The following is a 57,671-nucleotide window of genomic DNA, read 5'->3' as shown; positions in this document are numbered from 1 at the left end:
GTTAATTTTACAAAAAGAAAAAAGAGAGCCTACTGTCACTAAAGAGCTTCCGAAAGGGTTAACGAAGCAAACGTTGCAATTAATTTGGCAGAAGATCGAGTCGCTGAATGGAAGAGTGTTTACAACAGATGAAATGGCACAATTAGTTGGAATTTCAAGAGTTTCTATTCGAAAATATGTAATGTTTTTGACTGACATTGGGGTGTTAGAAAACGAAATGATGTACCAACATGTGGGAAGACCTGTAAGTAAATTAAGATGTGTTGATCAAAAGAAAATAGAGTTTTACGTATAAGTCGCTTATACTTTTTTTAATTACAAAATCAATTACAAAACTTACAAAAACTATTTTTACTATTGAAAGCGTTTTAATATTGTTATTAAGAAAACGAGGGGGTGCCATATGGGAATTCAAAAGAATGTGGAAGCGGTATCATTTTCTGAAGGAAATGAAGTACAAAGAGAATCTTTCGCTTCTAAAATTATGAATGTAAAAATCGGTGTTATACCTTTACCGTTATATGTAGTATTGGCTGCTATTATTTATGGGGCATCTGTATATAATAAATTGCCAGCAGATATGATTGGTGGATTTGCAGTTATTATGATCATGGGGATTTTCTTAGGCGATATTGGGATGAGAATTCCAATTTTAAAAAATATCGGCGGTCCAGCAATACTTTCGTTATTTATTCCATCATTACTTGTATTTTTTAACTGGATGAATCCAGCTTCAATGGAAGCTGCGACAATGTTAATGAAAAAATCGAACTTTTTATATCTATATATTTCTTGTTTAGTAGTCGGAAGTATTTTAGGAATGAACCGTAAAGTGTTAGTACAAGGTTTCGTTCGTATGTTTATTCCTTTAGTAGTAGGGACGTTAGCTTCTGTAGCAGTAGGATTATTGGTCGGTTCACTATTTGGATTTGAAATGAAGCAGACATTCTTCTTTATCATCGTACCAATTGTGAGTGGTGGTATCGGGGAAGGAATTTTACCATTGTCGCTAGCTTATAGTGATATTTTAAATGAATCATCAGCAACGTTTGTATCACAGCTTATTCCAGCAGCTATTATTGGAAATATGTTCGCAATTGTAAGTGCAGGGTATATGAAGCGTTTAGGTGAGAAGAAACCGGAGCTTAGTGGTAACGGTGTATTAGTGAAAACGGACAATCAAGCAGAATTATTAAAAGAACAAAATACAGAGAAGCCAATTGACTTCTCATTAATGGGAGCAGGTTTATTAATTGCGTGTACGTTCTTCATCTTCGGAGGATTTGCTTCTAAGTTCATCGGTATTCCTGGGGCAATCATTATGATTTTCTCAGCAGCACTTGTGAAATACTTTAAATTAATGCCAGCGAAAATGGAGCAAGGAGCATTCCATTTATATAAATTTATTTCAAAAAATTTAACTTGGCCTTTAATGGTTGGATTAGGATTGCTATATATTCCGTTAAAAGACGTAGCAGCAGTTCTTTCAGTAGGATATGTTGTTGTGTGTGCATCGGTTGTTCTTACAATGGTAGCATCAGGTTTTCTTGTAGGGAAAGTGATGAAAATGTATCCAGTTGAATCAGCGATTGTAACTGGATGTCATAGCGGTTTAGGTGGAACTGGAGATGTCGCTATTTTATCGGCTTCAAATCGTATGGAATTAATGCCGTTCGCGCAAATTTCTACTCGTTTAGGCGGGGCAGCAATGGTTGTAACAGCGACAATATTATTAAAGATGTTTTCATGATTAAACAAGCTAGCTATATTCATATAGCTAGCTTGTCAAATTAAGGGGAGATTATAAGTATGTTAGCAAATCAAATTAATGAAAGATCATTGTTATTGCATAAAGAGTTAGTAGGGAAAATTGAAATTACAAGTAAAGTGGAGGTAAATTCAGCGGATGATTTAAGCCTGACGTATACACCAGGTGTAGCTGAGTCTTGTAAAGCAATTGCGGCAGATGAAGAAACGGTGTATGACTATACAGCACGTGGTAATATGGTGGCGGTTGTCTCAGATGGAACAGCGGTACTTGGTTTAGGAAACATTGGACCAAAAGCGGCTATGCCTGTTATGGAAGGAAAAAGTATTTTGTTTAAGAAGTTTGCGAATGTAGATGCTTTCCCATTATGTTTAGGCACAACGGATGTAGATGAAATCGTTACCCTTGTAAAAAATTTAGAGCCTACATTTGCAGGGATTAATTTAGAAGATATTGCAGCACCACGTTGTTTTGAAATTGAAAAACGATTAAAAGAAGAAACGAATATTCCTATATTCCATGATGATCAACATGGAACAGCTATTGTCGTTTTAGCAGCTGTTATTAATGCATTAAAAGTTGTTAGCAAACAAATGGATAATGTAAAAATCGTTATTAACGGTGCGGGTTCGGCAGGAATTGCAATTGGAAAATTATTATTAAAGGCTGGTGCAAAGTACATTACATTAGTTAGCTTAGAAGGTATTGTTTGTGAAGGTGAAACATGGATGAACGAAGCGCAAATTGAAGTTTCAAAAAAGACAAATCGTGAACATGTGCGTGGAACGTTAAAAGAAGCGATTCACCAAGCTGATATTTTTATTGGCGTATCTGCTCCTAACGTATTAACGAAAGAACTTGTACAGACGATGAATGAGAAAGCAATTGTGTTTGCGATGGCGAATCCAATTCCAGAAATCTTCCCTGAGGATGCATTAGAGGCTGGGGCAGCTGTAGTAGGAACTGGGCGCTCGGATTATGCGAATCAAGTAAATAATGTATTGGCGTTTCCCGGAATATTCCGCGGTGCGTTAGATGTGCGCGCGACTGATATTACAGAAGAGATGAAATTAGCGGCAGCATATGGGATCGCTAACATCATTACGGACGAAGAACGTAATGCGAATTATGTAATCCCGAATCCATTAGATAAAAGAGTTGTTCCAAGTGTTGCAGAAGCAGTAGCGAAAGCAGCTATTGATTCAGGCGTGGCGCAAATTACGAAAATAACAAGTTATTAATAGCTAAAAGCAGTGCCTAAAAGGCACTGCTTTTTTGAGATAAGAAATCAAAATAATGAAGAAGTGTAGAATTATTTATGTTTCTTCACTATTTATTTAATTCCATTGCAACTTGTTTACCATTTACTAAAACCTCAGTTACTGCTACGATCACTTCTATCATTTTTTTCATCTCTCATCTCTCCTCGTTTCATTTCTTACTTTAAGTATAAGAGAAGAGAGATAATTCAACTATCGAAGTACATGACGTAGAAATTACATTGTTGTAAGAAAGTGGTTTATTTTTGTCACTTTACTCAGCGGTGATTACAAACTGATCATAATATTTTTCATTCACATATATATTTAATAACCATAATCCAGATGAAGGTAGTGACATAGCGAGAGGGAGTTCGCTTGTAGTAGAATCGATTGTATTTGAAGTAGTCCAAGTTTGTTTGGAAGTTTCTTTTTGAAAGAGTACTGGTGTTGGAGTTACAGATCCTTGTTTTAGCGCAATAATAGACAATTTTCCAGTTGGTATTTCAGAATCTAGAAAGTACCACATTATTTCATTTTGTTCATTTGCGATAATAGGACTATCAGCCATTGCGATTTTTTTTTCGATGCCTTTTAAAGGTATTTTTCCGTCTATGAATGAGGGTGCTTCTTCCCAATTTACATCTTTTAAAACACTAAGGTGAAAGAAGGAAGGTGCGTTCACTTGAGTGGATGATGTTGTGACAGCTTCTGTTTTAGGTACTTTTGAATCAGGTTGTGCTTGTGTGCATCCAGTGATGAGGAAGGAGAGAAGTAGCATAGTTCCGATTTTTTTCATGGTGCCACACTCCTAGTTTTTATTGTTAGTGTAATTGTATTTGCTAGAAGGCGGGACAATTCCTTTAAATTATAAAAAGAGGTCGTAAGTTTTGTACGACCTCTTTTGACATTTTTTATCCCGTAAAAGCCCGATTGGTGTAGGTTAATAATCTGTGGGGGGGATGAACAAACCCACACTGATTAAAGTTTCACCTTATATTTGTTCCGTTGTATAGGTTGGTTCGGTTTCTTTTTGAGGCATCGTCAAAAAAATAACGGACAGAACGATACATACGCCGCCTAATAATTGATATGTTCCAAAAGATTCATTTAGCCAAGTGATTGAAACGATGGCAGCTACAAGGGGTTCAATGCTAGATAAAATGCTTGTTTCTGTTGCGGCTAAATATTTCAGACTACCGATATAAAGAAGGAAAGAAAGAGTGCCGCTTATAATGATAAGAATAAGCATAGAAAAAGTTTTTGGTGTAAAGGTTTGTGAAAGCTGACTCCATCCAAACGAACTATTACAAATAAGCAGGGCGATGCCGCCGATTAACATCCCCCAGCCAATTACTATGGTTGTTCCGCATGCTTTAATAAGCGAAGCTGGATGGAGGGTATAAAATGCAAATCCGATTGCTGTTAATAGTCCAAAAATAATAGCTTCTTTAGATAAAACAACATTTTCAATTGAGCCATTTGTAATAATGAAGTATGTCCCTGTTAGCGCAGTTATAATTGCGAATAGTTGCATAGAAGCAGGGAATTTTCTTTGTTCAAATGCAACATACATGGTAATAAGAACAGGACCTAGAAATTGAAATAGCGTTGCTGTGACCGCGTTACTAATATGAACCGTTTCGATAAAGGCGTATTGTGCACCGAGCATGCCGAGAATAGAGAAAATAATAAGTTGTATAGAATATCTAGGGTGTTTCCAAATTTGAAATATGTTTTGTTTCTTTGTAAGTAAGAAAGACAAAATAAATATTCCTGCAAGCAACAAGCGAATTGTTAAAAAATCAATTGAGGATACATTAGTATGCTGAAATAGCCACTGAATCATTGGACCAGATAATCCCCATAATGTAGCCCCTGTAATAATCATAATAAGTCCGATACGTCTACCATTGTTCATTATCATGTTTCTCCTCTCCGGTATTTGATTTTTTATGTGTGACATGATAAAAGGAATTATATATAACTTCTGGTACTGTAAAAAGTATCAGATTTTAGTTTTATTAAGGGGTCAGATATTATGTTAGAATTAACGCCTAATTTAAATGTGAATAGTAAAAAGGCATTATATGTGCAATTGTATGAGTATATAAAAAAAGAAATTAAAGATGGATCGATTGTACCTTTTACGAAATTACCAGCTAAGCGAAAGTTAGCGATACATTTACAAGTAAGTAAAAATACAGTAGAGGCAGCGTACGAACAATTACTTGCAGAAGGTTATATTGAGTCGATATCGAGAAAAGGTTATTTTGTATGCAAGATTGAGCAAATGGTTCATGTAGAGGATTGCGGAGAGAGAATAGAAGAAGTACCGTTTCAGGAGAAGAGTTATAAATTTGACTTTACACAAACAGGAATTGATACAAATGCTTTTCCATTCAATATGTATCGGAAAATTGTAAATGAAGTATGGCAGCCGCATAATAACGAACTTCTCTTTCTAGGACACCCTCAAGGGGAAGCGAGCTTAAGAGAAGAGATTACGAATTATTTGTATGAATCTAGAGGTGTGCGTTGTTCAGCTAGTCAAATTGTATTAGGAGCGGGAACACAAATATTAGTGAAACTATTGTTTCAATTGTTAAAGGGAAGCAATTATGCAGTTGAAAACCCAGGGTATCATAGGAAGATGGTTGTTTTTGAACAGGGAGAAGCAAGAGTCCAAATGTTATCTTTAGATAGAGATGGAATTTGTATTGCAGATTTAGAAAATAGCAATGCGAATGTTGTATTTGTTACACCTTCCCATCAGTTTCCATATGGAATGATTATGCCTATTACGAGAAGGATGCAGCTCTTACAATGGGCAAAGAAAGAAGAGGGCAGGTATATGATTGAAGATGATTATGATAGTGAATTTCGCTATTCTGGAAAGCCTATACCGGCGCTACAAGGGTTAGATACAGAGGGGAAAGTTATTTATATGGGGACGCTATCTAAAGCATTATTGCCATCGCTACGGATGAGCTATATGGTGTTGCCGAAGAAATTAATTAAAAAGTATCAACAGCAATATTTATTTTATACACAAAGTGTTTCAAGAATGGACCAAGAAGTGATTAGAAGATTTTTAAATGAAGGCTATTGGGAAAAACATATTCATAAAATGCGTGTCGTCTACCGAAAGAAGAGAGATCGACTTGTTTTTGAAATAGAGAAGTATTTCTCTAATCGTGTTGAAGTGATAGGAGAAGATTCGGGATTACACATTTTATTAAAAGTGCATAACGGAATGCGGGAAGAAGAATTAATTCAAGAAGCTGCGAAACATAGTATCAAAATATATCCTGTGTCTACGTACTATAAAGACGGTACGGCGCCTGAGAGTGTAGTTTTACTTGGGTTTGCGATATTATCAGAGGAAGAAATTGCGAAAGCGATTCAATTATTACACACGGCATGGTTTACCAGAAAGTAAAAAACATCCTCCAAACATGAGGATGTTTTTTATTATTTATTTTCATCTAAGAATAAGACCATATGCTCTTCGTCCCAATATTGTCCGTTATATTTTAATGAACGTTCTTGTACACCGAATGTTTTAAAACCTAATGATTCATAAAGTTTTTTCGCTCCATCGTTGCCAACAACAACATCAAGCATAACTTGTTCTACTTCTAAAGATTTAGCAAGCTCAAGACATTCTTTAATAAGTGCTTTTCCTGCTCCAAGTCCACGTGCTTTTGGAGATACATATACAGAACCGATTTTAGCTTTATGTTCTTGTTTTACATATGGTTTCGTTTCCAGTGTTGCAACCCCGATTAATTTTCCATCTTTAAATGCACCTAGCGTATAGTTTTCATCTTGTGCTAATTTTTGTGCTTTATATTCAATCGCACACTCTTTATTAATAATATCTTCATAAGAAGAGCTGAATGCTTCAGGGTTTTGCTTTAATCCTTCTACGCGAAGTTCTAAGTAAATTTCTGCTTCGTCTTTTGTTAATACATGGATATCCAATTATATCACCCTCCAAATCTTTGCAAATGTACCTTTATTTTATATTGAAATAAGAATAATTTCAAAAGCTTAGCTTATATGAGCTGTTTTTATGAACAAAATAACACCAGTAGTGTTTACTACTACTGGTGTTTTCACACGCATATTATTCAAAAGGTAGCTCGATTATAAAGTTTGTTCCCGCTCCTAATTGGCTTGTTACTAGAATAGAACCGTTATGCAATTCTACAATTTCCTTTGCAACAGCTAGCCCGATACCTTTTCCGCCTGTAGCTCGTGTTCTAGATTTATCGACACGATAAAAGCGGTCAAAAATATGCGGGATATCTTCTTCAGGAATACCTTCACCTTCATCTTGTACACTTATTGTAAAAGAATCTGTTTCCATGAGTACACGTATCGTAATAGATGTGTTTTCTGGCGAATGTTGATAAGCGTTGTGTAATAAATTTAACATAACTTGTTCCATACGTCTTTCGTCTATACAAACTTCTAAATCATCTTTGCAATATACATGAAGTTGCATTTGCTTATTCGTTAATGTTGTTTTTGTTTTTTCAACCATTCGTTCTAAAAATGGCTGAAGAAGCACTTTTTGTTTTTTTATAACAAATTGGTGTTGTTCTAATTGTACAAGCATAAATAAATCTTGGACGAGATCGGTTACACTATCCGTTTCATCCTCAATGATTTGTAAGTATTCTTCTCGCTCCTCTTTTGTTAAAGAGTCTCTCTTTGCTACCTTTGCATAACCCTTCATATAGGTCAATGGAGTTAATAGTTCATGAGCGACACTAGCGAGAAATTCATTGCGCTCTTTTTTCATATACGTAAGTTCACTCGATAAATCTTCAATTGTTTTTGCTAAACTTCCGAGTTCATCATTCCGTTTAATACCTAATTGAATTGGTTTATTTAATTTTGACATTTTTTCTGTCGCTCTCTTCATTTTTACAAGTGGTTCTGTAATAACGCGTGAAAAAACAAAGACAGAAATTGTTGTTAAAATAATTGTTAAAACGCTAATGATAAGAAATTGGTTCATGAGTTTAAGTAACATATTTTCTAGGAAAGATGTTTTTAATAGCATATATAGCTTTCCTTGAAACTTTGTTGTGTTAAGTGGGCTTACTGTTGTGATGAACTTTGATTTTTTCCAGTTTCTTTCAACGACCAATCCGCCGTCTGGGACAGTTTCTGTTTTACAAGTAAGTTGTTTTTGCATATCTTTTGTTACGGGTTCTGAGGTGGAAATAATTTTGCCGTTATGGTCAGTAATAATGATAGCTATATCGGAGTTAGAAATTGATTCCGATTCAACTAAGTGTGCAGCCTCATTCGTAATATCGAACTCAGGATACACAGGACGTTTAGGATTTTTATTATGTTCAGCGTGTTTCATTTCTTTATAATATTCATCCCGTCTCTCGCGGCTTTTAATTTTTTTACTATAGCGATTACCTTTCTCTAAAAGAGCATCTGTTTCCTCTACAATACGCATTTTTGAAAGGCTTTTATAAAAAGATACGAAAGCAATTGTTTCAATACATAAAGCTAATATTAAAAAGTATGTCCCAATTTTAAGGGAAAGTTTACTCATTTTTTCACCATACCTTATTCATAATAAAGAGTCAGTGGTATACGATTTCCCACTGACCGAAGTAATTATTCACTTTTCCATTTATATCCGACTTTATAGACCGTTTCTAGGTAATCTTCAATTGGAAATCCTTTTTTGCGTAGTTTATCACGGATATTACGAATGTGTGAATCAATTGTTCTATATTCGATATCTGTTTCATAGCCCCAAATTTTTTCGATTAAATCATCTCGGCTATAAGCACGGTTTGTATTTTGCAAAAATAGTCCGAGTAACGAAAATTCGATAGGAGTTAATGAGATTTTTTCATCATAAACTGTGACAGTATGTTTCGTTTTATCCCACTCAATACCATTGAAACTAACAAAGCCATCTTTCTTTGTACGGCGTAATATAGCCTCGATTCGTGCCACTAATACATGCTCATCAAATGGTTTTGTAATATAATCATCTGCGCCCATCGTGAGGCCTTTCACCATATCGTAGTTTTGGTTGCGAGCTGTTAACATAATGATAGGAACGTTGGAAATTTGACGAATTTGATAGCAAGTATCCCATCCATCCATACTTGGCATCATAACATCTAATAAAATAATATCGAATTCTTTTTGTTCGATTAATTTTAGTGCTTCAAGGCCAGAGGTAGCTTTCATACAAAAATAGCCGCGAGGGCTTAAGAACAGATCTAATAATCGTAACATACGTTCTTCATCGTCTACTAATAAAATTTTTACCATAATCTTGTGCACCCCAAACTGTTCATTCTACTTGTATAGTTTACATGAAAATAGTCAACTACCCCCACTGAAATGAATCGTTTCAGTGGGGGCTTGAGTTTGAACGCTAGGTCTTTTCGTCCATCGCTAGACAGTTTGACGCTCTAGCATTCATGCCACCTTATGGTAACACCCCAAGTATGTTTTTGGTTGGTACTGGCAACGAATGATTGTTTTCCCACTTGCACCACCCTTTCGAAAAAGAGCAATTCTCCCTTGTGGAAGAAGCCACCACTCAGATGAATCTGGCGTGTGCTACAAGCCCCGACAAGTCGAGTACATATGGATGGTTGACGCACCCACTAAGCTATGCGCGAAGCAACAGCCTTACGTTTTTGCACTTCTAATAGAATCGGCGTTTTCACTTTAAGATTCTCTTTCAATTCTACCACTTTTGATTTGTGCAATGTATTCAGCGCACCATTAATATCAGCGTGGATACATGTTCCTGCTTTACTTTGGTACAGACCACGAGTCATTCGTTTGCCACTAAAGTGATAGTGTGTCCTATCATCCTTAGTCCAAACTGGAACCGGATCTTTATCAAGAAAACTAGCTTTTGAAGTATAGCTTTCTTCTTGTTTGAAAAACCGGATGCCTTCTTTTATACATTTATTCTCAATTGCCGCAATCAGTTTATGAAACGGGATTTGAACAAATTGTTGATTATTCTTTTTTCCCATATCTGATTTTTGTTTCCAACCAGCGTTATAACCTACTACAACCGTATCTACACTACATTCTTTCACTTTTTTAAACAACAAGCCTACAGTTTGTGAAATGTAACCATTTATTTGCCTTTCCCGTTTATGCCAAAGTGCAGCCATTTTGTTCGTTACAACTCGTTTTGAAATTCCGTTTTCAACATTTTTCTGTTGCAGACTACGTATCATTTTATTGAAGTATTGGTTAATGGCTTTTAGTTTTTTACCATCAATTAAAAATGTATCACCTGTATTGGTTACGCAACTTACTAATCTGTCTACACCTAAATCGCAACTCAAAGCGTTATTCGTAGTCGTGGATGTTTTCTTCATTTGAGAAACGTGCATCTCATATGTGTAATGCACCTCAAAGAACCGACCTTTTTGCTTCGGTACAAGCTCAATGTAGGAGATTTTTTTATGTCTTAAGTTTTTCGGCATACGTATTTTAATGGAACCGAATTTTTTTCTGAATGCAACACTCATCGGAATCAGCCAATACCCGTTATCATCCACTTTTGGCACTTGATAGATTTCAATGATTCGTTTGTCAGTTGAATGAGAATAATTCGGAAAATTAGGACGCCCTGTGAATGCTTCAGGATTTTTCTTCCACTTTTCCAATGCCTTAAAAAAGCTCTTCACTTCTGCATATAAGGCTCTACGAATAGCCTGCACAGAGTTTGATTGCACGCCCCAGTAGTTCATATCGGCTTGCATGGCGGTATCTACTTCTTTTACAGTAGCCATTTTATTATGGTTCAAATAACTTTGTTTCATCGTGTACAATCCAACATTTCGCAATGCTTTTGAACTATGTGACATGCGTTGCAGTAAGCGGAATTCTTTTGCAGTCAGACTAGCTCGTCCGATATTTTGTTTCTGCGTGAATCGTTGCATGTTTTCTCTTTTCTTTTGTTTGCGTAATACTTTCACTGCTTTCTTTTTAACCATTGTTTTCACCACCTTTCTCAGAGAGTTCATTAAAATTATTTCTTCCCTAAGATAATATTTGAAATGAAACGGAACAAAATGTGAATATAGTCTTCATCGTAATTCCTTTTGGCTCAAGTAACCGAATGATTATCATTATTCAATTTCGTTGTTTTACGATCTATACCCTCCTTATCTAAGAGTAGATTGTATCGTAAGACAAAAAGAAACAAAAAAGTTCAGCCTTATTGACTGACGGCAATTCATCTCCACCTGAATTGTTGGGTTTCACCCGTAACACAAATCAGATGGAGTCTTCTTGCCGAAAAGGATAAAAACTCTTTTTATGTGATTGAATGGAGGGCTGATTTTTTCGCTCAGAGTAATTGACATAAAAAATGCACTAGTTTTGCACAACTATTTTTTATAATAGAAAACGTAGCGACACAAAATACCCTATGTTGCGACATAACGTCATGTCATTTTATTTATAAAATGACAATTCCATTCTATTGTGTATGTGAGATAGAGAGGGTTTTCGTATTCACCTCGCATCGGATAAGAAAAATTTCCTATCTCACACTTTTTTTAAAAGGAGATCATACACATGAATCCAAAAGAAGAAATTTCAAAAAAAGAAAAGCAAGATCGTAATACGGTTGTCATGTGCATTGCCGTATCTATGGTTATTATTATAAGTTGTGTAAATAAAATTTTGGGGATTTTATAACAACGAAAAAAGCTTATCGCTTCTTAAGAAGCGATAAGCTTTTTTCGTTGTTAGGGGGAGTGTTTATATAATAAACCAAGGTAAAATTGCTAACCCAGAAGTTACAATTGCTGTAGTACATATTAAAAGCATAGCTCGTTTGTTTTGTTTCATGTCACATTCTCCTTTATATATCAATTGAATGCTATACGTTCATTTCATGATTGGTGCCTCACTTTATACTTTTAGTATAATGAATGGAAAGGTTTGGTACGATCGATAAAGGTGACATGAAGATTACATTGTTGTAATGCAAAAAAACATCTTTCTTATTAAGAAAGATGTTTTTGGAAAACTACCCCGTAAAAGCCCGATTGGTTCAGCTAATACTCAGTGGGGGATGGAAAAATCCCCCACTGAGTAAAGTTTCACTTTATATTGAAGTATTAATCATTTAAGAACAGAACCATATGTTCCTCGTCCCAATATTGACCGTTATGTTTTAATGAACGTTCTTGTACGCCGTAAGTTTGGAAACCTAATGATTCATATAATTTTTTGGCACCAGCGTTACCAACTACAACATCGAGCATAAGTTGTTCTACATGTAATTTATCGGCGTTTTCAATAATGGCTTTAATGAGAGCTCGTCCTGCTCCGAGACCACGTGCTTTTGGAGAAACAAAAACGGAGCCAATTTTTGCTTTATGTTCTTGTTTAATAAATGGTTTTGTTTCTAAAGTAGCGATACCAATTAAATCATTATCTTTGAAGACACCTAGAGTATACTTATCCGGATTGCTTAATCGTTTAGCCATAGCAGCTACAGGATCCTCATGTTTCAAAACATCTTCATAAGAAGAGCTAAAAGCTTCCGGATTTTTCGTTAAACCTTCCATACAAACTTTTAAATATATTTCTGCGTCCTCTGTTGTTAATAAGCGAATTTCCATAGTTGTAACCTCCCTGGTGGATTTCAAATAAATCCATTACTTTTATAAGATTGAGTATATGTTTTGTTAGTATTCTCTTTTAATTTGTAAAAGAATGAAAAGATATATGCTACAATGTTTTGTTTTAATTATGTAATGAAATTATATATTAACTTTGTTAACTATTCAAGTGTTTAATATGTTACATTTTTATAACTAAAATAAATCCTCGATTGAGGATTTATTTTTTAAACATTGGATTGATAGCCATCAATTCGTTTTGGATGTGTGTAAATATTACAAGATTCATTTCTAATAAACCCTACGACTGTAATGCCTAAATCATGGGCAAGTTGCAATGCCAGTTTTGTTGGAGCGGATTTAGATAGAACAATTTCACATCCGATTTTTGAAACTTTGAGTAAAATTTCGGATGAAATACGTCCGCTAAATGCGATGATTTTTCCTTTAATGGATATATCGTTACGCAAACAATGACCATATATTTTATCTAATGCATTATGTCTTCCAATATCCATTCTTGATAGGAGGATATTGTTTCGATCACATAGCGCGGTATTGTGAACACCGCCAGTTTGGCGAAATGTAGTAGAAGATTGTTGCAAGGTATTCATTAAATGAAAGCATTCTTCAGGAGTAATTTTTACATGTATATCATGTAAGTCTTTTGCTTTTGCTGCGTCGTTTACGAAAATAAAACCTTGTCTACCTTTTCCGCAGCAAGAAGTGATGTATCGTTTATTATATAAAGTTTGATAGAGCGGATTCACTTTTGATGATTTTACATGGACAATTCCGTTATCTTTTTGAACCCATAGTTCTTCAACATCTTTATAGGAAGAAATAATCCCCTCAGAAATTAAAAAACCAATTACCATATCTTCAATATAATTTGGTGTGCATACGACTGTTACATATTCTTCACCATTCAATTTAATAGTAATAGGAGATTCTGTGACAATCTCATCAAGTTGTTTTGAAAATGTACCAGATTGATAACGTACAATTGTATAAGTCTCTTGCGTAGGCCCCATATTTAATTCCCCTTTTATCTGTATTTCTCTCCCACATTTATCATAAAACAATGGAAAAAATAAAAACACCTATTAACAAGAAGATCACAGATTATTTTGGTTATTATTGTATATGTACGATATAATAGAACTGTAGAATAGTGATATTTTCAAGCTTTCGTAGTTATACCTTATAACATCTAGAATCGACTTCATAAGAAAGTATTTGGGTAGAGCGTTTCAAAAATATGTACAGTAATGCGATTTTGAAAACGGATTCATAATTGTGTTGTACAGTTGGTTGTAAGGAGAGGGGAAACTATGGCAGAACAGACAGTCCGTGTAACCGTCGATGGTAAAGAATTTTCTGCATCAGGTGAAAAGACGATACTACAATTATTTAACGAGAGTAATTTGGAACATCCTCAAATTTGTCATGTACCAGAAGTAGATCCAATTCAAACTTGTGATACGTGTATTGTAGAAGTAAATGGAAAGTTATTGCGTGCTTGTTCAACGAAATTAGAGAACGGTATGCATATCGAAAGACAGTCCCAGCGTGCAAAAGAGGCACAGACTGAGGCAATGGATCGAATATTAGAGAATCATCTATTGTATTGTACCGTTTGTGATAACAATAATGGTAACTGTAAAGTCCATAATACAGTACATATGATGGGAATTGAGGAACAGAAATATCCGTATGAGCCAAAAGTAAGTGCGTGTGAAGTGGATATGTCACATCCATTTTATCGATATGATCCAAATCAATGTATTGCTTGTGGGCAGTGTGTAGAAGTATGTCAAAACTTACAAGTGAATGAAACTATATCAATTGATTGGAGCTTAGACCGTCCACGTGTTATATGGGACAATGGTGTAAGTATAAATGACTCATCTTGTGTAAGTTGTGGGCAGTGTGTAACAGTATGTCCATGTAATGCGTTAATGGAAAAAACAATGCTGGGTGAAGCTGGATTCATGACAGGATTGAAACCGGATGTGTTAGATCCGATGATTGATTTTGTAAAGGATGTAGAGCCGGGATATAGTAGTATTTTAGCAGTTTCAGAAGTAGAGGCTGCGATGCGTAAGACGAAAGTGAATAAAACAAAAACAGTTTGTACATTTTGTGGTGTAGGTTGTTCATTTGAAGTATGGACGAAAGACCGCCACATTTTGAAAGTGCAGCCTGTTTCAGATGCGCCGGTTAACGGTATTTCCACATGTGTAAAAGGCAAATTTGGATGGGATTTTGTAAACAGTGAAGATCGTATTACAAAGCCATTAATTCGCCAAGGAGATATGTTTGTTGAAGCTTCATGGGAAGAGGCTCTGGAAGTTGTTGCATCCAATATGCAGCATATTAAATCAGAATATGGAAGTGATGCATTTGGGTTTATTTCTTCTTCGAAAGTAACGAATGAAGAAAATTATCTTATGCAAAAACTAGCCCGTCAAATATATGGAACGAATAATGTAGACAACTGTTCCCGTTATTGTCAATCTCCAGCAACAGACGGTTTATTTAAAACTGTCGGTATGGGCGGGGACGCTGGAACAGTGAAAGATATTGCGGAAGCAGGCCTTGTCATTATCGTTGGAGCAAATCCAACAGAAGGACATCCTGTACTTGCAACGCGTGTAAAACGTGCTCATAAATTACATGACCAAAAATTAATTGTGGCAGACCTTCGTAAACATGAAATGGCAGAGCGTGCGGATTTATTCATTCATCCGCGCCAAGGAACTGATTACGTATGGCTCGCTGGTATTACGAAATATATTATTGATCAAGATTGGCACGATAAAAAGTTCATAGCTGAAAATGTGAAGAATTTTGATGAATATAGCAAAATGGTAGAAAAGTATACGCTTGATTATACAGAAGAAATTACGGGGATTTCGAAAGAAAATCTGAAAGAAATGGCTCGTATGGTATATGAAGCAGATGGTACTTGTGTACTTTGGGGAATGGGTGTAACTCAAAATACTGGAGGAAGTACAACTTCAGCAGCAATTTCAAATCTATTGCTTGTTACGGGTAACTATCGTCGTCCTGGTGCAGGAGCATATCCATTACGCGGACATAATAACGTACAAGGCGCTTGTGATATGGCAACATTACCAAACTGGCTTCCAGGTTACCAAGCAGTTTCAGATGATGCGCTCCGTGCGAAATTTGAAAAAGCATACGGTACTACAATTCCGAAAGCACCAGGCTTAAATAATATTGCAATGTTACTGGCGGCAGATGAAGGGAAACTGCGTGGTATGTATGTTATGGGTGAAGAAATGGCTTTAGTAGATTCGAATGCCAACCATGTACAACATATTTTAGCGAATTTAGATTTCCTTGTTGTTCAAGATATGTTCTTATCGAAAACAGCTCGTTTTGCTGATGTTATTTTACCGGCAGCACCAAGCTTAGAAAAAGAGGGAACATTTACGAATACAGAGCGCCGTATTCAAAGATTATATGAAGTATTGAAGCCGCTTGGTGATTCAAAGCCAGACTGGTGGATTTTACAAAAAGTAGCTCGTGCACTTGGCGGGGACTGGAATTATGAAAGTCCAAGTGAAATCATGGATGAAATCGCATCGCTTGCACCTTTATATTCTCAGGCAACATACGATCGTTTAGAAGGATGGAATAGTTTATGTTGGGGTAGCCATGATGGCAGTGATACACCGCTATTATATGTGGACGGATTTAACTTCCCGGATAAACTAGCTCGTCTATCATTAGATGAATGGGTACCACCAGTTGTAGCACCAGATGAGTATGATTTACTTTTAAATAATGGTCGTATGTTAGAACATTTCCATGAAGGGAATATGACGAATAAATCGGCTGGTATTTTATCTAAAGTATCTGAAGTGTTCGTTGAAATCTCGCCTGAACTTGCCCTAGAGCGCAATGTGAAAGATGGTGGTCTTGTAGAATTAGCATCACCATTTGGGAAAATTAAAGTACAGGCACTTGTTACAGATCGTGTAACGGGGAAAGAGCTATATTTACCGATGCATGCAACGGTAAATGAAGAGGCAATCAATATTTTAACTGGAACGGCGACAGATCTTTATACATGTACACCAGCGTACAAACAAACGATGGTAAAGATGCGTGTACTACGTGAAAAAGGGAATCGTCCGTTACCATCTTCAAACCCGAGAGATAAAAAGCGTAATCCGCAAAACGGTGTTGAAATCGAGCAAAAATGGCAAAGAAAACAATACGTATCACTTGTGGACTAGGGGGCGGAGATAGTGGCGAAAGAAATTACTGTAATTAAAAAGAAAGTTGTAACAGAGGAAGAACAGAAACAGCAAGTAGCAGATGAACTTCTAAATGAGCTATCTAATAATCGTGAAGCAGTAGAAGAAACGATGCAGCTTTTAGCACAGTTGCAGAAGGCTGGTATATTAGATGCGGCAATTAGTTTACTTGCTGCGAAGGAAGATGTTTCAAAAATCGCTGTGGAGCAATTAAATCGTGAACCCGTTAAAAATGCGTTAAATAATATGATGGGGGCAGGAGAAGCGTTATCTTCAGTTGACCCAGAAATAACGAAGCAAATTACGTCAAGTTTAGTTACAGGATTGCAATTTGCAACAGATGAATTAAATTGTGGTAAAAAAACAAAAGTGATGGATTTCTTTAAAGTATTAAAAGATCCAGATATCAATAGAGCTATTACATTCGGTTTTAGCTTCTTGAAAGCATTTGGACAAGGGCTAGAGAAAAAATAGAATAAATGAAAAAGTGATGGGAAGTAGCCATCACTTTTTTCATTATATGTATAAGAGTGTTCATGTTAAGCGGAATATATTATTATTAAAAAGATGGATTAGAACTGGAAATATGGAATCCATCTCAAATACCGTTTTAGAATTTGGAGGAGTATATGCAACACCGTAAAAAACTATCTATACCAGGAGTAATGAGACATTCCTTTCAAACAGTTAAATTTGCTTTTTGGAATGTATTAACTTTTCAACTTGCTTATAAATTATTAGCAGCGATTGTGTTTGTTCCACTATTTGGAATCATTTTTAATAAATTATTGTATTTTGGTGGTTATGCAAATGCGACAAATGATGAATTATTAGCGTTTTTAAAGACGCCTTATGGCATCTTAGCAATCGTAATTTTGTCATTGTTAGCACTGTTTCTTATCTTTACAGAATTTGCGGTGCTTATTATTATTTCGTATTTCGCTCATAAAAGACAGAAGGTGAAATTACGTCCGATTTTATATAAAACGGTAACGTATTTACCTACTCTTTTCACATATTGCTTACCAGGATTTATTTTATATGCTGTCGTATTGTTGCCTCTTTTAAATATGGGATATGAAACGGCATTAATCCCGCAAATTCAAATTCCTAACTTCATTACAGGAGAACTGTTTAAGACAACGATGGGACAAGTTGGTTATTACACGTTCTTTGCTGTAGTCGCGTATATAAATCTTCGATGGATTTTCGTTCTACCTATTGTTGTTTTAGAGCAAAAATCATTTCGCGTGGCAGCACGTAAAAGTGCAACTTTAGTAAAGGAAAGCTTTTTTAAAGTACTGCTCTTTTTAGTAGGATTTTTTATTTCAATTGGAATTGTATATGTCGTATTTTTGGGAATATATTTATTGTGCCTATGGGGTGTTTATGAATTTACAAATCCGAAAGGAACATTTGCATTATTAGCAGAATCAACGATTTCTGTATTTTTAACGAGTACATTGTATTTATTTAGTTTTATCGTGACGCCATTTTATATTATGGCGATTACGCGATTATACTTACAAAAGGTACCGGTTGAAGATGTTTTATTAGAAGAAGGATTAGATTATTCGAAAACGAAAGCAGATAAATGTTTCTTCCAAAAACATCGTTGGAAATTTATTGGCGTATATATTGTGGGGATTATTACTGCTGGAATGGTTGTTGCCTTCATTGTAACGTTTATTTCAAATTCGTATAAAGAACCAATTATTATGGCGCACCGCGGGTATATATCAAAAGGCGTAGAAAATACGAAAGAAGCTGTGCAAGGTGCTATTGATGCAAAAGCAGACTACGCTGAAATAGATGTATTACAAACGAAAGACGGTGAACTAGCGGTTATACATGATTTGAAGCTGAAGCGTCTTGCCAATGCCAATGTGCATGTGTCAGATTTAACGATGGCTGAGTTAAGGCAGCTTACCCTTAGTCAAGATGGACTTTCAGGACAAATAAGTACACTTGATGAAATCATTAAGCTAGCAAATGGCAAAATCAAACTTAATATAGAAGTGAAGCTTCATGGGGGCGAAAAAGATTTTGTAAACAAAGTCTTAAAAACGATTAAAGATAATGAATTTGAGAAGCAATGTGTAATTCAAACGTTACACTATCCACTTATTAAAGAGTTTAAACGTGCAAATCCAGATATAAAAGTAGGGTATATATTGTATGCAAGTAGAGCTAACTTAAAGAATGTGAAGGCTGACTTTTACGTAGCAGAAGAATATATGTTAAATAAGAAATTAGTAAAAGAAGCAAGGAAGTTAAACAAACCAATTTACGTATGGACAGTAAATGATATGGAAAATTTAAAGGCATATTATAAGTTAAACGTAGATGGTATCATAACCGATTATCCTGAAGATGCACGTGAAACAATTAAGATGTTAAAAGAGCAAGAAGCGGAAGAAAGTGATCTGTTTGATAAAATTACTGAAACGACAGATGATTTATTTTCTAAGTTATTTATAAGTTACCCAGCTGCTAGCTAAATGCTAGCAGCTGTTTTTTTGTGAAAAGAATATATCTCTAAAGTATTGAGTAAAGTAATAACTGTATATGTATACGTTATCGCTTAGGTTTCTTACATTGTTACATTATTGTCAAATAATAAATGATTGCTGTTTATTTTGAAATAGTATAATAAAAATAGAGTGAAAGATAATGGAATGACACAAAACCCCTAATAGAATCAATGTTTTATATATTTACACTATTCTAAATATAAAAACTTTAGGAAAATGGTATGTTAGCGTTTTCATAACTTTTAAGTTATGCTAGAATAAGGACATAAGTTATTAATTATTACAAAAAGAAAAAAGAATCTCTTTTTTCTGTTAATTATAAGGGGGCATTTCATTATGCGTATTGGGGTACCAGCAGAAATTAAAAACAACGAAAACCGTGTGGCAATGACACCAGCAGGTGTTGTACATTTAATTCGTAACAATCACGAAGTATTCATTCAAAAGGGTGCAGGTTTAGGATCTGGTTTCACAGACGCTCAGTATGTTGAAGCGGGAGCAAAAATTGTTGATACAGCTGAAGAAGCTTGGAACATGGAAATGGTTATGAAAGTTAAGGAACCAATTGAAAGCGAATACAAACACTTCAGTGAAGGCTTAATCTTGTTCACATACTTACACTTAGCTCCAGAGCCAGAATTAACAAAAGCTTTAATCGAGAAAAAAGTTGTTTCTATCGCATATGAAACAGTACAATTAGAAAACCGTTCATTACCATTACTTGCACCTATGAGTGAAGTAGCTGGTCGTATGGCTGCACAAATTGGTGCACAATTCCTTGAGAAAAACAAAGGCGGTAAAGGTATCTTACTTGCAGGTGTTCCAGGGGTTAAACGTGGTAAAGTAACAATCATCGGTGGTGGACAAGCTGGTACAAATGCTGCTAAAATTGCAGTTGGACTAGGTGCGGATGTAACAATCATCGACTTAAGCGCAGAACGTCTTCGTCAATTAGATGACATTTTCGGAAACCAAGTAAAAACTTTAATGTCTAATCCTTACAATATTGCAGAAGCTGTTAAAGAGTCTGATCTTGTAATCGGTGCAGTATTAATCCCAGGTGCAAAAGCTCCAAAACTTGTAACAGAAGAAATGATTAAATCAATGGAACCAGGTTCTGTTGTTGTAGATATCGCGATTGACCAAGGTGGTATTTTCGAAACAACTGACCGTATTACAACTCATGATAACCCAACTTACGAAAAACACGGCGTTGTTCATTATGCAGTTGCAAACATGCCAGGTGCGGTTCCACGTACATCAACTCTTGCATTAACAAACGTAACAGTACCATATGCAGTACAAATTGCTAACAAAGGCTACAAAGAAGCTTGCCTAGGTAACTCTGCATTACTAAAAGGTATTAACACATTAGATGGCTATGTAACATTCGAAGCAGTTGCAGAAGCTCACGGTGTAGAGTACAAAGGTGCTAAAGAATTATTAGAAGCAAAGACAGTATCTTGCTAATAGAAGCATTATACAAAACAAAATCGAACAATATATAAAACAACATGATAAGAGCTAAGAGTGAAGATCTCTTAGCTCTTCTTGGCAAAAGGGGGCATACATCGTGGCCAACCTATTTAAAAAGAAATCCGTTACGCAATTGTTAGGGGAAAGTAAAAGTAAAACTTTGACGAAAACGCTAGGGGCATTTGACCTAACAATGCTAGGGATTGGTGCGATAATTGGTACAGGAGTTCTAGTATTAACTGGATTAGTAGCAGCAAGAGATGCTGGTCCAGCAGTTATTTTTTCATTTATGATTGCAGCAATTGTTTGTGGATTTGCAGCATTATGTTATGCAGAAGTTGCATCTACACTTCCTGTTTCAGGTAGTGTGTACACATATTCGTATGCAACAATTGGTGAGTTTGTTGCTCATTTAATGGGATGGACATTGTTATCCGTATATGTCGTAACGACTGCCGCAGTAGCTGGCGGATGGACGGGTTATTTCAATAATTTAGTGAGTGGGCTGGGACTTGAAATTCCGAAAGCGTTGCTAACGATTCCAGCGCAAGGTGGTATGGTAAACTTACCAGCAGTTATTGTTACGTTAGTGATAACTTGGTTATTATCACGAGGTACGAAAGAAAGTAAGCGTGTGAATAACATAATGGTATTAATTAAAATTGGTATTGTTGTTTTATTCATTGCAGTTGGTGTATTCTACGTGAAACCAGAAAACTGGATACCATTTGCACCTTACGGTTTAAGTGGAGTGTTCGCAGGGGGAGCAGCAGTATTCTTTGCTTTCTTAGGATTTGATGCATTAGCAACTTCTGCTGAAGAAGTAAAAAATCCGCAACGTGATCTACCAATTGGTATTATTGCTTCGTTAGTTATTTGTACAATTATTTATGTTGTAGTTTGTCTCGTTATGACAGGTATGGTTTCTTATAAGGAATTAGATGTACCTGAAGCTATGGCGTATGTGTTAGAAGTTGTAGGACAAGATAAAGTGGCTGGTGTAATTGCAATTGGAGCTGTAATTGGTATTATGGCTGTAATTTTCGCTTACATTTATGCGACAACACGTGTATTCTTCGCAATGAGCCGTGATGGTTTATTACCAAAATCTTTTGCGAAAATTAACAAGAAGACTGAAGCGCCAACATTTTCAGTTTGGTTAACAGGAATTGGTAGTGCTTTAATTGCTGGATTTATCGATTTAAAAGAATTGTCGAATTTAGCGAATATTGGAGCGTTATTAACATTCGCCATGGTTGGTGTAACTGTTATCATTCTTCGTAAAACGCATCCGAAATTACAACGTGGATTTATGGTACCACTTGTACCGATCTTACCGATTATTTCAATTGCATGTTGTCTATTCTTAATGGTAAATTTACCGTTAACAACATGGATATACTTTGGTATTTGGTTAGCAATTGGAGTAGTTGTATACTTTGTTTATTCGAAAAAACATAGTCATTTAAAAGACGATAGCAGTTCGCAGGATAATTTAGATCAAGCTAATTAAAGGGATATAACACAGTAAGCCTTGTGCGTCTAGGGAGCGCGCAAGGCTTTTTCTTTTGTTGAAATAAAGGGAACATATATTACTTTGTTGAATTTTTATGTCGGAATATGAAAAAAAGGGGTGTGCGACTTGTGCATCCTTTTTTGTATGAGAATATAGAGGATGCGGAAAATATGTATATGCCTTATTAAAATGTTCATAAAAAAATTCAGATTTCATTGACACATATGAGCAGGTGCTCATATAATAAGAGTATAAAATATATGAATGATTGTTCATATGTTCAATTAAAGAGGTGAGCTATAATGGCTGGAAATAAAGTAGAAACACCACAAGAGACATGTTCTCAAACGATAATTCATGAAGAAGTTGTTGAGCAAGTAAAACAAACAATTCCAACTGATGAAAGTTTAAGTAAAGTAGCAGAACTATTTAAAGTATTAGGTGACCGTACACGTACGAGAATATTACATGCGCTATTTGAAGCTGAGATGTGCGTTTGTGATTTAGCTTATTTATTAGGAATGACACAATCATCTATTTCGCATCAGCTTCGTGTGTTAAAGCAAGCGAAACTTGTAAAGAATCGTAAAGAAGGAAAGGTTGTTTATTATTCGTTAGCTGATCAGCACGTAATTCATATCTTCGAGCAAGCGTTTGAGCACGTAAACGAAGAAGAATAAAAAGAACGCGAGGAGGGAGAACGATGGCTGAAGCATTAGTGAAAAAGAAATTGATGTTAGAAGGTTTAGATTGTGCGAACTGTGCAATGAAAATTGAAAAAGGTGTTGGGAATATAGAAGGAGTAAATTCTTGCTCTGTAAACTTCGCAACAAAGACAATGATCTTAGAAACAGCACAAAATAAAGAAAACGAAGTTGTTACGGAAGCAAAACAACTCGTTACAAAATTAGAACCGCATATTAAAGTGCAAGAAGAACAAAAAAATAAAATTGCTAAAGAAGTATTTATATTAGAAGGTTTAGATTGCGCGAACTGTGCAATGAAAATTGAAAATAAAGTTAAGGAAATGCCAGCTGTCTCAGAAGCAACTGTTGATTTCGTATCGAAGAAACTACGAGTAGAAGTTGCGAATAAAAGAGAACTAGAAGCGACTGTAGCAAATATAACAAATGTCGTTCAAAAGTTAGAGCCAGATGTGAAAGTTGTTCGTGAAGAGAAGAACGGTCATGACCACGGACATAGTCACGATCATGGTGAAGCAAATGTGAAAAAGATGGTAGGGAGATTAGTGGTTGGCGGAATTTTGACGGCAATTGCTGCATTAGCGGGCTTACCACAAATGGTAACAATTCCGTTATTCGTCCTTGCTTATTTATTAATAGGTGGAGATATCGTTTGGAGAGCGGTAAAAAACATAACTCGTGGCCAAGTATTTGATGAAAACTTCTTAATGGCAATTGCAACTGTAGGAGCTTTTGCAATTCAGCAATATTCAGAAGCTGTAGCAGTAATGCTATTTTATCAAGTAGGAGAACTATTCCAAAGCATTGCGGTAAACCGCTCTCGAAAATCAATTACTTCATTAATGGATATTCGTCCTGATTATGCGAATGTAAAGGTTGGAAATGAAACGAAACAAGTATCACCAGAAGATGTACAAATTGGCGATTATATTATCGTTAAGCCAGGTGAGAAAGTACCATTAGACGGAAAAGTAATTGAAGGAACATCAATGGTAGATACTTCAGCATTAACTGGTGAATCTGTACCACGTGAAGTTGAAGTTGGAAATGATGTATTAAGTGGCTTTGTGAACCAAAACGGCGTGTTGACAATTGAAGTTACAAAAGAATTTGGTGAATCAACTGTATCGAAAATTTTAGATTTAGTTCAAAATGCAAGCAGTAAAAAAGCACCAACAGAAAACTTTATTACGAAGTTTGCGCGTTACTACACTCCAGTTGTAGTTATTACAGCGGCGATCATGGCGTTTATTCCACCGCTTATTTTAGAAGGGGCTACATTCTCTGAGTGGATTTATAGAGCTTTAGTGTTCTTAGTAATCTCTTGTCCATGTGCGTTAGTTGTATCCATTCCTCTTGGATTCTTTGGAGGTATCGGTGGTGCATCTAAAAGTGGTGTGTTAGTAAAAGGTAGTAACTATTTAGAAGCTTTAAATGATGTAAAATATATTGTTTTTGACAAAACAGGAACATTAACAAAAGGTGTTTTCAAAGTTACAAAAATGGAACCGAGCGAAGGTACTACAAGCGAAGAGTTATTAGAGTATGCGGCATTTGCTGAAGTGTATTCTAACCATCCAATTGCCCAATCTATTCGAAAGGCATATGGAAAATCAATTGATGAAAAAATAATCGATGATTATAACGAAATTTCTGGTCACGGTACAGTCGTAAAAGTACAAGGAAAAGAAATTTTTGCAGGTAATGCAAAATTAATGAGAAAAGAAAATATTGAATTTAAACAACCAGAAACAGTAGGTACATTAGTTCACGTTGCTATAGATGGAAAATATGCAGGTTATATTGTTATTTCTGATGAGGTAAAAGAGGATTCGAAACAAGCGATTCAAAAGTTAAAAGAACTAGGTATTAAAAAGACAGTAATGTTAACTGGTGATGCAAAAACAGTTGGTGAAGCTGTCGGTAAAGAATTAGGCTTAGATGAAGTTCATGCGGAATTACTACCGCAACAAAAAGTAGAAGAGATTGAAAAAATTGATGCAGCGAAGCATGGAAAAGAAAAAATTGCCTTCGTTGGTGACGGTATTAACGATACACCAGTATTAGCCCGTGCAGACGTTGGTATTGCGATGGGTGGTTTAGGATCAGATGCAGCAATTGAAGCGGCAGACATCGTTATTATGACTGATGAGCCTTCAAAAATTGCGACAGCTGTAAAAATTGCAAAACGCACAAGAAGTATAGTGTGGCAAAATATCATCTTTGCTTTAGGTGTAAAAGGGATCGTTCTATTACTTGGTGCCTTTGGTATTGCAACAATGTGGGAAGCTGTTTTCTCAGATGTTGGTGTGACACTACTTGCAGTGTTAAATGCAATGCGTGTATTACGAGTGAAAGATTTATAAAAAAGAGGACGCAACCTGCGTCCCCTTTTTTATTGGTTATTTTGTTGAAATTGATTTAATAAAATAATATCAAATATTATTTTACTTTTGAATAATATGATATTAAAATTTACAAATAAAAAACATTCGTCGTATTATTTTAATATATTTTTTACAAATATCCATATAGTATTGAAAAAACAGAGAAGGAGAAACTTCTCTGTTTACTTTTGTATGTTTTTTTCAACTTGTTCTCGAACAGTTTGAATGTAATTCATTTTATGATCCCAACATTCTTGGCTTAAATCGACAGGATACTCTTCGGGATTTAAAGTTCGCATGTATTCTTCCCAAAATAGAGCGAGACTCTGTTCATTATATTGTTGAATATCTAATATACTTGGTAGTTCATATGTTCTTTCACCGTTAACGAAAATGTCTTTATGGAGTTCACGGGCTTCAAAGTTTGTTACGAATTTACTTATATATGTGTGAACTGGATGGAACATTTTTAAGCGCTCTTCTTTTCCAGGTTCTTCAGAATCTAACGCAATATAATCGCCTTCTGCATGATCGTTAACCCGATTGATAATACGATAAATTCGTTTCAGTCCTGGAGTGGTAATTTTTTCAGGATTAGATGAAATTTTAATCGTATCATTTAATTTTCCGTCAGTATCTTCAATCGCAACTAGTTTGTAAACAGCCCCTAATGCAGGTTGCTCAAAGGACGTAATTAATTTTGTCCCAACACCCCATACGTCAATTTTCGCCCCTTGAGATTTAAGGTGCATAATTGTGTATTCATCTAAATCGCTAGAAGCGATAATTTTTGTATTTGTAAATCCTGATTCATCTAGTAGTTTTCGTGCCTTTTTCGATAAATAAGCCATATCACCACTATCAAGACGTATACCATAGAAATCAATACGATCCCCAAATTCTTTTGCAACACGAATTGCATTTGGAACACCAGATTTCAATGTGTCATATGTATCAACGAGAAAGACGCACTTCTTATGAGTTTCAGCGTATTTCTTAAACGCGACGTATTCATCGCGATATGCTTGAACGAAAGAGTGAGCGTGTGTGCCAGCTACAGGGATCCCGAAGCGTTTCCCAGCACGAACGTTGCTTGTAGAGGAGAAACCACCAATAAAGGCAGCGCGTGTCCCCCAAAGGGCAGCATCGAACTCATGGGCACGTCTTGTGCCGAACTCTAAAAGCTCATCATTACTTGCAGCATGTTTCATACGAGCAGCTTTTGTTGCAATTAATGTTTGGTAATTCACAATATTTAAGAGGGCGGTTTCAATAATTTGTGCTTCACCAAGTGGTGCATCAACACGTAATAAAGGCTCGTTATTAAATACAACTTCACCTTCTTGCATACTACGAATCGTCCCAGTGAATTTCATATTTTGTAAATAATGAAGGAATTCTTCTTCAAATTGTAATTCTGCTAAATAAGCGATATCGCTTTCAGTAAAGCTGAAATTTTCTATGTACTCTACAATTTTCTCCAGTCCAGCAAAAACAGCATAACCGTTCTCGAATGGAAGCTTTCGAAAGTATAAATCAAAAACGGAACGGCGATTATGAATACCATCTTTCCAATATGTATAAGCCATGTTGATTTGATATAGGTCTGTATGTAAGGCATAACTATCGTCTTTATAATGAGTCATCGCGAGAACACCTCCATAATTTGGTTATAGTATACCAACTTTTCACCATTCGTAGCAAAGAAGAGATATTGAAGTGAAGTCAAGAGAGAAAAAAATGAAATTATGCATATTTTTTAGAAAATTTATATTTATCAATTTATATTTCTCCAGATTTTATGTATTATTAGAGTAATGGGGTAATGAGAATGGAGGAGGACAATGCAACAAACATTAGAAAAAATAGGCAAACAAGTCTTTTACAAACGGCTTCAGCAAAAAATGACACAAGAAGAATTATGTCAGGGCATTTGTTCTGTCTCATACTTAAGTAAAATCGAAAATGGAAAGATCGAAGCATCAGAAGAAATTCTACAATTGCTCTGCACAAGGTTAGAAATTGCCGTGACGGATTTGAGGGATGTAGAAGAAGATGTGAAGGGGAAGTTGGATGAATGGCTGAATGCACTAGTTCATTTGGACAAGCCACAAGTAGAACGTATATATGAAGAGTTACAAGGTGAAATGAAGCATGTGTTGGATTTTGAAATTATAAATTATTATAAACTGCTGTATACACGTTATTTAATTATGAAAAGGGATTTTCCTGCTGTCGAAAAAGAGTTAGAGAGCTTAAAGAAGATGTACAAAAAGTATTCACCATTCCAAAAATTATTATATACGTATAGCAAAGGGTTATATTATTTTTTACAACATAGATATAAGAAGGCATTGGAGTATTTGACTCGAACAGAAGTAATGGCAAAGGAACAAGGTTATCATGAGAATGGAATATATTTCAATTTGGCTCTTGTTTATAATGAATTAGAAGTTGAACATATGACTTTACATTTTGCTAATGTAGCAATGGAAGGATTTAAGAATGAATATAAATTCCGTTATGTGATAAATTGCCAGTTACTTATTGCGTTGAGTTATATACAAAAAAAGCAATATAATGAAGCACTATCTATTTATAATAATATTTTGAGGGAAGCAAATTCTTTTGCTGATAAAGAAAGTATAACAGCTATTGCTTTAAATAATTTAGGCTTCTTGTACTATAACTTAAAAGATTATTCAAAAGCAAAAGATTATTATTTACAATGCCTAAAGTACAAAAAGGAAGAGGATTTAAATTATATTGATGCAGTGTATGAGATCGCTTTGCAGTGTATTGAATTAAAAGAATTTGAAGAAGCGAAAGATTGGATTAATAAAGGAATAGATGTTGCCAAGAGGGATGAAAAGTATAAAAGTATGCTATATATACTTTCAATGCTTAAGAATAAATACTTTGAAACGAAAGATGTTTATAAAAGATTTTTAGAAGTTGAGGCAATCCCATTTTTTAGAGGCGAAGAAAATAAAAAGGAATTAAAAATGGTGTATTTAGAACTAGCAGGATATCACGAGGAATTACTAGAATTTAAGGAAAGTAATAACTACTATAAATTAGCAATTAATTTATTAGAAGAAAAGGGAGGAAAATAATATGAAAAAAATAATTATTGGTGCTTTGGCTTTGGTAGCTGTATTAGTGGTATTGGAACCGCAATATGCTTGGACATCGGATATTTATGGTCAAGGAGAAAAAGTAGTAGAATTAATAAATTCTTAACAGAAACCCCTTTCCAATCGGAAGGGGGTTTTTCAATATTTGTTCCTCAAAATTCTACAAAACTTGAGAAATAAATTAATTGAATTTTTAGTATATTAATAGTGAAAACATAATGCTAATATGAAACTACTCTTTTTCAAAAAATAATTTATTAGGGGGAAGGTTCATGAAAAAGAAAAGTTTAGCGTTAGTGTTAGCGACAGGAATGGCAGTTACAACGTTTGGAGGGACAGGCTCTGCATTTGCAGATTCTAAAAATGTGCTCTCTACGAAGAAGTACAATGAGACAGTACAGTCACCGGAGTTTGTTTCTGGGGATTTAACTGGAGCAACTGGTAAGAAAGCAGAATCTGTTGTGTTTGATTACTTAAACGCAGCAAAAGGTGATTATAAGTTAGGGGAAAAGAGTGCGCAAGATTCTTTCAAAGTGAAACAAGCGAAGAAAGATGCTGTAACTGATTCAACAGTATTACGTTTACAACAAGTATACGAAGGAGTACCTGTATGGGGTTCTACGCAAGTAGCTCACGTAAGTAAAGATGGTTCTTTAAAAGTATTGTCTGGAACAGTTGCACCTGATTTAGACAAAAAAGAAAAGTTGAAAAATAAAAATAAGATCGAAGGCGCAAAAGCAATTGAAATTGCGCAAAAAGATTTAGGTGTTACACCTAAATATGAGGTAGAACCAAAAGCGGACTTATATGTATATCAAAATGGTGAAGAAACAACATATGCATACGTTGTAAATTTAAACTTCTTAGAGCCGAGCCCAGGAAACTACTACTATTTCATTGAAGCAGGTAGCGGTAAAGTATTAAATAAATATAATAAGCTTGATCATGTAGCAAATGAAGATAAATCACCAGTTAAGCAAGAGGCACCTAAACAGGAAGCGAAACCAGCTGTAAAGCCTGTAACAGGAACAAATGCAGTGGGTACTGGTAAAGGTGTATTAGGAGATACGAAATCGCTTAATACAACGTTATCTGCATCATCTTACTATTTACAAGATAATACGCGCGGAGCAACGATTTTCACATATGATGCGAAAAACCGCTCAACATTACCAGGAACATTATGGGTAGATGCAGATAATGTTTTCAATGCAGCGTATGATGCAGCAGCAGTAGATGCTCATTACTATGCAGGTAAAACATATGATTACTATAAAGCTACATTTAATAGAAACTCTATTAATGATGCAGGAGCACCATTAAAATCAACAGTTCATTACGGAAGTAAGTATAATAATGCATTCTGGAACGGCTCACAAATGGTATACGGAGATGGTGATGGTGTAACGTTCACTTCATTATCTGGTGGTATTGATGTAATTGGTCACGAATTAACGCATGCTGTTACAGAGTATAGCTCAGATTTAATTTATCAAAATGAATCAGGAGCATTAAATGAAGCTATTTCAGATGTTTTTGGTACATTAGTAGAGTATTATGATAACCGTAACCCAGATTGGGAAATTGGGGAAGATATTTATACGCCTGGCAAAGCAGGAGATGCGCTTCGCTCTATGAGTGATCCAACGAAATATGGTGATCCAGACCACTATTCTAAGCGTTACACTGGTACTAGTGATAACGGTGGGGTTCATACAAACAGTGGTATCATTAACAAACAAGCTTATTTATTAGCAAATGGTGGTACGCATTCGGGTGTAACTGTAACGGGCATTGGTAAAGATAAGTTAGGTGCAATTTATTACCGTGCAAACACACAATATTTCACGCAATCTACTACATTTAGCCAAGCTCGTGCTGGTGCAGTGCAAGCGGCAGCTGATTTATATGGTGCGACTTCTGCGGAAGTAGCAGCAGTTAAGCAATCATTTAGTGCTGTTGGTATTAACTAAGGATTTAAAGGATAGCTATTAATAAAATACTTCAAAAATAAAGAAGGAGCATAGGCTCCTTCTTTATTTTTTTCTCCATTTTTTCCACAAATAAAACAATCCAATAGCGCCTGCGATTGTTACAATCCACTTCGCTTCATTTGTTCCGTTCATAACATGATATGCCGAATATACTTCAATCAATAAGGCCGGTATTTTACCTATTGTACTGGCAATACTGAAGGAGAGTAATGACATTTTCCCTAGAGCTGCAAATAAAGTCACGATACTTGATGGGATGAAAGGTATCAATCGAAACGATAGAACGAGTAGAAAGGCCTCTATACCTTCTACATAAAGAAGACGCTCTACCTTTGGGTACTTATTTACTTTATCGTGAGTGAACTTTTGAAGGCCTATGCGATAAATATAAAACGAGATAATAGCCCCTAAGGCCTCACCTGCGATCGAAATGATTGTGCCATTTGTTACACCGAAGAGCTGTATATTAATGGCGGTTAAAAAGATGCTAGGAATAACACCTAAAAGACTAATGATGATGTTAATTAAGATACTAAGTGGAATTGCGATTGAATAGTATTCTGTTAAGAAATTTTGAATCGTTTCAGCCATTGTTTAAAATCCTTTATCTTTTTTTGCATTACACCATATTTCGTTTGTATAGGCAAGGGTAAATTTACATAATGTAGAAAAACGTTGATAAGAAGGGGGCTTTATACCTTATATGGGTATTAGGTATATAAAAATGGGGGTATTTTAAAATATTTTTTAAAACACTATAAAAACCTTTGTATAAAAGAGTTTTATAGTTATGTTATCAGTGTTTTAATCTGGGAAATAATCATAAAATATAGGGGGTATATATTATAAAAGTCGAAAAATAGAGGGTTGATGAAATTGCGCGGGTAAATATGGAAAAATAGATGAAAAAAATGAAAACTGATAGATTTTTTCGTTGTGAAATTGACTTTTAGTGAAGTTGCGATAATAATCATGAAAGAGGTGATATGATGAAACGAATAAGTAGTCTTTTCTTGAGTGGTTTATTGGCACTAATGCTGATCTTAAGTGGATGTGCAGGAAAAGAACAAAAAACAGAGAAACAAACAGGGAATCAATCGACATCAGTAGAAAAAATTAGTGATAATATTTTAGATGAAATGGAAGGGCCACCTAAAAATGGTCATACGATTGAAAGACATGTAGGCAAATCAGAAGAAGATTTGAAGAATCGCTTGAAGACAGATAAAGTATCAGCAGCAAGTACATACTATGACAAGGAAATAGCAACGAAAGCTGTAAAAGATAGTTTGAAGCAGCATGATAAGGAAATTCAAGACTGGTTAAAAAATTCTAAAGAGGCTCGTCTCGTATTAAATACAACACATTCATTCCCGGTTGGAAAAACGGTAATAAAGAAAAATATGAGTTTAAAAGACAAGTTGGTAAAAACTGTTACTGTTTTAGCAAGAGATAAGTCAGGAGAATTAGGGTTTAAGATTATTACTTCTTATCCATCTGATAAATAAGAAGGGGGAGTACATTATGTATACGACATTACAATACTTTCTTAAATCGTACTGTACGTTAAGTATTCATGAGGATGAAATAGTAAGCGTGATGGAAGAGTTTATTGAACAAGAAGACGAAGAAATTGTTTTGAAATTACGTGATGAATTAATAAATATGAAGAAAAAGAACGCGTGGGAAGAGGCGTGTGTATTAGCTGCGAAGCAAGGCAATCGTATGTGGTCTTTAGAAGAAACGAAAGACCATCTTGAAACTTTTTTACTATTACTGCAAAAGAAAAAGGCGTGATATAATCACGCCTTTTTCTTTATGCTATTCGGTGGATATTAGCTATTCTTTTGGAGCGCTTTTATATACGCTTTTTGAAATTTGTCCATTTGATATTACTTCCCCGTTTTGTGTTACTTTTTTATACGTAACCGCTGTGATTTTATCACTAGTCCTACTAATTACTTGAGAAGAAACTTCAACATTTTTACCAGTATTTGTACCGAAAATGCGTGTAGTAATACTACCTCCATTTGAAAATGCTTGAATATAAATATGATTGCCCGTATTATTTTTAAATTTTAAATCTGGACCATAATCTGCTACTGCTGCATCTTGCCCAAGTGGTAAATAATTTACCGGCATAGAATGATTGCTTCGAGAAACAATGCCTAAATCTGCCCTTAAAGCTGCGCTGTATAATGTACTACTGACTTGGCAAACTCCTCCGCCTGCACTTTGTATTACTTTACCTTGTGAATATACTGCTGCAGATTTGTAACCATGTGCAGCATCAGTTACGCCAACGCGGCCGTTAAAACTAAACGTTTCATCAGGTGCGACAATAACCCCACTTAAAGTATTGGCTGACTTATTTACGTTAAATGATTGATTTCCGTTACGGCCGGCCATTGGAGTAGAATATTCAGCGATGACTTCTTTAATCCCCATTTTCTGTATGTCTTCTGTAGAGCGTTCTGGTTTTATGAATGTGACTGGCAATGTAACATCTGATTTACCGGTAGTAATAGCTTCGTTTGTTAAACCGTTTAGTTTCCCTTTATCAATTTTTTCTCCGTTTTGGCTTTGACTAACATTTACTGTTGAGCCTTCAATACTGAATTCTGCATTAATAGGATTTTTTAATGTTTCATTATATTTATCTTTTATAAAGGTTTCATAAGCTGTTGCATTTAATTGTGGTGTTAATTTATAGTCACGTTTTAATTCACCGTTTTCAGCTTGCTTACGCATTTTGTAACGATTCATTACGTTTCCTTCTTGTTCTTTAAAGATTTTGTCAATAATATCTTTCTCTTTATAATTTATCCCTAAATCTTTCCATGTGTAAGTTTGTTTTTCGTTTTGGAATATGTAGGTAAGGGATTTTTGATCTAATTCAGTTACCTTTTGATTAATAATTGCTTGAATATCTTTCTTATTTTTTCCATCGAGAGAAATACCTTCAAATGTAGTATTCGGTAATGCAGTAGTATCTAATTGATTATTTAATTTGGAGACATATTGATATCCCCCAACACCGCCTACACAAAGTAATATGCCCCCAGCAATTGCAGAACCGATCAGTATTTTACTTAGCTTCATTTATTTCCCCCCAGAAATTTATGTATAAATATATGTATTACATTTTTTGTATAAAAATGATGAAAATAACATTATGTACGTACTAGTATACTATTATTTTCACTGTGTGTGTAATGTTTTCATAAAAAATGTTACACCGCTGTAATAATTGTCACTTCTTGTCACAATGTGTATGAAAAATATGTTGAAAAATATAATAAAAAGGCTGTCTAGAGAAATCTAGCAGCCTTTTTATTATAATTTTTTATGCTCATTTTTATTCGTAACACCGAGATGTTCTTGTAGTTTTGTCGAAATATTATTGACGCTTTTTTCATTTGGAACGTAATAATAAATACCGCCTATATATTTATCTGTACCTTCTACTTGCATTTTTTCCATCTTTAAATTTGAATCCATTGAATTTTTTGTAATTGTCATCATATCATCAAAAGTTAAATTGGTTTTTAAGTCTTTATCGACAGCGTCTAGTAGGCCTCCGATTTTATTAATGGAATTAAGAGATAGTGCCTTTTCAGCAATGGCCTCTAATACAAGCTGTTGGCGTTGACCACGCATATAATCACTATCGATATGACGAGTTCTAGCCAGTGCCAGTGCCTCTTCTCCATTTAAATGTTGACGTCCTTTTTTTAGATGAATTGCATCTGCTTCATCTTTACTATTTTGCTCTGTGAACTCAACTGGAACGTCTACAGTAATACCACCAAGGGAATCAACAATTTTAATAAATGATTTAAAGTTGAATTTTACATAGTAGTCAACTGGAACATCTAAAAAGTTCTCTACCGTATCAATTGTGCTGTCTACACCACCGAATACGTGCGCATGTGTGATTTTATCGTATTTATCACGTGATTTAATGTAGACGCGTGAGTCACGTGGAATGCTTACAAGTTTAACGGATTTATCGTTTTTATTAATTGTTGCAAGTAATAACGCATCTGTTCGAGTTGCTTTTCCATAACCTTTTTCCCTAATATCACTTTCATCAACACCCATAATTAGTACAGAAATGTTGTCGGTCATAGGTTTAACAGCTTTTTCACGTTTACTGGACTTATCTCCTCGACCTAGTTCAGCATAAGCATTATTTAAGACGGACTTTGCTTTACTGTATATATGGAAGGAGTAGCCTCCTGCTCCAAGTGCTACAATTAGTAATGGAATAAGAAGGAACCAAAGTAGGCGTTTTTTCTTTGAGCGTCCTTTTCTGGCTCGCGTATTGTTGTTCGGGTCGGATTTCATCATTTTTTCTCCTTTAAAACTATCGAAGTATATACATTTAGAAGTGTATTCAAACACATAAAAAATATTTTACGCTAAATAAAAGCGATTGTACATGTATAAAAAATAGATGTCTTGATTATTTATCCCGCATTAACGGGCAGTAAAACTCCCACCTCAAAGTCCAGCGAACGCAAGGAAGTTAGGTGGGAGTTAACTGCCCGTAAAAGCCCGATTGGTGAAGGCTAATACTCAGAGGGGGATAGCCCCTCTGAGTAAAGTTTCACTTTATAAGACATCTATTCGTTATTGTATACAAAAGATAGGGATAAGAAAATGATAAAATTTTACCTAATTACAACATAATGCTTACGATAATTGCGGATAAAATGCTAACGAGAGTAGCTCCATATAGTAATTTAAGGCCAAACCTCGCAACAACGTTTCCTTGTTCTTCGTTTAGTCCTTTTACCGCACCTGAAATAATACCAATGGAAGAAAAATTGGCAAAAGACACAAGGAAAACAGAAATAATCCCAACTGTACGGGGAGAAAGGCTATTAGAAATTTTACTAAGGTCCATCATTGCGACAAATTCATTCGTTACAAGCTTCGTTGCCATAATGCTGCCAGCTGCGACAATTTCAGAACTTGGTACACCGATAAGGAATGCGATAGGCGCAAATACATAGCCGATTAATTGTTGGAACGTAATACCGAATATAATGAGGAACAGGTCATTAATACAACTAATTAATGCGACAAATCCGATGAGCATAGCGCCGACAACAATGGCTACACGAAAACCATCAAGAATGTATTCTCCAAGCATTTCAAAAAAGCTTTGTTTTTCACCTTTGATTTCTAAAATATCTTCGTCATCTTTAACGTCGTAAGGGTTAATGATGAGTACGATAATAAAACCGCTAAATAAATTGAGAACGAGTGCAGTTACTACATATTTAGGTTCAATCATTGTCATATAGGCACCTACGATAGACATAGATACGGTTGACATAGCAGAGGCACAAAGTGTATAAAGACGGTGTTTTGGAATTTGAGCTAATTGCTTTTTCACTGTAATAAAAACTTCTGATTGACCGACAATGGCAGAGGCAATAGCATTGTAAGATTCTAATTTCCCAAGACCATTTATTTTACTAAGAAAGTACCCGATCCAATGAATAAAAAATGGTAGTATTTTGAAATGTTGTAATATACCAATTAAAACAGAAATAAAGACGATTGGTAATAATACAGTAAGGAAAAATGGCATTTCACCTTTATTTGCAATACCACCAAATACGAAATTTATTCCATCAGCAGCATACTCGAGTAGCTTTGTAAACAGACTGGAAATGACACGAATAAGTATGAGACCGATTTCTGTATTTAATAATAGGTAGGTTAAAATTAACTGTATAATAAGCATGATGAAAATTGGTTTAAACTTAATATGTTTCTTATTGTTGCTAGCAATATAAGCGAGTAAGAAAACAACAATTAGTCCGACGAAAAAAGTAATGAATTTCATGATAAGCCCCCTAAAAGAGATATTCTGCTATATATGTTTTTCATTTCAAGGGAGAATATGCATCTTTGGTAAAGAAAGGAATAGAGAGAGTATGAATATATGTAGAGTGCATCACGTTGCAATTATTTGTTCGAATTATGAGAGGTCAAAGAATTTTTATACTAGAATATTAGGGTTTAAAGAGATAAATGAAGTATATAGAAAGGAACGAGATTCTTATAAATTAGATTTATGTGTAGGAGAAGAGTATCAAATCGAATTATTTTCATTTCCAAATCCGCCTGAGCGCAAAAGTTGTCCAGAAGCAGCCGGTCTTAGACATTTAGCATTTGCTGTTACAAATATAGAAGAAGCTGTGAAGCATTTAAACCAATGTGGTGTTAAGACAGAACCAATCCGTATTGATGAAATAACGGGGAAGAAATTCGTCTTTTTCCAAGACCCTGATGGTTTACCTTTAGAATTGTATGAGGTTTGAAAATTGGTGGATTTTATATAGAGTTGCTTTCCAATAATTGAAGAAACTAAAGTGAAACTTCTTTTTAAAAGGAGGTGTAACTTTAGCTAAGAGAGCTAAAGAGCATATGTGGATATTTTAAAATTATTGATGGTAGTCATTCTTATTGGGTTAACAGCATTTTTTGTGGCTGTTGAATTTGCAATTATTAAGGTACGTAGCAGTCGTATTGATCAACTCGTTAGTGAAAAAAGACGAGGTGCACTGGCAGCTAAAAAGGTAACTTCAAATTTAGACGAGTATTTATCGGCCTGTCAGCTAGGTATTACAATTACTGCTTTAGGGCTCGGGTGGTTAGGGGAACCAACTATTAAACATTTACTCGAGCCGTTGTTTTTAAAATTACAATTCTCACCTGCAATTTCCAGTACAGTTTCATTTATTATTGCCTTTGCAGTAATTACATTTTTACATGTTGTCATTGGGGAACTTGCTCCAAAGACATTTGCTATACAAAAAGCAGAACAAGTTAGCTTATTGTTATCGAAACCACTTATTTATTTTTACCGAGTTATGTACCCGTTTATTTGGGCTTTAAATGGTTCAGCGAGGGTTGTAACTGGTTTATTCGGATTACATCCAGCTTCTGAACATGAAGTAGCTCATTCAGAAGAAGAATTAAGGTTAATCTTATCTGAGAGCTATGAGAGCGGAGAGATTAACCAAAGGGAATTTAAATATGTAAATAATATTTTTGAATTTGATAATAGAGTAGCAAAAGAAATTATGGTACCTCGTACGGAAGTTGTAGGCTTATATGAGGACGAACCATTTGAAACACATATTAAAGTCATCGCACAAGAAAAGTACACGAGATATCCTGTATTTGGTGAAGATAAAGATGAAATTATTGGGATGGTAAATGTAAAAGATTTATTTATTCGTTATATGGATGGTAATCGGGACGAGGAGTGCTCAATTATGCCATATACAAGGCCAGTTATTGAAGTGCTAGAAAATATTCCAATTCATGATTTACTGTTACAAATGCAAAGAAAACACATTCCATTAGCTGTATTATATGATGAATATGGTGGTACAGCAGGGATTGTTACACTAGAAGATATTTTAGAAGAAATTGTTGGAGAAATTCGAGATGAATACGATGAAGATGAGAATCCACCTATAGAGCATGTAAGTGAAGGATATAAAATCGTAGAGGGAAAAGTGCTTATTAGTGAAGTAAATGATTTGCTTGGCATACATTTAATTGCTGATGATGTAGATACAATTGGTGGCTGGATTATGGTACAAAAACAAATCGTTGCTGAAGGAGATGTTATTGAGAAACACGGTTTTTATTTTAAAGTCCTTGAAAAGGATATGCATCAAATTAAACGAGTGGAAATAAGGAAAGTAGAAGAATGATTTTCTATAAACTTTAATAAAAAGGATATACAGAAAAATAAATGTTTGCGCTTTCAAAAAAGGTGCTATATAGTGAAGGTGGATACTGAAAAATTCTTCTGAATGATACTCGTGTTTTTAGAGGGCGGATTTTTTGGATAAGGATTTAGAATGAAAAAGTATAGGTGATAAAAATGATAGCAACGAAGGATATACGTATAGAAAAAGATTTTTTAGGTGAAAAAGAAGTACCAAGTGCAGCTTATTATGGTGTACAAACATTACGTGCCGTAGAAAACTTCCCAATTACAGGATACCGCATTCATCCATCACTCATTACAGCAATGGCAATTGTGAAAAAAGCAGCGGCACTTGCGAATATAGATACTGGTTATTTAGCTAAAGACATTGGACATGAAATTGCAGAAGCAGCGCAAGAAATTGTTGATGGAAAGTTTCATGATCAATTTATCGTGGATCCTATTCAAGGTGGAGCCGGAACTTCTATTAATATGAATACAAATGAAGTAATTGCGAATAGAGCGTTAGAGCGTATGGGATATGAAAAAGGGGAATATGCGAAAATTAGCCCAAACACTCATGTGAACATGGCCCAATCAACGAACGATGCGTTTCCAACAGGGATTCATATTGCAACTCTTATGATGTTAGAAGAGCTTCTTATTACAATGGAAGAACTTCATTCTGCTTTTCGTAAAAAAGCAAAAGAGTTTGATCACGTTATTAAAATGGGACGCACACATTTACAAGATGCAGTTCCAATTCGCCTTGGACAAGAATTTGAAGCGTATAGCCGAGTGCTTGAGCGTGATATAAAAAGAATTAAACAGTCTCGTCAACATTTATATGAAGTGAATATGGGGGCGACAGCTGTTGGTACAGGATTAAATGCAAATCCTACGTATATTGAACAAGTGGTAAAACATTTAAGAACGTTTAGTGGATTCCCACTTGTTGGTGCAGAGCATTTAGTTGATGCAACGCAAAATACAGATGCATACACAGAAGTATCTGCAGCGCTTAAAGTATGTATGATGAACATGTCTAAAATTGCAAACGATCTTCGTATTATGGCGTCTGGTCCACGTGTTGGGTTAGCTGAAATTCAATTGCCAGCACGTCAGCCAGGTTCATCCATTATGCCAGGAAAAGTAAATCCAGTTATGGCAGAAGTAATTAACCAAGTCGCATTCCAAGTAATCGGAAACGATCATACAATTTGCTTAGCATCAGAAGCAGGACAATTAGAGTTAAACGTAATGGAGCCTGTGCTTGTATTTAATTTAATTCAATCTATAAGCATTATGAATAATGGATTCCGTGTATTCCGTGAATATTGTATTGAAGGAATTACAGCAAATGAAGAATTGCTGAAGCAATATGTTGAGAAAAGTGTTGGAATTATTACAGCAGTTAATCCTCATATTGGTTATGAAGCAGCATCTCGTATTGCACGTGAAGCAATTGAAACAGGAAAATCTGTTAGGGAGTTATGTTTAGAACATGGTGTACTGACAGAAGAGGAATTGGATATTATTTTAGATCCATTCGAAATGACTCACCCTGAAATTGCTGGAGCTTCTTTATTAAAAAATAAAAAAATATAATGTGAAAAACACCGATCCATTTGGATCGGTGTTTTATTTTTAAAAGATATTAAACACAGCGTTTAATTGAAGTAAGCTAATAACAGCTAAGAAGATTAAACTGTATTTCATTGCTGTTTTAAATAGAGCAGATTCTTTACCAACTAGTCCAACTGCGGCACAAGCAACTGCTACAGATTGTGGTGAAACCATTTTTGCCATTGTACCACCTACCACGTTTAAGGCAACGAGTGTAGAAGGAACGATGTTTAATTGGTCTGCTGTTACTGCTTGCAGTGGTGCGAATAAAGAACCACTTGAAACTACTGAACCTGTAATGAATACGCCAATCCATCCTAAGATTGGAGAAAGAATTGGGAATGCATTACCAGTAGATGAGAATGCAAGTCCAAGTGTAGATGACATACCAGAGTAGTTCTCTACGTAAGCTAAAGCGATAACGCTACAAATTGTATATACTGGAGCTTTTAATTCTTTCATTGTTTCAATCATTAATTCTTTAACCATTTTACCTTTTACGCGGTAAACGATAAGTGAAACGATAATTGCTAGTACAATCGCAGTAGTTGTAGAAGAAAATACATCAAATTTGAAAACAGCTGCGAAAGGTGTATCAGCTTTTGTAATTGGTGTAGTTTTCATAACAGCATTATGAAGACCAGGGAACTGAATGTTAAATACTAAGTTTGCTAACGCACCATCTGGAGCAAATAAAGCTTTAATTGGTTTTAAATTAAAGATTGTTACAAATGCAGTTAAGAATACGAATGGAGACCAAGCATATAAAATTTGATTGAATGTATGTGATACTTTAGTTTCTTGTTTTTCTTCTTTAGTAGAAGATTTTGGTTGCCAAACACGTAAGAATAATGCAAGAGCAATCATACTTACAACGGCTGCGAAAATATTAGTAAGTTCTGCACCTAAGAAGTAAGTTACAGCGAATTGAGTAATAGCGAAAGAAACACCACTTACAAGAATACCTTGCCAAGTTTCTTTAATACCTTTAACTCCATCGACCATTGAAACAAGTAAGAAAGGTAAGATAATACTAATGAAAGGTAAAATAAGAACAGTTTGACGACCAATTGTTAATGCGTCAAGTTCAGTTAATTGTGCCGGTACTGTAACTGGAATACCCATAGCACCCATAGCACCACCAGCAATATTAGCTACTAAACAAATACCTGCTGCTTTTAATGGATTAAAGCCCATACCCACAAGTAGTGCAGCTGTAATAGCAACTGGAACCCCTAGACCAGCTGCGCCTTCTAAGAAAGCACCGAAAGAATAAGCAATTAATAATACTTGTAAACGTTGATCATTTGTAATGTTTGAAATACTATCGCGAATAATATTGAACTGCTCTGTTTTAACAGTTAATTTGTAAAGGAAAATTGCGGCGATAACGATAGTACAAATTGGATAAAATCCAGATAAAACACCGAATCCAGCAGATGCTACAGCTACTGTTGCTGGCATTTTATAAACAAATATTGCAAGAATAATAGCGACAATCACACTGTAAAGACCAGCGATATAACTTTTCATTTTCAGTCCCATTAAACAAATGATGAAGCAGAAAATTGGAAGTGCTGCGATTAGTGCAGATAACCAAATATTGTTTAATGGATCATAAATTTGTGTCCAAGTACTCATAATAATGACAACTCCTATCTATTATATGTGAAGAAATTCACATTATTTGTGAAACTATTCACAATCAACTTACATGCTTAGTATATTCTCCTTCAACACTATTGTCAACGTAAAAAAGTATAATTATTCCATAATAGTGTTAAAAGAAAAGCTTTGTTCATAAAGTAGACAAAAAACACACTCAAATGAATTTAAGTGTGCTGTATAAATTATTTGCATATTATTTTGCTTATTCAGATGGCATGTTCCCTATAGGTGTATATTAGATGCCGTCTCTTATCCCGCATTAACGGGCAGTAAGACCCACACCTCAAAATTCAGCGGAAGCAAAGAAGTTAGGTGGGGATCGGGCTGCCAGTAAACGCCCGGTTGGTGAGGGCTGATAATCAGTGGGGATGAACAAAAACCCTACTGATTAAAGTTTGATATATGCACTTATCTGTCCTGTTTGATTTAGTGAGAGAGGAACGGTGAGTGGATTTAATAGGAAGTTTTTCACAACAATTCAACCGCTTGCAATACGAATAAAAAATAAGAAACAAATTTTTAATACCATATCATCTCTTTTTACTGAAAATTCCTTTTAGCGTAACAAAGAGGTTAAGTATAGTTCAACTACATTACGATAGGTTATCAATTATAGACGATATTTTACAATACCGTTACTGTGCATTTCAATGAGGTGAAAATATAACAAAAAGCCTGATAAAACAACGTTTGTAAGCAAAGTATTCGTAGGCCATTATTTTGCTTTTTCGTTATATCATATAGTATAATATTCAAAATCAGCAAGGATTTTTTCCTGAATTTTTGCTGATGAAGATGGAAAAAATTTTCGGCTTTATAGGTTGATAAAGTTATGTCGTAACAGGAAATATAAGAACAGATATATAAATAAATAAAAAGAACATAAAAACGCAAATAAAAACGAAAATGAGGGGAACTTTATGAACCAAAATCAATTCGAATGTCGTATTTCAGAAGAAGATGTACAAATGTTAAGAGCGTTAGCTCACCCACTTCGCCTACGTCTAGTAATGGAACTTATGCAAAGAGGAACATGTAATGTAACACAACTACAGGAAGTGTTAGAAATTCCGCAATCAACGGTTTCACAACATTTAACGAAGTTAAAGCAAAATAAAGTAGTGCGCTTTGAAAGACGAGGATTAGAAGTGTATTATCAAATCCATAATGATAAAGTAAGTGCGGTAGTAAAAACATTATTTTCTTAAAATTTGAATATTATGGAAAAAGACGTGTAGAATATACGTCTTTTTTTATTTGTCAGAAAGGTAGCGAGAGAGTAAATATTAGCATGTGAGGTAGAAATGACTATTAATCAATATGCTGCCTTACCGAATATATTCTAAAAGGAAAAGAAAAAATAGAAAGGAGTGTAGTAAGCAAAAGGAGGGATAGTAGTATGGATGTGAAACGTGTGAAACAAATCTTATCTTCTTCAAGTAGAATTGACGTTACATATGAGGGCGTACCAGTATGGATTGAGAGCTGTGATGAGCAGAAGGGGAGTGCTCAAGTGTATGATGTATCTAATCCTGGTGAGAGCGTTCATGTGGACGTGACAGCTTTAGAGGAGAAATAATAAAAAAGACGCTTCTAATTTTAGAAGCGTCTTTTTGTTATTCCATCATATGTGCAATTTTCTTAGAGAACATAAGAAGTACTAATCCCAGTACAATTACGATAATACCGATGCTTGCGAATACTTCTAAATATCCTAAAGATTGAGTGAAAGCGGCTAATTGTCCTGCTAATAAGTTTGCGAAGCCAGTACCAGCTAACCATACACCCATTAATAATGATGCTAGTTTAACAGGAGCGATTGCACTTACCATAGATAATCCGATTGGTGATAAGAATAACTCACCGATTGTGTGGAACATGTAAGTGAATACAATGAATAGTAAGTTTGCTTTCATTGTAATGTTACCTTCATCGCTACCAGTTTTTAAAACAGCTAAAGTTAGAACTAAATATCCAATCCCTAGTAAAATCATACCTAATGCCATTTTTGTTGGGATTTTCAAATCACCATTTTTTGTTTTTGAAAGCTTAATCCATAACGCAGAAACAGGTAATGCTAGTAAGATAATGAATAGTGGGTTTACAGATTGGAACCAAGGTGTTGGAATTGTAAATCCACCAATTGTACGATCTACGAACTTATCTGTGTAAAGTGTTAAAGAGCTACCAGCTTGTTCAAATCCTGCCCAGAAGAATACAACGAAACAAGTTAAAATTAAAATTGCAACAGTACGTTTTTTCTCTTGTGGTGTTAAAGGTTTTTTCTCAACAGCTTTTGCATTTTGTTCTTTAGATTTTTTACCCACAACTGTTGTTCCAGCTGATCCTAAGTAACGAGGTGCTAATAAGTTAAATGCAATTTGTCCAATAATCATACCGATACAAGCTGTTAAGAAACCGTATCTATAATCTGCGAAGTAACCGCAAATGAATGGAGCGATAAGAGCTCCTAAGTTAATCCCCATGTAGAAGATAGTGAAGGCACTATCACGACGAGAATCGTTGTCACTATATAATTGACCTAATAAAGTCGAAATATTCGGTTTGAAGAATCCGTTACCGATAACTAATAATCCTAATCCTAAAAATAGTCCAGTTTTCGTATTCATTGAAAATAGTACGAAGTTACCAATTGCCATGATGATACCACCAATAGTAATGGCATGTCGCTTCGTAATGAAATGGTCAGTTAACCAACCACCAATAATAGGTGTGAAATATACAAGCATTGTGAAAATACCGTAAATTTGAACTGCAACTGCTTTATCAAATCCTAAACCGCCGCTTACTAAGCTCGTTGTTAAATAAAGAACTAATAAGCCACGCATTCCGTAATAACTAAATCTTTCCCATGCCTCTGTAAAGAACAACAAGTATAACCCTGGTGGATGTTTTTTTGGTGATTGTTGCTCTCCAGCTTTGTCTAATTTTAAAGCTGCATCCATGTTTGTTTCCCCCTAATCCTGTATAACGGATATTTATGTAATCATTTTAATTTACAAAATATTTAGAAGTCAATAGAATTATATGGAAATAGAAAGAAAATTTCTGAAAAAGTTCTATTTTTCTTCGACCGTTACTGTATTTTGCCCTGAAAACAAGATGATAAGCGTTTTCAAATGTAATAATTGAATTCTAAAAGAAAATAAAATAGTGATTAATCAGAAAATTTAGATTAAAATATTTATTCTGATATAAAGAAAATATATTCTATTTACTTTCTCAATATAACATATTGGGAATAAAAATACAAAACGAAATAATGTGACATTTAAGTGAATTGAAAAATAACCAGCTCCATAGAAGGGAGCTGGTTAAGGAAATATTATTTAACAAAGCGTTTTTCGATGTCATCTAATAGTAGGTTAGCGGCCATTACGCCACCAGCTGTATTCCAAATAACGTCATCAACTTTGTATGCTTTACCATTTTTTACTGCATTTAAATTTTTAAATAGCGGATCATTAATATATTCTTTTTCTAATTCAGATCCTTTTTTCTCATTTCCTTTATCGAATGTGAAGTAGAATAATACGTCACCATCCATTGCAGAAATACGCTCTTTAGATACGTTACGCTCTGCAAAATCATCTTTGTTTTGATCTCCAGGACGTTTAAATCCAAGTTCTTTTAAAATAACACCAGAGAATGTATCACCATGATAAATACGAACATCACCAGGCATGAAACGAACCATAGAGATTTCTTGATTTACTTTATCGCCAAGTTTGCCTTTTAAATCTTTCATACGTGATTCGTAATCAGCTACAACTTTTTGACCTTCTTTTTCTTTATTTAATGCTTTTGCATAAAATTTGAAGTTATCTTTCCATTCACCACGTAATGTTTCTGAGAACACAGTAGGTGCAATTGCTTTTAGTTGTTCGTATACTTTTTCGTGACGCATTTTGTTACCGATAATTAAGTCTGGTTTTAAAGAAGCAATTGTTTCAACGTTAACTTGTCCTTCATCACCAACAACTTTTACATCTTTCATTTTATCCTTAATATGTGGATACCATGGGTCACCAGTCCAAGACTTTACAGCACCAACTGGTTTCACACCTAATTCAAGTAAAGCTTCAGTTCCTTCATTTGTTAAGATAACTACACGTTTTGGATTAGCAGGAACTTCTGTTTTACCCATTGCATGTTCTACAGTAACCACTTCTTTTTTATTATCTTCTTTTGTAGATTCTTCTTTGTTACTTGATTTTCCACAAGCGCTTAAAAGCATTGAAAATGCTAGTAAAAATACAAATACTGTAAACGATTTCTTCCGCATGAAATTCATTATGTACCCCCTAAATGTTGAGAATATTTTTCAATAGCAAGCATGATATTAAGCCTTTATCTTTTAATTGTCAATATATATGGGTGAAAATAATTCTCATTTCCGTTGACAATAAGAATTAAGTTGAAATACACTAACAACGTATCATTATACATTGAAGGGGAAACGCTGCATGTTATTAAAAACAAATCGAGCAAAAGGGATTGGATTATTTGTTGGAATCATTGCAGTCGTTATTTGTATTTGGGGAAGTATTATTTTCGGATATACAAATACGAGTTGGAAACTAGCATTGGATGCTTTTTTCCATTTTAACGGTTCCAATGAACATATTATTATTCAAAATGTACGTCTGCCTAGGGCGTTAATTGCAGCTAGTGTTGGTGCTAGTTTAGCCATTGCTGGTTGTCTTATGCAAACTTTAACTAAGAATCCACTTGCTTCTCCAGATTTTATTGGATTAAATTCAGGTGCTGCGTTCTTCATAGTTGTAGCAATTGTAATCTTTTCAGTAACATCATTATCAGCTTTCACATGGATCGCCTTTTTAGGAGCGGCGGTTGCAGCTGTACTTGTATTTGCTTCTAGTTCTTTAGGAAAAGAAGGGACTACTCCTCTTAAGTTAACGTTAGCAGGGGTCGCAATTAGTGCGTTATTTTCATCATTAACACAAGGATTACTTGTGTTAAATGAAAAAGCACTTGAAGAGGTATTATTTTGGCTTGCTGGATCTGTGCAAGGGCGAAAGTTAGAAATTTTACAATCTGTATTCCCATATTTATTAATAGGATGGATTGCATCTCTTATTATGGCAGGAAAAGTAAATACATTGATGATGGGAGAAGACGTCGCGAAAGGACTTGGACAACGAACAATTTTAATGAAATCATTCGTGTTACTTATTATTGTACTGTTGTCTGGTGGTTCAGTTGCGGTTGCTGGCCCAATTGGATTTATTGGGATTATTACTCCGCATTTTGCTAGATTTCTTGTTGGAGTTGACCACAGATGGAGAGTGCCTTATAGCGGATTGTTAGGTGCAATACTACTAATATTGGCTGATATAGCAGCAAGATATGTCATTATGCCACAAGAAGTACCAGTAGGAGTTATGACAGCATTTATTGGAGCACCGTTCTTTATTTATATTGCACGTAAGAGAGGGCTTAGCAAATGAAGAAATATATTCCGTTTCGTATAGGAAAAGGCGAGCTCTCGTTTTTAATGTATAAACGAGCTTGTCTCGTCTTGTTAAGTTTACTACTTGTTTTAATAGGATTATTCTTTGCGAGCGCAGGTATGGGAGACATGAAAATTGCTCCTTATGACGTATGGCAAGCAATTACCGGAAATGGCGATGCGATGTCAAACATGGTTGTAAATAAGTTTCGTATGCCGCGTATTTTAATTGCTATCCTCGTAGGAATTGCGCTCGCGGTAGCGGGCTGTATTTTACAAGGGCTTGTTCGAAATCCACTTGCTTCTCCTGATATCATCGGGATTACGGGCGGGGCAAGTGTTGCAGTTGTATTATTTTTAGCGCTATTTAGTGATAAAAATAATGCACTAACGGTAAGTATTCATTATATGCCGCTCGCAGCTTTTGCAGGAGCAACGATTGTAGCGGTTTTTGTATACTTATTTGCATGGCAAAATGATGGATTATCACCAATTAGTCTCGTTTTAATTGGTGTTGGATTCTGGGCATTAACGAAGGCTGCGACAACATTATTTATGTTGCTAGCACCAATTTATCAAGCGAGCCAAGCAAATGTATGGATTACGGGTACCGTTTACGGCTCTTCTTGGCAAAATGTTATGGTACTTGCGCCTTGGGTTCTCATTTTAACAGTAATATCATTTATCGCAGCTAGGCATTTAAATGCACAAGAGCTAGGGGATGATATAGCGGTAGGACTTGGGGTTCCTTTAACGAAGTCGCGTGTATTTATGCTATTACTTAGTACAGCTTTAATTGGTGGTGCGGTAGCTTTTGCCGGAGGGATTGGATTTGTCGGTTTAATGGCACCTCATATTTCACGAAGATTGGTTGGTTCTTTATACGGTGCATTACTCCCAGTTGCAGCTATTGTCGGTGCAATTCTAGTACTTGCTGCAGATTTAATAGGGCGTACAATTTTCACGCCACTTGAAATTCCAGCAGGGGTATTTACATCAGCAATTGGTGCACCTTATTTTATTTATTTACTTTATAAAAGTCGGAATTCATAAAGGGAGATGAATATGCAAAAAGCATTGGAGACGAAACGCTTGACGTTGTCTTATGGTGAAACAAGTATTATTGATGAGTTGAATTTAGAAATTCCAAAAGGCGAAATTACAATCTTTATCGGCTCTAACGGTTGCGGGAAATCAACTTTATTACGTTCACTAGCTAGATTATTAAAACCAACAACTGGTGATATTTTGTTAGATAATCAAGCCATTCAAAGTATGCAAACGAAGCAAATCGCTCGTCAAATGGCGATTTTACCGCAAGGACCACAAGCACCAGAAGGACTTACAGTATTACAACTTGTAAAGCAAGGGCGTTATCCATACCAAACATGGCTGAAGCAATGGTCAGAAAAAGACGAGGAAATGGTACAGAAAGCACTTGCAGCGACAGGTATGACAGAATTTGCTGAGCGTGATGTGCATGCTCTTTCAGGTGGGCAACGTCAACGTGCTTGGATCGCAATGACACTTGCACAAGATACAGATATCATTTTACTGGATGAGCCCACTACATACTTAGATATGACTCACCAAATTGAAGTGCTGGATTTATTATTCGAATTAAATGAAACAGAACAAAGAACAATTGTTATGGTATTACATGATCTAAATTTAGCATGCCGCTATGCAGATAACATTGTAGCAATTCAAGATAAACAAATATATGCACAAGGTAAACCTGAAGAAGTGGTAGATGAGAAACTAGTACGTGATGTATTCCGAATGGAGTGTCAAATTAGTACGGATCCGTTGTTTGGAACACCGCTTTGTATCCCGCATGGAAGAGGAAGACGTGTAGTTAAAGAAGTTGCTCAGGCGATAAGATAAAAAAACGATGAGTGATTCATCGTTTTTTTTTTATTTGGTACAAGAAAATAAGAGGAAGAGAGGAATTCGTAAGCGACGTTTATACTCTTCTTCATTTTGAAAATAGATTGGATTTGGTGTAGCTTCTTTTAATGATGTAATGGTAAATCCAGCTTGCTGTAATAATGTGAAATACTCTTCCGTTGTACGATGATATTTAATAACTTCTTGGTCAATCCATGGTTCAACCCGTTTGCCTAGTTTAAAATAATCATCGACGAGCCAACTCGTTCTTTTACCACTTGTTTGTAAGCTTTCAAATGAAGAAGTAATAACGGGATGTTGAACGCTAAAGGTAAAGGTGCCATTTGTTTTTAAAGTTTGAAACACATTTTGAAAAATGGTATCAAGATGTTCAATATAATGTAAGGCGAGTCTAGATGTTACTAAATCAAAAGTGGAAGAGGGATAGGTATAATCTTTGAGGTTTAAAAAATGAACAGATCCATTTTTATTTTCTAGTTGATTTTTAGCTTTTTCATACATAAGTTCGGAGCCTTCAATGCCAGTGTAAGAGTAGCATCCCTTTTCTAATAATTCCGCACCAAACTTAGCGTCACCACAGCCTAAATCGAGAATTTGTTTTCCTTGCACATGACCAATGAGCTGAAAGAATACTGGTTTTTCAATGGATTCATTTGGGCTATTTTCTCGGTATCTTCGTTTCATATATTGTTCGAAAAATGCTGTGTTATTGTATACATCAGATTCTGTAAATGCCATGTTTGAAACCTCCCAAAATATTTTTTTAATTCTATCAAATATGAAAAGTAAATGATAGATTTATTATAATGAATCATATATAATCTAAAATTGTAAGCGGTTACTTTAAACTATTTTTCTATAATAAATTCTGAAAACGTGTTAAGCTAGTAGAGGGATTATTAGAACTATTAAGACAATAATCCGCTTACATGAACGATGGGAGGCTTCACGATGTCTAGTAAAACACTTGCAAAATTTTTAGAAGAAAATTTAGAGGATTTAAAATCAAAGGGGCTTTATAACGTAATTGATCCGCTTGAGAGTTCAAATGGACCAATCATTACAATTGGCGGAAAAGAATATATTAACTTATCTTCAAACAACTATCTTGGATTAGCAACAGATAGCCGTTTGCAAGAAGCAGCAATTGGTGCAATTCATAAGTACGGTGTTGGGGCAGGAGCTGTTCGTACAATTAACGGTACTTTAGATTTGCATATTAAATTAGAAGAGACAATTGCAAAGTTTAAACATACAGAAGCGGCAATTGCTTACCAATCAGGATTTAACTGTAATATGGCAGCGATTTCAGCTGTTATGGATAAAAATGATGCAATTCTTTCAGACGAATTAAACCATGCTTCTATTATTGATGGTAGTCGTCTATCAAAGGCAAAAATTATTGTTTATAAACATTCTGATATGGAAGATTTACGCCAAAAAGCAATCGCGGCGAAAGAATCGGGTCTTTACAATAAATTAATGGTAATTACAGACGGTGTCTTCTCAATGGATGGAGATGTTGCAAAACTACCAGAAATTGTTGAGATTGCAGAAGAATTAGATTTAATGACATATGTAGACGATGCACACGGTTCAGGTGTACTTGGAAAAGGTGCAGGAACTGTAAAGCACTTCGGTCTATCTGATAAAGTTGATTTCCAAATTGGTACATTATCAAAAGCAATTGGGGTAATTGGTGGATATGTAGCAGGGAAACAAAACTTAATTGACTGGTTAAAAGTTCGTTCACGTCCATTCTTATTCTCTACAGCATTAACACCAGCTGATGCAGCAGCTTGCATGAGATCAATTGAAATCTTAATGGAAAGCACAGAGTTACATGATCGTTTATGGGAAAATGGCCGCTACTTAAAACAAGGATTAAAAGAACTTGGCTTTAACATTGGGGAAAGTGAAACGCCAATTACACCTTGTATTATTGGGGACGAAGTGTTAACACAAGAATTTAGTAAGCGTCTAAATGAAGAAGGTGTATACGCAAAATCTATTGTGTTCCCAACTGTAGCAAAAGGAAAAGGTCGTGTTCGTAATATGCCTACAGCAGCTCATACGAAAGAAATGTTAGATGAAGCAATTCGTAAGTATGAAAAAGTAGGAAAAGAAATGGGCATCATTTAAGTAAGGGCATCTTTTGAATAGCTTGCAAATGAGGAGTGGGGAAAATGAAAAAAATTCTAGTAACCGGTTCTTTAGGGCAAATTGGTTCTGAACTAGTAATGAAACTTCGTGATGTATACGGCGCATCAAATGTTATTGCAACAGATATTCGTGAAACAGATAGTGAAGTAGTAAAGTCTGGTCCGTTTGAAACGTTAGATGTAACAGATGGACAAAAATTACATGATATTGCAAAGCATAATGAAGTAGATACAATTATTCATTTAGCAGCTTTACTTTCAGCAACAGCAGAAAAAAATCCGTTATTCGCATGGAACTTAAATATGGGCGGACTTGTAAATGCATTAGAAGCAGCTCGTGAATTAAACTGTAAGTTCTTCACGCCAAGTTCGATCGGTGCATTCGGTCCATCGACGCCAAAAGATAATACACCGCAAGATACAATTCAGCGTCCTACTACGATGTATGGGGTAAACAAAGTAGCAGGAGAATTACTATGTGATTATTATCATCAAAAGTTTGGCGTAGATACGCGCGGTGTCCGTTTCCCAGGTTTAATTTCTTACGTAGCTCCTCCAGGAGGCGGAACGACTGATTATGCAGTTGAAATTTATTATGAGGCGATTAAAAAAGGTGCATACACCTCATACATTGCTGAAGGAACGTACATGGACATGATGTATATGCCTGATGCTTTACAAGCGATCATTTCATTAATGGAAGCTGATCCAAGTAAGCTAGTGCATAGAAATGCATTTAACATTACGGCAATGAGTTTTGAGCCAGAGCAAATTGCAGCATCAATTCGTAAACACATTCCGACGTTTACAATGGATTATGCAGTAGATTCAGCTCGTCAAACAATCGCTGATAGTTGGCCAAACTCTATTGACGCAACTGCAGCAATGAAAGAGTGGGGCTTTAAAGCAGAATACGATTTAGACAAAATGACAACGGACATGTTGGCTAAGTTAAAAAAAAAGCTCACAGCTGAGTTAGTGATGAATTAATAGGAAGAGTCGATTCTTAGGAATCGGCTCTTCATTATTTTTGGGAGGAGAGAAGTCTTATGCAAAGAGTAGATGTCGTATACGCACTAATACATGACGAGGAAACAGATAAAATATTAATGGTACATAATGCAGAACAAAACGTTTGGTCATTGCCAGGTGGGGCTGTGGAAAAAGGTGAAATATTAGAGGAAGCACTAATAAGAGAAGTGAAAGAAGAGACAGGTTTAATTGCTACGTTAGGTGGACTTGTTGCGATCAATGAAAAATTCTTTGAGGAATCAGGGAATCATGCACTATTTTTTACATTCCGAGCGAATGTAGTAAAAGGTGAACTTATTGCGGAAGATGAAGGTGAAATTTCTGCAATAGAGTGGGTGGATCGAACAATTGCGAATGAGCGCTTCCCATACTATGACGGAGGATTTGAATCCTTATTAGAAGTAGCCATTCCATATAAGTTTCAACCAGAAACAAAGTAATTGAATGAAAAAACAGGAGCCACAAGGCTCCTATCTTCTATTCAATCGTCTTCAGTAATAATTTTTTCAGTAATGGTTTAATCTTCAATCGTAAATCTTCAGCATGATTTGCAACTAAGAAGTGATGGTTATAAATGTTCTTCATCAATTGATAAGTTGCTTCTTTTGCCTCGCCTTCTTCGATGAAGATACCGATTACTTCCATGCCACTTTTACGCGCGAGTTTAACAGCTTCATGCGTATCTAAAATTCCATCTTGTTGATAGTCTAGCGCAGAAGGCTCACCATCTGTGAAGACTAGTAAGAATTTATGTTTCTCAGGTCTTTTTGCAAGCTTTTCAGAAACGATACGAATAATATATCCGTCGCGGTTATCTTCTTCTTCACGAAGTTGCATAATTTCCGGACCAACGTTTGGTAACGTTGAGTTTTTATAATTTACAACTTCATGGATAACGTTCGGCTTATCTTCAGGTTTAGCGCTAGAGGCATCTTCCCAAAATCCGCTAATAGCGTGCGGGATTTTTAAAGATTTTAAAGCTTCATGGAATAGTACAACACTCTTCTTCGTCTCTTCCATTTTGTTATACATAGAACCAGAACAGTCAACTAACAGTTGGAATGCAACATCGAGTTCTTGTGACTCTTGTCCTTTTTTATAAAACATACGCGGTTGTTTTTCGGTATAAATACGAAGGAATTTTTTGCGAAGCCTTCCGTAATATTTATCACTATTCGCATTCGTTTTATTTTCAATCGTTTTTTCGATAATTTTCTTTAATTCTTTTACATCTTTATTGATGACTGATTTGATAGCTTGGTAATCTTTTTTCTCATCGATATTTGCTTTGCGAGCTTCTTTAAATGTATGAGAAGCACCTACATTATACTTACCGTATGCACCGTCGTGCTGGCTAGAAGCGTGTGAAGCTCTTGCTTCTTCTGTATCAGCGCCATCAAAGTTGGATTGTGTACTTTTTTGAGAAGTACCTTGTACAGAACCAAGTGCTTGGTCGCCATCTTCTGATTCACGAGCAGTATCGCCCATCATGTTTGTTTTTGTTCCGCTTTCTAATTCAAAGCGTAAAAAGTTCTCGTTTTCGTTATTTTTATTTTCACGATGCCATGTGGAGAAACTTTCATCCATTTTGTTTTTATTTTCATCGTCATCTATAAGCTGTGTATCATCATTTGCTAAATCTTCGACGCGACAGTTCTTTTCGTCTGCAAGAACAGATAAGTAAAGTGGAGCATGTCCGAAATAGTTGTTAAGCATATCACTTTCAAGAAGCGCCTCTAAGCGATAGCGAATTTTCTCAACGACATACATAATATCTTCTGTATTACGTGCTTGGAATGTTTCATGTAAAATCGCTTCAATTTGCTCAAAATATTCATTATTAAACATTTCATATTTATCGCTCGTTAATGAAAGATAGCATAGGCAAAACAAACGATCACCGTGATAATTACGAACGCGGTTTATTTCATTTTGAGAGCCGAAATAATTGCGGTACATTTCTTTTCGGCGTTTAAAAATATGCTTCGTGCCAGGACGTAAGTTCTTTACGATTTCCTCAACGCGTAAATCTTCTAATAGAACAAATAATTGTGTTAAAAACTTTTTTAGGGGCGATTCTTGCAATTCAATCGCATAAGAACGAATTAAAGTCATGTCCGAGTAATGTTTATTACCAAGTGCTTTTAAGAACACTTCGCTTTTTAATCCGATTACTGTATCTTCTTCTTTTCGATCATCCCAAAAGTGACTAATGACAACTTTCTTTTCAATTTCGTCGTAGTATGCTTTATAGCCATATTCAAGATAGGCATCGTCTTCTTTTAGAAGGGCATACATTAAGTTTTCCATTTGTAGAAACAGCGACGCATCAATTTTTTTGTCACTAAAAATTTGTCTCATAAATTATCCCTCAAAGAAATAACTTTCTGCTAATTCACGGACAGTCATTTGTTCTGTTTCATCATTAAGTTTTGCAATTATGCTTCGTTCAATAGCGCGCATAACAGGAATATATACACCTAAATCACATGCGTCGATAATACCACGAATACTTGCTGCTTCTTCACTTACACGTCCATCGCGAGCTAAAGGCATAAGGTCGCTTGCAAATGCAACAAACTTTTCAATTGTTGCAACATCATTTAATTTTGATTCTGCTAATAATAGTTCTTTTAATGTGTCACCTTGAATGTAAGGAACTTCAATAATAACGAAACGGTTTTTTAATGCTTCATTTAGTTCACTTGTTCCAACGTAACCTTCGTTAATCGCAGCAATTACACGGTATTCTTCATCACCGTATACAACCTCTTGTGTAAATGGGTTTGTGATCATTTTACGGTAATCTAATGCGCCGTGAAGTAGCGGTAAAGTTTCAGGTTTTGCCATATTGATTTCGTCAATATATAGGAAGTGACCGTTCTTCATTGCTTTCATAAGAGGACCGTTAACGAATGAAACTTCAGATGCACCATCTTTCGTTTGTAGTGTGTTGTATCCTAAAATACCTTCTACATCTAAGTCGACAGAGCAGTTAATGCTATGCATTGGTTTTTGAAATAAAGAAGAAAGAGTTTCCGCTAGTACTGTTTTACCACTACCAGTCGGTCCTTTTAATAGAATGTTCTTGCCAAGAAGAAGTGCTGTAATCGCATCTTCGATAATGCTGTTATCAGATGCTTTATATATTTTAGTACCGATTAAATGAGCATTTTCACCAGCTTCTTGTTTATTCTTTTCATGAATCGTAGAAAGCTGCTGTTTTAAATCAGAATGTATATGAAATTGTTCTAACATGTATTTCCCACCTAACATTATTTTCATAAAGTAATACATCTTATGATAACTTGTTTTAATATGGTATGCAAAGAAAAGGAAGGAGGATAAAGGGAAAAGAAAAAGCAATCAAGATGAAGTTGATTGCTTACAGTAAAGGAGAAATGAGCCTCATGAAAGACTCCAATATGCGTTTTTTTATACTTCTGTTTTGGAAAGAGTTCCATTTAATTTCAGTTGAATGTTTAAAATCTTTTTCAAAATCACGTTTAATATCGTGAACTGTTTTTGATTCATAAAGTACGCTAATAATTTCGTAATTCAATTCAAAGCTACGTACATCCATGTTCGCTGTTCCGATAGTTGCAATTGTATCATCAACGAGTACAATTTTTGCATGCATAAAACCATCTTTATAACTGTAAATAGAAGCACCAGCTTTTAAAAGTGGAGTGAAATAGGATTGAGATGCTTGATCACTAATGATGCTATCACTTTTACCTGGATATAAAATCCGTACATCTATTCCGGCAATTGCACTTAAGCGTAATAATGTTAAAGTTTCTTGATCTGGAATAAAGTAGGGTGTAGCGATCCAAATGGATTTTTTTGCAGAGCCCATAACAGCTAATAATGTATTACGAATACTTTTATCATCGGAGCTTGGTCCGCTTGCTACGATTTGAACAGCACCTTCTGCATGTGAAATCTCTTTACCTGGGAAGTATTGTCTATTCATGAATTGATCCCAGGAATAAGTATTTAAACCACTAGAGGCATAGAGCCAGTCTTCTAGAAAGATTGCTTGTAATTTATATAATGCTTTTCCTTCTATTTTTAGATGACTATCACGCCAAACAGGAAATTTCTTTGAACGGCCAAGATATTCATCACCGACATTGAGTCCTCCGGTAAAACCAATTTCTCCATCTACAATAACAATTTTTCGATGGTTACGATAATTGACAGTTTCAAGTAACCAAGCTGAAAAAATAGGGTCAAATTCTACAATTTCAATCCCAGCTTCTTTCATAGGTTGCAAAAATCGTCTTCTTAACGTGTTACTTCCAAGACCATCATAAAGGAAGCGTACAATAACACCATCTTTTGCTTTTTGTATTAAAGCATCTCGAACTTTTGTACCAATTTCATCAGATTTATAAATGTAGTATTGAATATGTATATGATGTTTTGCCTGCTCTATAGCTCGCAAAATTTCTGAAAATGTTTGATCTCCGTTTGTTAAAAGTTTTGTAGTTGTTTTATCTGCGGCAGGACCGCTTCCAAATTTTTGTATGACTTCTGTTAAATGTATGGAACGTTCATTTAGTGGGACTGTGAGTAATAACTCTAGTCTTCTTCCTTCTAATATTTCACGGAATAATTTTCTTTGTTCTTCTGAACGATGGAGATGTTTTTTTCTTCTCCAGCGGCTGCGCCCGAAAATAGCGTATAAAAGCACACCTATAATAGGAAGAAGTGCTAATACTAAAAACCATGCCAATGTGCTTTGTGGAGATCTATTTTCTATAAAGATAACGAATGAAATTCCTACGATTGTGATGGACCATAGAGCACCGACAAATGTATATAACGAAATATACGATGTATTTAATAGGAACAGAACGATAGATACAATTGTAAATATTAATAGTAACTGAACGATAGGCTTCTTCATTTCTATATAATTCCCCTAATCTTTTTTCAATATAGATTTCTTAAATAGAAGATGTAATATGACATCTTTATTATAAGGTGTTTTGCTTTTTTTACAAAATATAGACATTTCACCTATACTTTCCGCATTTGTCCTACATACAGTGTACTATCACATTTTTATCCCACTCTTAATGCATATGAAAATGAAAAAATCGAAAAGGAGCGGAGAAACATGAATTATATAGAAAATAATGGATTGTATTATCGGAATCATCATCATGGAGGACACAATCATGGTGGGCACAATCATAACGGCGGACATCATCACCATGGAGGACACAATCACCATGATCACCATCATCATCACGGAGGCGGATGGGGCTGGGGGTGTAGTTCCGTCTGACGC

At 35.2% G+C, this 57,671-nt stretch carries 48 protein-coding genes and 1 pseudogene (1 of these 49 running past the window's edge); 29 read left to right on the top strand and 20 right to left on the bottom strand.

The window, feature by feature from the left end; translation table 11 throughout:
* From DN403_RS20805 to DN403_RS20795, 3 genes are all read left to right on the top strand, one after another.
* Positions 1-295: the 3' portion of a response regulator gene (locus DN403_RS20805; protein ID WP_000598691.1), read on the top strand. 413 nt of this gene lie to the left of the window's left edge; the window shows 295 of its 708 coding nt (coding positions 414-708); its start codon lies beyond the left edge, outside the window; it ends in the stop codon at positions 293-295.
* Between the two features lie 108 nt (positions 296-403).
* Positions 404-1,750: a 2-hydroxycarboxylate transporter family protein gene (locus DN403_RS20800; RefSeq protein ID WP_000512725.1), complete on the top strand. Its 1,347-nt coding sequence runs from the start codon at positions 404-406 to the stop codon at positions 1,748-1,750.
* Positions 1,751-1,809: 59 nt separating this feature from the next.
* A complete protein-coding gene (locus DN403_RS20795; protein ID WP_000880775.1) occupies positions 1,810-3,009 on the top strand; it encodes an NAD(P)-dependent malic enzyme in 1,200 nt (399 codons plus the stop codon).
* Positions 3,010-3,301: 292 nt separating this feature from the next.
* On the opposite strand, the gene DN403_RS20790 is transcribed toward DN403_RS20795, so the two are convergent.
* Complete coding sequence (locus tag DN403_RS20790) at positions 3,302-3,826, bottom strand: DUF4871 domain-containing protein (protein ID WP_000719685.1); 525 nt, start codon at positions 3,824-3,826, stop codon at positions 3,302-3,304.
* Between the two features lie 195 nt (positions 3,827-4,021).
* Entirely contained in the window at positions 4,022-4,948 is a 927-nt protein-coding gene (locus DN403_RS20785; protein WP_001059061.1) for a DMT family transporter, read from the bottom strand.
* 120 nt (positions 4,949-5,068) lie between these two features.
* Here DN403_RS20785 and pdxR point away from each other — a divergent pair, with 120 nt between their 5' ends.
* Positions 5,069-6,469 carry a MocR-like pyridoxine biosynthesis transcription factor PdxR gene (gene pdxR / locus DN403_RS20780; protein ID WP_000891922.1) on the top strand — a complete coding sequence of 467 codons (1,401 nt, stop codon included), beginning with the start codon at positions 5,069-5,071 and terminating at the stop codon, positions 6,467-6,469.
* 32 nt (positions 6,470-6,501) lie between these two features.
* Here pdxR and DN403_RS20775 read toward each other — a convergent pair whose 3' ends face one another.
* The 4 genes from DN403_RS20775 to DN403_RS20755 all read right to left on the bottom strand — a co-directional run bounded on the left by DN403_RS20775 (position 6,502) and on the right by DN403_RS20755 (position 11,048).
* Positions 6,502-7,014 carry a GNAT family N-acetyltransferase gene (locus DN403_RS20775; protein ID WP_000351212.1) on the bottom strand — a complete coding sequence of 171 codons (513 nt, stop codon included), beginning with the start codon at positions 7,012-7,014 and terminating at the stop codon, positions 6,502-6,504.
* Between the two features lie 145 nt (positions 7,015-7,159).
* On the bottom strand, positions 7,160-8,614 hold the full coding sequence (locus DN403_RS20770; RefSeq protein WP_000041024.1) for a HAMP domain-containing sensor histidine kinase: 1,455 nt from the start codon (positions 8,612-8,614) through the stop codon (positions 7,160-7,162).
* Positions 8,615-8,679: 65 nt separating this feature from the next.
* Positions 8,680-9,351, bottom strand: coding sequence for a response regulator transcription factor (locus DN403_RS20765; protein ID WP_000238957.1), 672 nt, complete (start codon positions 9,349-9,351; stop codon positions 8,680-8,682).
* 341 nt (positions 9,352-9,692) lie between these two features.
* A complete protein-coding gene (locus DN403_RS20755) occupies positions 9,693-11,048 on the bottom strand; it encodes an RNA-guided endonuclease TnpB family protein (protein ID WP_000239356.1) in 1,356 nt (451 codons plus the stop codon).
* A 586-nt stretch (positions 11,049-11,634) separates the two neighbouring features.
* Between DN403_RS20755 and DN403_RS31805 the strand changes: the two genes are divergently transcribed.
* Entirely contained in the window at positions 11,635-11,757 is a 123-nt protein-coding gene (locus tag DN403_RS31805; RefSeq protein WP_001068388.1) for a hypothetical protein, read from the top strand.
* Positions 11,758-12,182: 425 nt separating this feature from the next.
* On the opposite strand, the gene DN403_RS20750 is transcribed toward DN403_RS31805, so the two are convergent.
* Positions 12,183-12,689: a GNAT family N-acetyltransferase gene (locus DN403_RS20750; RefSeq protein WP_000405874.1), complete on the bottom strand. Its 507-nt coding sequence runs from the start codon at positions 12,687-12,689 to the stop codon at positions 12,183-12,185.
* Between the two features lie 227 nt (positions 12,690-12,916).
* Positions 12,917-13,723 carry a formate dehydrogenase accessory sulfurtransferase FdhD gene (gene fdhD / locus DN403_RS20745; RefSeq protein ID WP_000529230.1) on the bottom strand — a complete coding sequence of 269 codons (807 nt, stop codon included), beginning with the start codon at positions 13,721-13,723 and terminating at the stop codon, positions 12,917-12,919.
* 300 nt (positions 13,724-14,023) lie between these two features.
* Between fdhD and fdhF the strand changes: the two genes are divergently transcribed.
* The 7 genes from fdhF (at position 14,024) to DN403_RS20710 (ending at position 25,577) form a co-directional block, all read left to right on the top strand.
* A complete protein-coding gene (gene fdhF, locus DN403_RS20740) occupies positions 14,024-16,960 on the top strand; it encodes a formate dehydrogenase subunit alpha (RefSeq protein ID WP_000840671.1) in 2,937 nt (978 codons plus the stop codon).
* Positions 16,961-16,972: 12 nt separating this feature from the next.
* A complete protein-coding gene (locus DN403_RS20735; protein ID WP_001040538.1) occupies positions 16,973-17,455 on the top strand; it encodes a helical membrane plugin domain-containing protein in 483 nt (160 codons plus the stop codon).
* A gap of 155 nt (positions 17,456-17,610) precedes the next feature.
* Entirely contained in the window at positions 17,611-19,482 is a 1,872-nt protein-coding gene (locus tag DN403_RS20730; RefSeq protein WP_001164710.1) for a glycerophosphodiester phosphodiesterase, read from the top strand.
* Positions 19,483-19,851: 369 nt separating this feature from the next.
* The gene (gene ald, locus DN403_RS20725) at positions 19,852-20,985 is read left to right on the top strand and encodes an alanine dehydrogenase (protein ID WP_001219743.1); all 1,134 of its coding nucleotides are present in this window, start codon (positions 19,852-19,854) and stop codon (positions 20,983-20,985) included.
* Between the two features lie 103 nt (positions 20,986-21,088).
* Positions 21,089-22,504, top strand: a complete 1,416-nt coding sequence (locus tag DN403_RS20720) for an amino acid permease (RefSeq protein WP_001284899.1) — start codon at positions 21,089-21,091, stop codon at positions 22,502-22,504.
* Positions 22,505-22,809: 305 nt separating this feature from the next.
* Positions 22,810-23,187: an ArsR/SmtB family transcription factor gene (locus DN403_RS20715; protein WP_000918378.1), complete on the top strand. Its 378-nt coding sequence runs from the start codon at positions 22,810-22,812 to the stop codon at positions 23,185-23,187.
* 23 nt (positions 23,188-23,210) lie between these two features.
* Positions 23,211-25,577, top strand: a complete 2,367-nt coding sequence (locus tag DN403_RS20710; RefSeq protein ID WP_000796565.1) for a heavy metal translocating P-type ATPase — start codon at positions 23,211-23,213, stop codon at positions 25,575-25,577.
* Positions 25,578-25,780: 203 nt separating this feature from the next.
* Here DN403_RS20710 and DN403_RS20705 read toward each other — a convergent pair whose 3' ends face one another.
* Complete coding sequence (locus DN403_RS20705) at positions 25,781-27,244, bottom strand: nicotinate phosphoribosyltransferase (protein ID WP_000150191.1); 1,464 nt, start codon at positions 27,242-27,244, stop codon at positions 25,781-25,783.
* A gap of 198 nt (positions 27,245-27,442) precedes the next feature.
* Here DN403_RS20705 and DN403_RS20700 point away from each other — a divergent pair, with 198 nt between their 5' ends.
* The 3 genes from DN403_RS20700 (at position 27,443) to DN403_RS20690 (ending at position 30,708) form a co-directional block, all read left to right on the top strand.
* Complete coding sequence (locus DN403_RS20700) at positions 27,443-28,714, top strand: helix-turn-helix domain-containing protein (protein WP_001187951.1); 1,272 nt, start codon at positions 27,443-27,445, stop codon at positions 28,712-28,714.
* A 1-nt stretch (position 28,715) separates the two neighbouring features.
* Positions 28,716-28,841, top strand: a complete 126-nt coding sequence (locus DN403_RS20695) for an NprX family peptide pheromone (protein ID WP_000720172.1) — start codon at positions 28,716-28,718, stop codon at positions 28,839-28,841.
* A gap of 166 nt (positions 28,842-29,007) precedes the next feature.
* Positions 29,008-30,708: a M4 family metallopeptidase gene (locus DN403_RS20690; protein WP_000730396.1), complete on the top strand. Its 1,701-nt coding sequence runs from the start codon at positions 29,008-29,010 to the stop codon at positions 30,706-30,708.
* A 63-nt stretch (positions 30,709-30,771) separates the two neighbouring features.
* Here the strand turns inward: DN403_RS20690 and DN403_RS20685 are convergent, their stop codons facing one another.
* Positions 30,772-31,320, bottom strand: coding sequence for a TVP38/TMEM64 family protein (locus DN403_RS20685; protein WP_000852229.1), 549 nt, complete (start codon positions 31,318-31,320; stop codon positions 30,772-30,774).
* A 398-nt stretch (positions 31,321-31,718) separates the two neighbouring features.
* On the opposite strand from DN403_RS20685, the gene DN403_RS20680 reads away from it, so the two are divergent.
* Together DN403_RS20680 and DN403_RS20675 are read left to right on the top strand one after the other, a co-directional pair.
* A complete protein-coding gene (locus tag DN403_RS20680) occupies positions 31,719-32,237 on the top strand; it encodes an RNase A-like domain-containing lipoprotein (protein WP_000822702.1) in 519 nt (172 codons plus the stop codon).
* 16 nt (positions 32,238-32,253) lie between these two features.
* On the top strand, positions 32,254-32,526 hold the full coding sequence (locus DN403_RS20675) for a hypothetical protein (RefSeq protein WP_000288803.1): 273 nt from the start codon (positions 32,254-32,256) through the stop codon (positions 32,524-32,526).
* A gap of 42 nt (positions 32,527-32,568) precedes the next feature.
* Here DN403_RS20675 and DN403_RS20670 read toward each other — a convergent pair whose 3' ends face one another.
* The 3 genes from DN403_RS20670 to DN403_RS20660 form a co-directional block, all read right to left on the bottom strand.
* On the bottom strand, positions 32,569-33,831 hold the full coding sequence (locus DN403_RS20670) for a VanW family protein (RefSeq protein WP_000777359.1): 1,263 nt from the start codon (positions 33,829-33,831) through the stop codon (positions 32,569-32,571).
* A 234-nt stretch (positions 33,832-34,065) separates the two neighbouring features.
* On the bottom strand, positions 34,066-35,082 hold the full coding sequence (locus DN403_RS20665) for an LCP family protein (RefSeq protein WP_002083775.1): 1,017 nt from the start codon (positions 35,080-35,082) through the stop codon (positions 34,066-34,068).
* 331 nt (positions 35,083-35,413) lie between these two features.
* A complete protein-coding gene (locus tag DN403_RS20660) occupies positions 35,414-36,592 on the bottom strand; it encodes a NupC/NupG family nucleoside CNT transporter (RefSeq protein ID WP_000668872.1) in 1,179 nt (392 codons plus the stop codon).
* A gap of 91 nt (positions 36,593-36,683) precedes the next feature.
* Between DN403_RS20660 and gloA2 the strand changes: the two genes are divergently transcribed.
* The 3 genes from gloA2 (at position 36,684) to aspA (ending at position 40,084) form a co-directional block, all read left to right on the top strand.
* Positions 36,684-37,070, top strand: coding sequence for an SMU1112c/YaeR family gloxylase I-like metalloprotein (gene gloA2 / locus DN403_RS20655; RefSeq protein ID WP_001017672.1), 387 nt, complete (start codon positions 36,684-36,686; stop codon positions 37,068-37,070).
* A 108-nt stretch (positions 37,071-37,178) separates the two neighbouring features.
* Positions 37,179-38,477: a hemolysin family protein gene (locus DN403_RS20650; protein ID WP_000353320.1), complete on the top strand. Its 1,299-nt coding sequence runs from the start codon at positions 37,179-37,181 to the stop codon at positions 38,475-38,477.
* Between the two features lie 173 nt (positions 38,478-38,650).
* Positions 38,651-40,084, top strand: a complete 1,434-nt coding sequence (gene aspA, locus DN403_RS20645) for an aspartate ammonia-lyase (RefSeq protein ID WP_000562136.1) — start codon at positions 38,651-38,653, stop codon at positions 40,082-40,084.
* A 39-nt stretch (positions 40,085-40,123) separates the two neighbouring features.
* Here the strand turns inward: aspA and DN403_RS20640 are convergent, their stop codons facing one another.
* Positions 40,124-41,743 carry an L-lactate permease gene (locus DN403_RS20640; RefSeq protein ID WP_149185703.1) on the bottom strand — a complete coding sequence of 540 codons (1,620 nt, stop codon included), beginning with the start codon at positions 41,741-41,743 and terminating at the stop codon, positions 40,124-40,126.
* 947 nt (positions 41,744-42,690) lie between these two features.
* Between DN403_RS20640 and DN403_RS20635 the strand changes: the two genes are divergently transcribed.
* Together DN403_RS20635 and DN403_RS20630 are read left to right on the top strand one after the other, a co-directional pair.
* Positions 42,691-42,978: an ArsR/SmtB family transcription factor gene (locus tag DN403_RS20635; RefSeq protein WP_001075219.1), complete on the top strand. Its 288-nt coding sequence runs from the start codon at positions 42,691-42,693 to the stop codon at positions 42,976-42,978.
* A 191-nt stretch (positions 42,979-43,169) separates the two neighbouring features.
* Positions 43,170-43,349: an acid-soluble spore protein H gene (locus DN403_RS20630; RefSeq protein WP_000382679.1), complete on the top strand. Its 180-nt coding sequence runs from the start codon at positions 43,170-43,172 to the stop codon at positions 43,347-43,349.
* Positions 43,350-43,386: 37 nt separating this feature from the next.
* On the opposite strand, the gene DN403_RS20625 is transcribed toward DN403_RS20630, so the two are convergent.
* Together DN403_RS20625 and DN403_RS20620 are read right to left on the bottom strand one after the other, a co-directional pair.
* Positions 43,387-44,736 (bottom strand): peptide MFS transporter, encoded by a 1,350-nt coding sequence (locus DN403_RS20625; RefSeq protein ID WP_000338303.1) that lies wholly within the window; start codon positions 44,734-44,736, stop codon positions 43,387-43,389.
* 380 nt (positions 44,737-45,116) lie between these two features.
* A complete protein-coding gene (locus DN403_RS20620) occupies positions 45,117-46,085 on the bottom strand; it encodes an ABC transporter substrate-binding protein (RefSeq protein ID WP_001010281.1) in 969 nt (322 codons plus the stop codon).
* A 172-nt stretch (positions 46,086-46,257) separates the two neighbouring features.
* Between DN403_RS20620 and DN403_RS20615 the strand changes: the two genes are divergently transcribed.
* From DN403_RS20615 to DN403_RS20605, 3 genes are read left to right on the top strand one after another with little or no spacing between them, the layout of a single operon-like run.
* A complete protein-coding gene (locus DN403_RS20615) occupies positions 46,258-47,262 on the top strand; it encodes a FecCD family ABC transporter permease (protein WP_000925213.1) in 1,005 nt (334 codons plus the stop codon).
* Entirely contained in the window at positions 47,259-48,317 is a 1,059-nt protein-coding gene (locus DN403_RS20610; protein WP_000760052.1) for a FecCD family ABC transporter permease, read from the top strand. The genes DN403_RS20615 and DN403_RS20610 overlap by 4 nt, the downstream gene beginning before the upstream one ends.
* Positions 48,318-48,329: 12 nt before the next feature.
* On the top strand, positions 48,330-49,151 hold the full coding sequence (locus DN403_RS20605) for an ABC transporter ATP-binding protein (protein ID WP_001167972.1): 822 nt from the start codon (positions 48,330-48,332) through the stop codon (positions 49,149-49,151).
* Between the two features lie 30 nt (positions 49,152-49,181).
* Here the strand turns inward: DN403_RS20605 and DN403_RS20600 are convergent, their stop codons facing one another.
* Entirely contained in the window at positions 49,182-49,913 is a 732-nt protein-coding gene (locus DN403_RS20600) for a class I SAM-dependent DNA methyltransferase (protein WP_000885973.1), read from the bottom strand.
* Between the two features lie 213 nt (positions 49,914-50,126).
* Between DN403_RS20600 and DN403_RS20595 the strand changes: the two genes are divergently transcribed.
* From DN403_RS20595 to DN403_RS20585, 3 genes are read left to right on the top strand one after another with little or no spacing between them, the layout of a single operon-like run.
* On the top strand, positions 50,127-51,317 hold the full coding sequence (locus tag DN403_RS20595) for a glycine C-acetyltransferase (RefSeq protein ID WP_000095903.1): 1,191 nt from the start codon (positions 50,127-50,129) through the stop codon (positions 51,315-51,317).
* Positions 51,318-51,361: 44 nt separating this feature from the next.
* On the top strand, positions 51,362-52,327 hold the full coding sequence (locus DN403_RS20590) for an L-threonine 3-dehydrogenase (RefSeq protein ID WP_000723120.1): 966 nt from the start codon (positions 51,362-51,364) through the stop codon (positions 52,325-52,327).
* Positions 52,328-52,386: 59 nt separating this feature from the next.
* Positions 52,387-52,809 (top strand): NUDIX hydrolase, encoded by a 423-nt coding sequence (locus DN403_RS20585; RefSeq protein WP_001189930.1) that lies wholly within the window; start codon positions 52,387-52,389, stop codon positions 52,807-52,809.
* 37 nt (positions 52,810-52,846) lie between these two features.
* Here DN403_RS20585 and DN403_RS20580 read toward each other — a convergent pair whose 3' ends face one another.
* The 3 genes from DN403_RS20580 to DN403_RS20570 form a co-directional block, all read right to left on the bottom strand.
* The gene (locus DN403_RS20580; protein ID WP_074789903.1) at positions 52,847-54,730 is read right to left on the bottom strand and encodes a vWA domain-containing protein; all 1,884 of its coding nucleotides are present in this window, start codon (positions 54,728-54,730) and stop codon (positions 52,847-52,849) included.
* Positions 54,731-54,733: 3 nt separating this feature from the next.
* Entirely contained in the window at positions 54,734-55,627 is an 894-nt protein-coding gene (locus tag DN403_RS20575) for an ATP-binding protein (protein ID WP_000892989.1), read from the bottom strand.
* 127 nt (positions 55,628-55,754) lie between these two features.
* Entirely contained in the window at positions 55,755-57,284 is a 1,530-nt protein-coding gene (locus DN403_RS20570) for a cardiolipin synthase (protein ID WP_149185702.1), read from the bottom strand.
* A gap of 213 nt (positions 57,285-57,497) precedes the next feature.
* On the opposite strand from DN403_RS20570, the pseudogene DN403_RS20565 reads away from it, so the two are divergent.
* A pseudogene (locus tag DN403_RS20565) lies at positions 57,498-57,662 on the top strand (cobalt transporter); the annotation flags it as partial.
* Positions 57,663-57,671: the final 9 nt, after the last annotated feature.

Origin of the sequence: Bacillus sp. AY2-1, from assembly GCF_008368965.1 — a bacterium.
Taxonomy (GTDB): Bacteria; Bacillota; Bacilli; order Bacillales; family Bacillaceae_G; genus Bacillus_A; species Bacillus_A thuringiensis_S.
Note: the sequence above shows the minus strand (reverse complement) of the source record. Positions and strands in the feature narration are given on the sequence as shown.

Coding starts and splice junctions, on each gene's coding strand:
- DN403_RS20695 (WP_000720172.1), top strand. CDS start 28,716: ATGAAAAAAATAATTATTGGTGCTTTGGCTTTGGTAGCTGTATTAGTG.
- fdhF (WP_000840671.1), top strand. CDS start 14,024: ATGGCAGAACAGACAGTCCGTGTAACCGTCGATGGTAAAGAATTTTCT.
- DN403_RS20700 (WP_001187951.1), top strand. CDS start 27,443: ATGCAACAAACATTAGAAAAAATAGGCAAACAAGTCTTTTACAAACGG.
- DN403_RS20715 (WP_000918378.1), top strand. CDS start 22,810: ATGGCTGGAAATAAAGTAGAAACACCACAAGAGACATGTTCTCAAACG.
- DN403_RS20580 (WP_074789903.1), bottom strand. CDS start 54,730: ATGAGACAAATTTTTAGTGACAAAAAAATTGATGCGTCGCTGTTTCTA.
- DN403_RS20730 (WP_001164710.1), top strand. CDS start 17,611: ATGCAACACCGTAAAAAACTATCTATACCAGGAGTAATGAGACATTCC.
- DN403_RS20590 (WP_000723120.1), top strand. CDS start 51,362: ATGAAAAAAATTCTAGTAACCGGTTCTTTAGGGCAAATTGGTTCTGAA.
- aspA (WP_000562136.1), top strand. CDS start 38,651: ATGATAGCAACGAAGGATATACGTATAGAAAAAGATTTTTTAGGTGAA.
- DN403_RS20600 (WP_000885973.1), bottom strand. CDS start 49,913: ATGGCATTTACAGAATCTGATGTATACAATAACACAGCATTTTTCGAA.
- DN403_RS20790 (WP_000719685.1), bottom strand. CDS start 3,826: ATGAAAAAAATCGGAACTATGCTACTTCTCTCCTTCCTCATCACTGGA.
- DN403_RS20680 (WP_000822702.1), top strand. CDS start 31,719: ATGAAACGAATAAGTAGTCTTTTCTTGAGTGGTTTATTGGCACTAATG.
- pdxR (WP_000891922.1), top strand. CDS start 5,069: ATGTTAGAATTAACGCCTAATTTAAATGTGAATAGTAAAAAGGCATTA.
- gloA2 (WP_001017672.1), top strand. CDS start 36,684: ATGAATATATGTAGAGTGCATCACGTTGCAATTATTTGTTCGAATTAT.
- DN403_RS20635 (WP_001075219.1), top strand. CDS start 42,691: ATGAACCAAAATCAATTCGAATGTCGTATTTCAGAAGAAGATGTACAA.
- DN403_RS20705 (WP_000150191.1), bottom strand. CDS start 27,244: ATGACTCATTATAAAGACGATAGTTATGCCTTACATACAGACCTATAT.
- DN403_RS20615 (WP_000925213.1), top strand. CDS start 46,258: ATGTTATTAAAAACAAATCGAGCAAAAGGGATTGGATTATTTGTTGGA.
- DN403_RS20795 (WP_000880775.1), top strand. CDS start 1,810: ATGTTAGCAAATCAAATTAATGAAAGATCATTGTTATTGCATAAAGAG.
- DN403_RS20710 (WP_000796565.1), top strand. CDS start 23,211: ATGGCTGAAGCATTAGTGAAAAAGAAATTGATGTTAGAAGGTTTAGAT.
- ald (WP_001219743.1), top strand. CDS start 19,852: ATGCGTATTGGGGTACCAGCAGAAATTAAAAACAACGAAAACCGTGTG.
- DN403_RS20750 (WP_000405874.1), bottom strand. CDS start 12,689: ATGGAAATTCGCTTATTAACAACAGAGGACGCAGAAATATATTTAAAA.
- DN403_RS20595 (WP_000095903.1), top strand. CDS start 50,127: ATGTCTAGTAAAACACTTGCAAAATTTTTAGAAGAAAATTTAGAGGAT.
- DN403_RS20640 (WP_149185703.1), bottom strand. CDS start 41,743: ATGAGTACTTGGACACAAATTTATGATCCATTAAACAATATTTGGTTA.
- DN403_RS20690 (WP_000730396.1), top strand. CDS start 29,008: ATGAAAAAGAAAAGTTTAGCGTTAGTGTTAGCGACAGGAATGGCAGTT.
- DN403_RS20575 (WP_000892989.1), bottom strand. CDS start 55,627: ATGTTAGAACAATTTCATATACATTCTGATTTAAAACAGCAGCTTTCT.
- DN403_RS20605 (WP_001167972.1), top strand. CDS start 48,330: ATGCAAAAAGCATTGGAGACGAAACGCTTGACGTTGTCTTATGGTGAA.
- DN403_RS20785 (WP_001059061.1), bottom strand. CDS start 4,948: ATGAACAATGGTAGACGTATCGGACTTATTATGATTATTACAGGGGCT.
- DN403_RS20665 (WP_002083775.1), bottom strand. CDS start 35,082: ATGATGAAATCCGACCCGAACAACAATACGCGAGCCAGAAAAGGACGC.
- DN403_RS20585 (WP_001189930.1), top strand. CDS start 52,387: ATGCAAAGAGTAGATGTCGTATACGCACTAATACATGACGAGGAAACA.
- DN403_RS20620 (WP_001010281.1), bottom strand. CDS start 46,085: ATGAATTTCATGCGGAAGAAATCGTTTACAGTATTTGTATTTTTACTA.
- DN403_RS20610 (WP_000760052.1), top strand. CDS start 47,259: ATGAAGAAATATATTCCGTTTCGTATAGGAAAAGGCGAGCTCTCGTTT.
- DN403_RS20755 (WP_000239356.1), bottom strand. CDS start 11,048: ATGGTTAAAAAGAAAGCAGTGAAAGTATTACGCAAACAAAAGAAAAGA.
- DN403_RS20625 (WP_000338303.1), bottom strand. CDS start 44,736: ATGGATGCAGCTTTAAAATTAGACAAAGCTGGAGAGCAACAATCACCA.
- DN403_RS20670 (WP_000777359.1), bottom strand. CDS start 33,831: ATGAAGCTAAGTAAAATACTGATCGGTTCTGCAATTGCTGGGGGCATA.
- DN403_RS31805 (WP_001068388.1), top strand. CDS start 11,635: ATGAATCCAAAAGAAGAAATTTCAAAAAAAGAAAAGCAAGATCGTAAT.
- DN403_RS20770 (WP_000041024.1), bottom strand. CDS start 8,614: ATGAGTAAACTTTCCCTTAAAATTGGGACATACTTTTTAATATTAGCT.
- DN403_RS20765 (WP_000238957.1), bottom strand. CDS start 9,351: ATGGTAAAAATTTTATTAGTAGACGATGAAGAACGTATGTTACGATTA.
- DN403_RS20570 (WP_149185702.1), bottom strand. CDS start 57,284: ATGAAGAAGCCTATCGTTCAGTTACTATTAATATTTACAATTGTATCT.
- DN403_RS20800 (WP_000512725.1), top strand. CDS start 404: ATGGGAATTCAAAAGAATGTGGAAGCGGTATCATTTTCTGAAGGAAAT.
- DN403_RS20685 (WP_000852229.1), bottom strand. CDS start 31,320: ATGGCTGAAACGATTCAAAATTTCTTAACAGAATACTATTCAATCGCA.
- DN403_RS20630 (WP_000382679.1), top strand. CDS start 43,170: ATGGATGTGAAACGTGTGAAACAAATCTTATCTTCTTCAAGTAGAATT.
- fdhD (WP_000529230.1), bottom strand. CDS start 13,723: ATGGGGCCTACGCAAGAGACTTATACAATTGTACGTTATCAATCTGGT.
- DN403_RS20675 (WP_000288803.1), top strand. CDS start 32,254: ATGTATACGACATTACAATACTTTCTTAAATCGTACTGTACGTTAAGT.
- DN403_RS20660 (WP_000668872.1), bottom strand. CDS start 36,592: ATGAAATTCATTACTTTTTTCGTCGGACTAATTGTTGTTTTCTTACTC.